Source organism: Campylobacter concisus, from assembly GCF_002914005.1.
Lineage (GTDB): Bacteria > Campylobacterota > Campylobacteria > Campylobacterales > Campylobacteraceae > Campylobacter_A > Campylobacter_A concisus_N.
In genome coordinates this window covers 1-46,372 of the sequence record NZ_POZU01000016.1, presented here as the reverse complement: position 1 = coordinate 46,372, position 46,372 = coordinate 1, and the positions used below count along the sequence as shown (strand labels likewise).

General features: G+C 38.5%; 45 protein-coding genes and 1 pseudogene. 39 read left to right on the top strand and 7 right to left on the bottom strand.

The window, feature by feature from the left end; genetic code table 11:
- From CYP54_RS02240 to rarD (CYP54_RS02225), 4 genes and pseudogenes are all read right to left on the bottom strand, one after another.
- Window positions 1–756: pseudogene (locus CYP54_RS02240) on the bottom strand (hypothetical protein); the annotation flags it as partial.
- Between the two features lie 39 nt (window positions 757–795).
- The gene (locus tag CYP54_RS02235) at window positions 796–1,248 is read right to left on the bottom strand and encodes an aryl-sulfate sulfotransferase (RefSeq protein WP_103604039.1); all 453 of its coding nucleotides are present in this window, start codon (window positions 1,246–1,248) and stop codon (window positions 796–798) included.
- Complete coding sequence (rarD, locus tag CYP54_RS02230; RefSeq protein ID WP_258033616.1) at window positions 1,241–2,095, bottom strand: EamA family transporter RarD; 855 nt, start codon at window positions 2,093–2,095, stop codon at window positions 1,241–1,243. The genes CYP54_RS02235 and rarD (CYP54_RS02230) overlap by 8 nt, the downstream gene beginning before the upstream one ends.
- 16 nt (window positions 2,096–2,111) lie before the next feature.
- On the bottom strand, window positions 2,112–2,972 hold the full coding sequence (gene rarD / locus CYP54_RS02225) for an EamA family transporter RarD (RefSeq protein ID WP_258033614.1): 861 nt from the start codon (window positions 2,970–2,972) through the stop codon (window positions 2,112–2,114).
- Between the two features lie 172 nt (window positions 2,973–3,144).
- Between rarD (CYP54_RS02225) and CYP54_RS02220 the strand changes: the two genes are divergently transcribed.
- From CYP54_RS02220 to lpxD, 12 genes are all read left to right on the top strand, one after another.
- Window positions 3,145–4,485: a class II 3-deoxy-7-phosphoheptulonate synthase gene (locus CYP54_RS02220; RefSeq protein WP_103604036.1), complete on the top strand. Its 1,341-nt coding sequence runs from the start codon at window positions 3,145–3,147 to the stop codon at window positions 4,483–4,485.
- A gap of 23 nt (window positions 4,486–4,508) precedes the next feature.
- Window positions 4,509–5,465 carry an NAD(P)/FAD-dependent oxidoreductase gene (locus CYP54_RS02215; protein ID WP_072594292.1) on the top strand — a complete coding sequence of 319 codons (957 nt, stop codon included), beginning with the start codon at window positions 4,509–4,511 and terminating at the stop codon, window positions 5,463–5,465.
- 2 nt (window positions 5,466–5,467) lie between these two features.
- Entirely contained in the window at window positions 5,468–7,720 is a 2,253-nt protein-coding gene (locus CYP54_RS02210; RefSeq protein WP_103604035.1) for a coiled-coil domain-containing protein, read from the top strand.
- On the top strand, window positions 7,717–8,424 hold the full coding sequence (locus CYP54_RS02205) for a tRNA1(Val) (adenine(37)-N6)-methyltransferase (protein WP_103604034.1): 708 nt from the start codon (window positions 7,717–7,719) through the stop codon (window positions 8,422–8,424). The genes CYP54_RS02210 and CYP54_RS02205 overlap by 4 nt, the downstream gene beginning before the upstream one ends.
- Entirely contained in the window at window positions 8,421–8,786 is a 366-nt protein-coding gene (locus CYP54_RS02200) for a YkgJ family cysteine cluster protein (RefSeq protein WP_103604033.1), read from the top strand. The genes CYP54_RS02205 and CYP54_RS02200 overlap by 4 nt, the downstream gene beginning before the upstream one ends.
- The gene (locus CYP54_RS02195) at window positions 8,765–10,030 is read left to right on the top strand and encodes a tetratricopeptide repeat protein (RefSeq protein WP_103604032.1); all 1,266 of its coding nucleotides are present in this window, start codon (window positions 8,765–8,767) and stop codon (window positions 10,028–10,030) included. The genes CYP54_RS02200 and CYP54_RS02195 overlap by 22 nt, the downstream gene beginning before the upstream one ends.
- Window positions 10,027–10,812 (top strand): indole-3-glycerol phosphate synthase TrpC, encoded by a 786-nt coding sequence (trpC, locus tag CYP54_RS02190; protein ID WP_103604031.1) that lies wholly within the window; start codon window positions 10,027–10,029, stop codon window positions 10,810–10,812. Before CYP54_RS02195 ends, trpC begins: the two co-directional genes overlap by 4 nt.
- Window positions 10,812–11,294, top strand: coding sequence for an HIT family protein (locus tag CYP54_RS02185; RefSeq protein WP_021091390.1), 483 nt, complete (start codon window positions 10,812–10,814; stop codon window positions 11,292–11,294). The genes trpC and CYP54_RS02185 overlap by 1 nt, the downstream gene beginning before the upstream one ends.
- Window positions 11,281–12,288, top strand: a complete 1,008-nt coding sequence (gene mnmH, locus CYP54_RS02180; protein WP_103604030.1) for a tRNA 2-selenouridine(34) synthase MnmH — start codon at window positions 11,281–11,283, stop codon at window positions 12,286–12,288. The genes CYP54_RS02185 and mnmH overlap by 14 nt, the downstream gene beginning before the upstream one ends.
- Window positions 12,289–12,558: 270 nt before the next feature.
- Window positions 12,559–14,253: an acetolactate synthase large subunit gene (locus tag CYP54_RS02175; RefSeq protein ID WP_258033615.1), complete on the top strand. Its 1,695-nt coding sequence runs from the start codon at window positions 12,559–12,561 to the stop codon at window positions 14,251–14,253.
- 2 nt (window positions 14,254–14,255) lie between these two features.
- The gene (gene ilvN, locus CYP54_RS02170) at window positions 14,256–14,717 is read left to right on the top strand and encodes an acetolactate synthase small subunit (RefSeq protein ID WP_223154204.1); all 462 of its coding nucleotides are present in this window, start codon (window positions 14,256–14,258) and stop codon (window positions 14,715–14,717) included.
- The gene (lpxD, locus tag CYP54_RS02165; protein WP_103604028.1) at window positions 14,717–15,670 is read left to right on the top strand and encodes a UDP-3-O-(3-hydroxymyristoyl)glucosamine N-acyltransferase; all 954 of its coding nucleotides are present in this window, start codon (window positions 14,717–14,719) and stop codon (window positions 15,668–15,670) included. Before ilvN ends, lpxD begins: the two co-directional genes overlap by 1 nt.
- 146 nt (window positions 15,671–15,816) lie before the next feature.
- On the opposite strand, the gene CYP54_RS02160 is transcribed toward lpxD, so the two are convergent.
- The gene (locus CYP54_RS02160) at window positions 15,817–17,013 is read right to left on the bottom strand and encodes an acetate kinase (protein ID WP_103604027.1); all 1,197 of its coding nucleotides are present in this window, start codon (window positions 17,011–17,013) and stop codon (window positions 15,817–15,819) included.
- Between the two features lies 1 nt (window position 17,014).
- Window positions 17,015–18,382: a phosphate acetyltransferase gene (gene pta / locus CYP54_RS02155; RefSeq protein ID WP_103604026.1), complete on the bottom strand. Its 1,368-nt coding sequence runs from the start codon at window positions 18,380–18,382 to the stop codon at window positions 17,015–17,017.
- 68 nt (window positions 18,383–18,450) lie between these two features.
- Between pta and flgH the strand changes: the two genes are divergently transcribed.
- The 16 genes from flgH (at window position 18,451) to hypA (ending at window position 33,731) form a co-directional block, all read left to right on the top strand.
- Complete coding sequence (gene flgH / locus CYP54_RS02150) at window positions 18,451–19,158, top strand: flagellar basal body L-ring protein FlgH (RefSeq protein ID WP_103604025.1); 708 nt, start codon at window positions 18,451–18,453, stop codon at window positions 19,156–19,158.
- Between the two features lie 336 nt (window positions 19,159–19,494).
- Entirely contained in the window at window positions 19,495–20,640 is a 1,146-nt protein-coding gene (locus CYP54_RS02145; RefSeq protein ID WP_021091342.1) for a hydrogenase small subunit, read from the top strand.
- An 8-nt stretch (window positions 20,641–20,648) separates the two neighbouring features.
- Complete coding sequence (locus tag CYP54_RS02140) at window positions 20,649–22,367, top strand: nickel-dependent hydrogenase large subunit (RefSeq protein ID WP_103604024.1); 1,719 nt, start codon at window positions 20,649–20,651, stop codon at window positions 22,365–22,367.
- 9 nt (window positions 22,368–22,376) lie between these two features.
- Window positions 22,377–23,057: a Ni/Fe-hydrogenase, b-type cytochrome subunit gene (gene cybH, locus CYP54_RS02135; RefSeq protein WP_103604023.1), complete on the top strand. Its 681-nt coding sequence runs from the start codon at window positions 22,377–22,379 to the stop codon at window positions 23,055–23,057.
- Complete coding sequence (locus CYP54_RS02130) at window positions 23,057–23,599, top strand: hydrogenase maturation protease (protein WP_103559625.1); 543 nt, start codon at window positions 23,057–23,059, stop codon at window positions 23,597–23,599. Before cybH ends, CYP54_RS02130 begins: the two co-directional genes overlap by 1 nt.
- Complete coding sequence (locus CYP54_RS02125) at window positions 23,596–25,068, top strand: hypothetical protein (protein WP_103604022.1); 1,473 nt, start codon at window positions 23,596–23,598, stop codon at window positions 25,066–25,068. The genes CYP54_RS02130 and CYP54_RS02125 overlap by 4 nt, the downstream gene beginning before the upstream one ends.
- The gene (hypF, locus tag CYP54_RS02120; protein WP_103604021.1) at window positions 25,052–27,277 is read left to right on the top strand and encodes a carbamoyltransferase HypF; all 2,226 of its coding nucleotides are present in this window, start codon (window positions 25,052–25,054) and stop codon (window positions 27,275–27,277) included. The genes CYP54_RS02125 and hypF overlap by 17 nt, the downstream gene beginning before the upstream one ends.
- A 45-nt stretch (window positions 27,278–27,322) precedes the next feature.
- Entirely contained in the window at window positions 27,323–27,736 is a 414-nt protein-coding gene (gene nikR, locus CYP54_RS02115; protein ID WP_021091291.1) for a nickel-responsive transcriptional regulator NikR, read from the top strand.
- A gap of 16 nt (window positions 27,737–27,752) precedes the next feature.
- Window positions 27,753–28,130, top strand: coding sequence for a Na+/H+ antiporter NhaA (locus CYP54_RS02110; RefSeq protein WP_103604020.1), 378 nt, complete (start codon window positions 27,753–27,755; stop codon window positions 28,128–28,130).
- Between the two features lie 87 nt (window positions 28,131–28,217).
- The gene (locus CYP54_RS02105) at window positions 28,218–29,477 is read left to right on the top strand and encodes a DUF2157 domain-containing protein (RefSeq protein WP_103604019.1); all 1,260 of its coding nucleotides are present in this window, start codon (window positions 28,218–28,220) and stop codon (window positions 29,475–29,477) included.
- The gene (locus CYP54_RS02100) at window positions 29,474–30,079 is read left to right on the top strand and encodes a GDYXXLXY domain-containing protein (RefSeq protein WP_103604018.1); all 606 of its coding nucleotides are present in this window, start codon (window positions 29,474–29,476) and stop codon (window positions 30,077–30,079) included. The genes CYP54_RS02105 and CYP54_RS02100 overlap by 4 nt, the downstream gene beginning before the upstream one ends.
- A gap of 170 nt (window positions 30,080–30,249) precedes the next feature.
- The gene (gene hypB / locus CYP54_RS02095; RefSeq protein WP_103604017.1) at window positions 30,250–31,062 is read left to right on the top strand and encodes a hydrogenase nickel incorporation protein HypB; all 813 of its coding nucleotides are present in this window, start codon (window positions 30,250–30,252) and stop codon (window positions 31,060–31,062) included.
- The gene (locus CYP54_RS02090) at window positions 31,062–31,301 is read left to right on the top strand and encodes a HypC/HybG/HupF family hydrogenase formation chaperone (protein WP_054196671.1); all 240 of its coding nucleotides are present in this window, start codon (window positions 31,062–31,064) and stop codon (window positions 31,299–31,301) included. Before hypB ends, CYP54_RS02090 begins: the two co-directional genes overlap by 1 nt.
- A complete protein-coding gene (hypD, locus tag CYP54_RS02085; protein WP_103604016.1) occupies window positions 31,301–32,389 on the top strand; it encodes a hydrogenase formation protein HypD in 1,089 nt (362 codons plus the stop codon). Before CYP54_RS02090 ends, hypD begins: the two co-directional genes overlap by 1 nt.
- A gap of 8 nt (window positions 32,390–32,397) precedes the next feature.
- Window positions 32,398–33,390 (top strand): hydrogenase expression/formation protein HypE, encoded by a 993-nt coding sequence (gene hypE / locus CYP54_RS02080; RefSeq protein ID WP_103604015.1) that lies wholly within the window; start codon window positions 32,398–32,400, stop codon window positions 33,388–33,390.
- Window positions 33,390–33,731, top strand: coding sequence for a hydrogenase maturation nickel metallochaperone HypA (gene hypA / locus CYP54_RS02075; protein WP_103604014.1), 342 nt, complete (start codon window positions 33,390–33,392; stop codon window positions 33,729–33,731). The genes hypE and hypA overlap by 1 nt, the downstream gene beginning before the upstream one ends.
- Before the next feature lie 242 nt (window positions 33,732–33,973).
- Here hypA and CYP54_RS02070 read toward each other — a convergent pair whose 3' ends face one another.
- A complete protein-coding gene (locus CYP54_RS02070) occupies window positions 33,974–36,439 on the bottom strand; it encodes a YhdP family protein (protein ID WP_103604040.1) in 2,466 nt (821 codons plus the stop codon).
- A gap of 73 nt (window positions 36,440–36,512) precedes the next feature.
- On the opposite strand from CYP54_RS02070, the gene mltG reads away from it, so the two are divergent.
- From mltG to CYP54_RS09815, 11 genes are all read left to right on the top strand, one after another.
- Complete coding sequence (gene mltG / locus CYP54_RS02065) at window positions 36,513–37,457, top strand: endolytic transglycosylase MltG (protein ID WP_103604013.1); 945 nt, start codon at window positions 36,513–36,515, stop codon at window positions 37,455–37,457.
- An 83-nt stretch (window positions 37,458–37,540) separates the two neighbouring features.
- On the top strand, window positions 37,541–39,715 hold the full coding sequence (locus CYP54_RS02060) for an NADP-dependent isocitrate dehydrogenase (RefSeq protein WP_103604012.1): 2,175 nt from the start codon (window positions 37,541–37,543) through the stop codon (window positions 39,713–39,715).
- A 4-nt stretch (window positions 39,716–39,719) separates the two neighbouring features.
- Entirely contained in the window at window positions 39,720–40,613 is an 894-nt protein-coding gene (locus CYP54_RS02055) for a lactate/malate family dehydrogenase (protein ID WP_103604011.1), read from the top strand.
- Between the two features lie 8 nt (window positions 40,614–40,621).
- Window positions 40,622–40,933, top strand: a complete 312-nt coding sequence (locus CYP54_RS02050) for a 4Fe-4S dicluster domain-containing protein (RefSeq protein ID WP_103604010.1) — start codon at window positions 40,622–40,624, stop codon at window positions 40,931–40,933.
- Window positions 40,930–42,060 carry a 2-oxoglutarate synthase subunit alpha gene (locus CYP54_RS02045; protein WP_103604009.1) on the top strand — a complete coding sequence of 377 codons (1,131 nt, stop codon included), beginning with the start codon at window positions 40,930–40,932 and terminating at the stop codon, window positions 42,058–42,060. The genes CYP54_RS02050 and CYP54_RS02045 overlap by 4 nt, the downstream gene beginning before the upstream one ends.
- Window positions 42,050–42,895, top strand: coding sequence for a 2-oxoglutarate ferredoxin oxidoreductase subunit beta (locus CYP54_RS02040; protein WP_103604008.1), 846 nt, complete (start codon window positions 42,050–42,052; stop codon window positions 42,893–42,895). The genes CYP54_RS02045 and CYP54_RS02040 overlap by 11 nt, the downstream gene beginning before the upstream one ends.
- Complete coding sequence (locus CYP54_RS02035; protein WP_103604007.1) at window positions 42,892–43,443, top strand: 2-oxoglutarate:acceptor oxidoreductase subunit OorC; 552 nt, start codon at window positions 42,892–42,894, stop codon at window positions 43,441–43,443. The genes CYP54_RS02040 and CYP54_RS02035 overlap by 4 nt, the downstream gene beginning before the upstream one ends.
- A 279-nt stretch (window positions 43,444–43,722) precedes the next feature.
- On the top strand, window positions 43,723–43,857 hold the full coding sequence (locus CYP54_RS10080; RefSeq protein WP_258033607.1) for a hypothetical protein: 135 nt from the start codon (window positions 43,723–43,725) through the stop codon (window positions 43,855–43,857).
- 48 nt (window positions 43,858–43,905) lie between these two features.
- The gene (locus tag CYP54_RS10075; RefSeq protein ID WP_258033606.1) at window positions 43,906–44,445 is read left to right on the top strand and encodes a Plug domain-containing protein; all 540 of its coding nucleotides are present in this window, start codon (window positions 43,906–43,908) and stop codon (window positions 44,443–44,445) included.
- 131 nt (window positions 44,446–44,576) lie between these two features.
- A complete protein-coding gene (locus CYP54_RS10070) occupies window positions 44,577–45,698 on the top strand; it encodes a TonB-dependent receptor domain-containing protein (RefSeq protein WP_258033605.1) in 1,122 nt (373 codons plus the stop codon).
- Window positions 45,637–46,368: an ABC transporter substrate-binding protein gene (locus CYP54_RS09815; protein ID WP_258033604.1), complete on the top strand. Its 732-nt coding sequence runs from the start codon at window positions 45,637–45,639 to the stop codon at window positions 46,366–46,368. Before CYP54_RS10070 ends, CYP54_RS09815 begins: the two co-directional genes overlap by 62 nt.
- Window positions 46,369–46,372: the final 4 nt, after the last annotated feature.

Genomic DNA, 46,372 nt, shown 5'->3' with positions numbered 1-46,372 from the left:
CTCATCATTAAGTATTTTTGTATCTACATGCCATTCGCTTTTCTCATTTTTCTCAAAGATAAAAGGCGTATCCTTTCTTTTTACATTTACATATTTACAATCATCTTTTGTATGAAATAGTAAATATGATGATATTGTCTGGTTTGGTTTTTTTGAATTTGATTTTATTGATTTTAATTTAAATAAAATGTGATTTGTTATGCCGTTGTTTAACTTAAGCCAACCGCCATTAACATTTGACATAGCTGCATCATACAAGATGGCTGCTGCTACTTGAGACCAAGTATAGGTTTCTATTTTTAGCATTTCATATAACGCATCAGTGTCACCAATTGATTTTACATTGAGATCTTGAGTAAATTTGTCCATGATCTTTGAAAGCTTATAGGTTTTTCCTGTTCCTGGAGGACCATATAAAATTTGATTTAGTGATAGATCTGTTTTGCTTTTTATTTGTTTGTTGTCTGTTATCGGCATTGTTATTCCTTTACTATTTATAAATTCTATATACTTACTTACTGCTGAATTATAGTCAGCAAAAGATTTTTTTGTTTTTCCAGATTTTAAAAACTCTTCTTCTAGATATTTTGGGTTTTTGCTTTTTAAGTCATAATAATCAAAAATTGAGTAAATTTTATTGTCTTCTAAAAAACTAATAAAATTTCTTAAATAGGTTTGATATTGTGGAACCGTGTTTTTACTTAAAATTTTTTTACAATAATCTTTAAAACCGTCATAGTCTATATCTTCAAACACGCTTACTCCTTTAATTTTTAAAATTTACCAAAGCCACTCTCACAACCCATCAAATTCTTTTTTTAGTTCGTCTCTTAGCTCTTCGGCTCTATCTTCGCCGTTTTTGAAATTTGCCTTTACAAAGCCATCGATCTCGTCTAAAATTTCAACAAGTTCGCTCTCCCAGTTTGCATTTTCTTGTTTTAAAAGCGCCTCTAGCTTGTCTCTTGTCTGCTCGAGCTGATCAAGTGCTTTGTCCTTGTCGCTAGCCTCATTTAGCGCATCTTCAAATAAAATATCTTGCCTTAAGGCGTTTATCTTTTTAAATATTACATTGCAAAATTTTGGATATTTTTCAGCATTGCTTAAATTTTCTAAAACCTCCTGTGCGGCCTTTTGATAAGCTGGCACCGCTCCCTCTTCGTCGAGCTTTTTGGTGAGTTTTTGTATCTGAAAATATAAAATAAGTGCTGCAAAAAACGCAAGCAGCAAATAAATCGTCACATTATTCATTTTTACTCCTTTTTCTAAATTTATCTATGCTAATTATCGCAAGTGCCAGCCAGATCATACAAAACGAGATGACCTTGTAGCCGTCTAAATTTTCGCCGTAAATGAAGACCGCACAAAGGATCGCGATGGTTGGCGAGATGTATTGCAAGTAGCCGATCGTGGTTAAATTTATCCTTGTTGCCGCTGCGTTAAAAGCGACAAGTGGCACGATGGTTACGATGCTTGAGGCGATCATTAAAAGTGAGTCCTCATTTAGTCCAAAGTGGCTTTTACCTAAAAATGCTATGTAAAAAACGTAAGCAAGTGCAAATGGGAACATAAAAAATGTCTCTATAAAAAGCCCGTTAAATGCGCTAATCTTTGCCATCTTTCTAACTACTGCGTAAAATCCAAATGAAAGTGGCAAGATAATGGAAACTAATGGCAATCCACCTTGGGCATAAATTTGTACACTAATGGCTAAAACGACTATACAAATGGCTAAAATTCCGCTTTTATTTAGCCTTTCTTTGAAGATGATAACGCCAAGGAGCATGCTTATTAGTGGATTTATAAAATAGCCCAAGCTTGTGTCCAAAATTTTGCCATTGCTAACCGCATATACATAAACGCCCCAGTTTGTGGTGATAAATATGCCACTCAAAAATAAGGTTTTTAGCGAACGAATATCTTTAAGTAAAGCAAAAATTTCACCCATTCTGCCACTAAAATAAAGCACTCCAGCCATTAAGAAAAATGACCAAATGACTCTGTGGGCTAAAATTTCGTAGGCATCGACATCTTTGCTAAAGAGGTTAAAATAAACTGCTAAAAACCCCCACATAAAAAAGGCGCTAAGCGCGAGAATAACGCCTTTTTGGCTCTCATTTAGTCTTGGTATTTTTGTCGCCTTTTATAGAATTTATACTATCTATCATCAAAAGTGTGACCGAGATGGCTAGGCAGATCATTAAAAAGTATGAGCTTTTCTCCAGTCTCTCGCCGATAGCAAAAGAGACAAAAAGCATCATTATAGGCTCAAAATATGTAAGCAAACCTAGTACATTTATCGGCACGAGCGTGCTTGAGAGGATCTGGGCGATGAGGGCTATGCCGCTGATAGCACCAAGCAAGATGAGCAGATAGTAGATGTTTGGATTTTGGCTCATCACGTAGTTCATATCGGCTGTGAGCGCAAAATAAAATGAGAATAAAAACATAAAAATTATCTCTATAACAAAGCTTGAGAAATTTGCAAGGTTGTAGTACTTTCTAATGGCAAAATAGACTGGATAAAGGCAAAAAACTACAGCGCTCTCCCACGAGATGCCGCCACTTAGTATAGCTGTGCTAAAGACGCCAAGGGCTGCAAAAAATATCGAGGCTAGCTTTGTTTTAGAGAGGTGCTCTTTAAAAAATATCCGTCCAAAAAGGACCATGATTATTGGCATGATGAGGTAGCCGATAGAGACTTTTAGCGCTGATCCGTTGCTTGGAGCCCAGAGATAGAGCCACATCTGAAATGAGACAATGAGCGAGGTAGCTAGTAAAACTAGTAAAATTTTAGGTTTTAGCTTTATTTTTAGAAGTAAAAATTTGAAATTTCGCTGCTGTTTTAACAAAAAAATGGTGGCGATGACAAAAGGCATGGCAAAGATCATGCGGTATCCAATAAGAGCTTGTGTGCTGATGGGGTTCATGAGCACTGACATGTAGTAAATGCAGTTAAATAAAACTGATGCCAAAAGCGAATAAAAAATGCCTTTTATCATGAAAAAAATCTTCTCTTTTTCTGGGTAAATTTAAAGTAGCGATTGTATGCAAAATATCTTTAATAACCCATTAATGGCTTTTATTTTTTAAGTTTGCCGTGATATAATCAGCGTCTAATTTAAGGCAAAAAAGATAGGAAAATAAATGACTTGGAACCGCGATAGCTGGAGAGAATTTAATATCTTGCAACAGCCAAATTATCCAGATTTAAAAGAGCTTAAAGAGGTCGAAGAAAAATTAAAATCACTTCCTCCTTTGGTCTTTGCTGGCGAGGCTAGAAGTTTAAAAGAAGAACTTGCAAAAGTTTGCAATGGCGAGGCATTTTTGCTTCAAGGTGGCGACTGCGCTGAGAGCTTTACAAATTTTAATGCAAACAACATCAGAGATATGTTTAAGGTTTTACTTCAAATGGCGATAGTTTTAACCTTTGCTGGTGGCTATCCAGTGGTCAAAGTGGGCCGCGTGGCAGGGCAGTTTGCAAAGCCTAGAAGTAGCGATTTTGAAGAGGTAAATGGCGTTAAGCTTCCAAGCTATAGAGGCGACATCATAAATGGCTTTGAATTTGACGAAAAGGCAAGAGTGCCTGATCCAAAACGTATGATAGAGGCGTATTATCAAAGCGCATCTACGATGAACTTACTTAGGGCCTTTTCAAGAGGCGGTTTGGCCGACCTTCATCAAGTGCATAAGTGGAATTTAGGCTTTGTCAAAAAGCCAGAGATCGGTGAGAAATACGCAAAACTAGCTGATGAGCTAACAAAGACGCTTTCATTTATGGCAGCTTGTGGCATCACTTCAGCAAATACGCCAGTCATAAATCAAACCGCGGTTTATACATCTCACGAGGCACTTTTACTACCTTATGAAGAGGCACTAACTAGGGTTGATAGTCTTAGCGGTGAGTGGTACGACTGCTCGGCTCATATGCTTTGGATAGGCGAGAGAACGCGTGGTATAAATGACGCTCACGTACATTTTTTAAGTGGTGTGAAAAATCCTATCGGCGTAAAGATCGGACCAAGTGCAAAGGCTGAAGATGTCGTCGCGCTTGCAAATAAGCTAAATCCAGAAAATGAAGCTGGTAGACTAAATGTGATAATCAGAATGGGCGCTGATAAGATAGGCGAAAATTTACCAAAAATTTTAAGAGAGCTAAAGCGAGAAGGGCTAAATATCGTTTATAGTATCGATCCGATGCATGGCAACACTGTAAAAACCTCAAATAACTACAAAACTAGAGAATTTGACAAGATAATAAGCGAAGTTAGAAGCTTTTTTGAAATTCACAAAGCTGAGGGCACAAGAGCTGGTGGTGTGCATCTTGAGATGACAGGCCAAGATGTGACTGAGTGCACAGGTGGGGCATTAAACATTACTGAAAGTTCGCTTGAGCAAAGATATGAAACACAATGTGACCCAAGGCTAAATGCTGATCAGGCACTTGAGCTTGCATTTTTGATGGCTGATCTAGTCAAAAAAGCTTAAAATTATAAAATTTGGAGAAAAAGATGGTAAATGTTTATGATCTAATCGTTGTTGGTGGCGGACCCTGTGGAATTGCTAGCGTAGTTGAGGCAAAAAGAAATGGCTTAAACAACGTTTTGCTTCTTGAAAAAGGCGATAATCACAGCCAAACGATAAGAAAATTTTATAAAGATAATAAACGTGTGGATAAAGAGTATAAAGGGCAAGATAGCACGATACATGGCGTAGTTTCATTTGAGGATGGCACGAAAGAGAGCACGCTTGATTATTTTGACAAGCTGCTTGATACTGAAAAGATTGAAGCTTTTTTTAACTCTGAAGTAGAGAGCGTGAAAAAAGATGGAGAAATTTTTAAAGTAACTACCTCAAAAGCCGTATATGAAGCTAAAAATGTGATGATATCAATTGGCAAAATGGGACGACCAAATAAGCCTGATTATAAAATTCCGCCTTCACTAAACTCGGTTGTAAATTTTAACCTTGATAGCTGTACGAACGGCGAAAAGGTGCTTGTTGTAGGTGGCGGAAACTCAGCAGTTGAGTATGCGATCGAGCTTTGCCAATACAATAAAACCACAATCGCTTATAGAAAAGATAATTTTAGCCGCGTAAATGAGACAAATTTAAGCGCACTTTGGGAGTTAGAAAAGCACGGCAAGATAAAAGTTAGGCTAAATCACGATATAAAAGAGATAGATAACGAATCAGGCAAAGTTAGAGTGCATTACGAAAATGGCAAAATTCGCGTTTATGACAGAGTTGTCTATGCAATAGGTGGCTCAAGTCCGGTTGATTTTTTACAAAAATGTCAGATAAAAATTGATGAAAAAGGCACTCCAATAGTTGATAGTAACTACCAAAGTAGCGTGCCAGGACTTTATGTGGGTGGTGACATCGTGCTAAAAAATGGCGGCTCAATAGTCGTTGCTCTAAATCACGCTCATCACGTAATAAAAGACATTTTAAAAGGCAAGGCATAAGCTTGATAAATAAAATTTTACTAGCTATTTTTTGTTTGATAGCTGGCTTTTGCCTATCGTTTTTTAAATCTCCAAAAGAAGATGAGACACCAAAAGATACTAATCAAACGATTTATTCTATAAATTTTGACAATTTACCAGAAGAAGAGAGAGAAAAATACATCAGTAAAGACGATCTTTACGAATATGGCGGATATATAACTCCAAAAAGCTATATCCAAAATTTTACTGAAACGAACGATCAAAATTTATCAAATGATGTAAACGAACTTCAAGAACAAGTTCGTGAGCTAAGTAAAAAAAATAAAATTTTAGCTACTGATAATGTCGATATTAGCGAGAAAAATTTAGACTTTATAAGCAAAATTTCAGAGATGAAAAAAAATATCGAAAATGAAAAAAATGAGATAGTTGAGAAAAATCAAAAGACGCTAGGCGAGCTTGAAGCGCAACACTTTGAAAATATACAAACTCTCACAAAACGACTAAATGAAGCTCAAGCTGATATGATAGAGAGCTCAAAAGCCTATGAAAAAAAGATAATAGACCTTGAAAATGCGATAAATGAGGCAAAAAATGGCGATGAAAGTAAGGTAAAAGATATCGAAGCAAATTTTGCTAAATTTAAAGAGGCAGCTGAGGCAAATTACACAGCTTTAAAAGAGCAAAATATAGAGCTAAATACGACACTGACTCAAAAAGACGCACTAATAAAAGAGTATGAAAATACTCAAAATGAAAAAGATAAAAACGAAAAAAAAGAAATTTTGCTTTTAAAAGAGGAGATCGAGCGAGCAAAAAGTGACGCTAAGACACAAAAATTTAGTTATGAAAAAGAGATAAATGCACTAACTGATGGCTTTGAAACGCAAAAAAGCGTTATGGAGGATGAGCTTTCAAAAAAGGCAAATAAGATAATTGATCTTGAGGAGGCTCTTGAGTCAAGCAAGACCGCCTTAAAAGACAGAATTTATGAGCTTGATGAGATAAAGAAAAATTTAAACTCAAAAGATTTGGCAGTTGAAAACTATAATGGTAAAAATTTAGAACTAAATGCCTCTCTTGCGGCACTTCATAAAAGTTTTAATGATCTAAAAGAAAAAAATCTTAAAAGTGAGCAGGAAAATAAACTCGCAAATGAAAATATAAGCTTGCTTAAAAAAGAGCTTGAGCGAGTAAATTTGATAAACAAAAAGCTAGAGAAACAAAATTTAGATGCAAATGCAAGTTTAAATGAGCTAAATAAGAAGCTAAATTTAAGTGAAGAGAGCCTTAAAAATACAAGAGATGGGCTAAAGACGCTTGATACAAAGACGAATAAATTTTTAAAAACTTTGTTTGAGCAAAATCAAACTATCTCTTTGCAGACCCAAAAGCTTGGTTTAAATGACAGTGAGTTAAAAAATTTAAGTGCAAAGATAAATTTAAAAGATGAAAAGATAAAAGAGCTAGAAAATAATCTTACACAAACAAGTCAAATGCTAGCAGCAAAGCAAAGTGAGCTAGAAGCTCAAAAAAGAACACTAAAGATTGATATGCAAAACTATGAAATTTTGCGTCAGCAAATAAATATTTTGCAAAAGAAGATAGCTGATACTTCGGCTCTTTTTGCTGATAGCAATAAAAGTAGTGGTAAAAATTTACTAAGCTTACAAAATGAGCTTGAAAGTGCAAAACATAAGTTAAACGAGAACAACAAGACGATTGAGAGGTTAAATTCTAAAATAAATGAACTTAGCTCATCTAGCGTAAAAGGAAGTCCAGTAAATGCCAAGATCATCGAACTTCAAAAAGATATCGAGCAAAATTTAAATAGGCAAGATGAGCTTGAAAACGAAAATGTGAATTTAAAAAATATCTTGCAGGCGACAACTAAGCCAGAGACGCCAACAAAGCTAGTTTTGATCTCTAGTCTTGAGTGTGATGACATGGATGCAAAAGATAAGATTAGCGTGATGTGTAAGAATAGAGTGAGCGAATTTTTGCAAAGATTTAACTCAAACTACCTTTATGAGATAATTCCGATCGTAGATAAGAAAAATTTTGTCATCCCATCAAATGTGGCGCAAAGCATCAAAAAAGATGATCTTGGCAGGCTAAATAACTATGTAAATTATGGCGTTGGTAAAGAGCGCGCAAAGGCAGCAGCCGAGCTTATAAAAGAAGAATTTGGCGATTTTGCAAGGATCAGCTTTAGCTCCGAAGTGATCGTAAAAGATGTCACGCGTGGCTTTATCATCAAGGTTTATAGATGATCTTGGCTCAGCTAAAAAGTGGCTATCGCTACAACAGCGATACGCTGGTACTTTATGATTTTATAAGCTCAAGTTTGAAAAATTTTTCAGGCAGGATTTTAGACGTTGGTGCAGGGTGTGGGATACTTGGGCTTTTACTTAAACGCGACTTTAAAAATTCCAGCCTAAACTTGCTTGATATCTTGCAGATAAATGGTGAAATTTCTAAATTTAATGCCAGTAATAACGGCTTGGAGGCAGAAATCATAAATGCTGATTTTGCAGATTTTAAAGATAGTGAGAAATTTGACCTCATCGTATCAAATCCGCCATTTTATCACGATGGTACGAAACAAAGCGAAGATGAGCATATAAAGGCTAGTAGATACACAAGCTCTTTGGGTATAAAAGACTTTATAAGAGGTATAAGCATAAATTTAAAGCCTCACAAAAGGGCGTTTTTTTGCTATGCACCTGATGATCTTAACCAGATCATAGCATCCCTAAAAGAGTTTAAGCTAAATTTAGTAAGCCTAAAATTTATTCATACAAAGGCTGATAAGCCAGCAAATTTAGCCTTATTTGAGGTAAGAAATAATTCAAACTCAAAGCTAAAAATTTTGCCACCTTTGGTAATGAGTGAAAATGGCTCGCATACAAAAGAGGCGATTGAAATTTTTAAAAAAGCTGATACAAAGAGCGTTGATTATCAGGAGCTAGCGTGAGAGTGCAAGGCTTTAGCTATGAGTTTGATGCGAGCTTTTGCGAGAGCTGTGGCGGCAAGTGTTGCACGGGAGAGAGTGGCTACATCTGGATAAATGAAGAAGAAATTTCAAAATTTTGCACAGCATTTAATATGAGTAAAGATGAGTTTGAAAAGCAGTTTTTAATAAGAGTTGGGCTAAGGTGTAGCATAAAAGAGAAGCCTTATGAAGATGGCTTTGCTTGTGTATTTTTTGATGAAAAAAATAAAAACTGCTCAGTTTATGAGCTAAGGCCACAGCAGTGTAGGACTTTTCCGTTTTGGAATTATTTTAAAAAAAATTTAAAGGAGCTAAAAACAGAATGCATTGGCGTAAAATTTTAGTATTTTTTATGAGCGTATTTTTTAACTCGCAACTACTTTTGGCTGACGATAATAAAAGTATAAATTTACGTCTAATGCAGGCTTTATTGTTTCAAGATAGCGGAGATGTGAATGCTAGCATTCAAGCTTACTCAAATATTTTTAAAGATACAAATCAAAAAGCTTATTTAAAAGAGGCGATCAAACTTGCCTTTGCTACAAAAAATGAAAATTTAGACACTTTGATAAGTGAAGGCGAAAAAAGCTTAAAAGACGATAGCGATTTTATCCGTATAAAAGTGGCAAATTTAGTAAATCTTTCAAAGCTAAATGAGGCTAAAAGTTTAATGCAAGAGCTTGCTACAAAAGAGCCAAATGCCCAAAATTTACTCATGCTTGGCACTATTTGTATGATGCAAAATGAAACAACGACTGCACTAAAATACTTTGAAGAGGCATACTCACTAAAGCAAGAAGAAGAAAATTTGCTCCGTATCGTTGATATTTTGATAAATCGCATGGATAAGATAAAAGACGCTACAAAATATCTTGAGAAATTTAAAGATGAACAAGGTTGCACGCTAAAGACTTGCGAGCTTTTGGCTGAAATTTACTCCCAGCAAAGAAATTTCCCAAAAGTGATCGAACTCTTTGAAGAGCTTTATGAACTAAATCACGATACTTCTTATCTTGATAAGATCGTGCAGTTTTTTATCTATGATAAAAATTACAAAGCAGCAATTGAAATTTTAAAAAAATATAGCTACAACGATATAGCGCTTATGGATCTTTATGCGGCGACTAGTAATTTTGGTGACGCATACATACTTGCTGTTAAAATTTATAATGATAGCAGGGATTTAAATTTTTTAGCAAAAGCCGCGATTTACGAATACGAGATGAATAAAGACAACTTAGATGAACAAAAAATGGCTGAAATTTTAGATAAATTTGAAGCTAGTGTGCCAAAACTAGAAAATGATATGTTTTTTAACTATTATGGCTACTTGCTGATAGACCATGACATCGATCCTAGAAAGGGCGTGGAGCTTGTGCAAAGGGCACTTGCTATCTCGCCTGAGTCGCCTTATTATGAGGATTCGCTAGCGTGGGGATATTTTAAGCTTGGTGAGTGCAAAAAGGCAAAAAGCATTATGCAGCATGCGATGAAAGATGTTGATTTTAGGACTTCAAAAGAGGCAAAAGAGCATTTGCACCTAATAGAGCGCTGTATAATAAATCTAAACAAAAGGCTTAAAAAATGATACTTGATGAGATAATAAAAAAGACTAAAGATGATCTTGAAAAAAGAAAAGCAGACTTCCCTGAGGAGTGGCTTGGTCGCTCACTAGCATATAACCCATATGTGCCAAGAGATGTTTTAAGTGCGCTTAGAGCAAGCCAAAACGAGCCGATAAAAATCATAGCCGAGATCAAAAAAGCTAGCCCAAGCAAGGGCGTGATAAGAGAGGACTTTGAGCCGATAAAAATAGCCCAGGAGTATGAAGAATACGCAAATGCTTTTAGTATTTTAACTGAGCCGCATTGGTTTAAAGGCAATATTGAATACGTCACCCAAGTTCGCCGCTACGCCTCAAAGCCAATCCTTAGAAAAGATTTTATTATTGATAAATATCAAATTTTAGAAGCTCTTGTTTATGGGGCAGACTTTATCCTACTTATAGCCAAGGCACTAACACAAGGCGAGCTAAAAGAGCTTTTAGACTACGCTCATCATTTAGGGCTTGAAGTTTTGGTTGAAACTCACGACGCGAGTGATGTGAAAAAGGCTATCTTTGCAGGAGCAAATATAATAGGCATAAATCACCGAAATTTAGATGATTTTACGATGGATATGAGCCTTTGTGAGAAGCTCATACCGCTTTTGCCAAATGGCAAGATAATAGTCGCTGAAAGCGGTCTTTACCAGCATGAACAGCTTAGAGAGCTAAGTAAAATAGGCGTAGATGCTTTCTTGATAGGAGAGCATTTTATGAGACAAGATGATATAAAAAATGCCGTCAAAAAGATAAAGGAGGGTGAGTAATGCAGCACCTTTGTGCCCCTTGGAGAAGCGAATACTTTAGCGCTAAAAAAGATAGTTGTGTTTTTTGTGACGTTATAAACTCAGATGATGATGATAAAAATGGCGTACTTTTTCGAGCCAAACATTGTTTTGGGATTATGAATTTATATCCGTACTCTCCAGGTCATTTTATGATAATACCAAATCAGCATACCGACAAGATCGAAGAGCTTGATGAGCAGACTTGGTTTGAGATGAGTAAATTTGTAAGGCTTGGTGTTGAAATTTTAAAAAAAGAGCTTTATGCTAATGGCGTAAATATAGGTATGAATTTAGGCAAGGCAGCGGGAGCCGGGATAGCTGAGCATGTGCATTATCACCTTGTACCAAGGTGGAGCGGAGATACAAATTTTATAACCACCATCTCTGATGTGAGAGTAAATGGCACGCCATTTCATCCACTTTTTGAGAAACTAAAAAAGGCATTTAGTGCCGTTATTTGAGCTTGATGTAGAGCAGTGGCTAGAGAAAAGAAGCTCTTTTGAAATTTTAATAGACGCAAGATCACCACATGAATTTTCATATTCACACATAAAAGATGCCATAAATTTATACGCTTTAAATGACGCGGAACATAAAGAGGTAGGCACGATCTATAAAAGCGATAGATCCCTAGCAAAGAGCCTTGGCGCAAAATATATCTGCAAAAATTTACAAAATATCATTGATGAGGTTTATAAAAGAGCCAAGGTTGGTTCAGCTATTGGCATCTACTGCGCTAAAGGTGGGCTTAGATCAAATTCTGTTGGCTATGTGCTTAGCATGATAGGATATAGAGTTTTTAGACTTAGTGGTGGCTATAAAGCTTATAGAAATCACGTTTTAGAATTTCTAAATCGACCTTTGAGTACAAAATTTATCACTCTTTTTGGAAATACTGGCTGCTACAAAAGTAGGCTCATAAGGGCTCTAAGCCCGTCAATAGACCTTGAAGCTATGGCAAATCATTTAGGCTCTGTCTTTGGGGCGATAAATGGTGCGCAGCCAAGCCAAAAAAGCTTTGAAGATGCGTTGTTTGAAAAGCTCATCACGTTAAAAGATAAAATTTGCTTTATTGAGGGTGAGAGCAGAAGGATAGGCTCGTTAAGTTTGCCAAAAAGTCTTTATGAGGCGATGCGTAGTGGCATAAATGTCGAAGTGAGCGCAAGTTTAGAAAAAAGAATTTCTTGCATAGTAGATGATTATAAAAGTGTGGATAAAGCCTTTTTTGACGAGTGTATGAAGAAAATTTCGCCATTTATCGATAAAAAAGCTAGAGATGAAGCTGTGGCTAAATTTAATGAAAATGACATTGCTAAAGTAGCTGAAATTTTACTCACAAAATACTACGATAAAGTCTATAAGAAAAATGAAAATATTAATATTTTTATAAATTCTGATGACTTTGACGAAGCCGTTAAAAAGCTAAATGATATAAAAAATGAAGCAAAATTTTAGGCTTATTTTAATTAAAAAATTAAGCCAAAAATTTATACAAATGAATTTTGTCTCTTAAAATTTTATAGTCTTTGCTCACTTAAATTTATCAATTTTACTAAAAATAATATGTTTAATTTTATGTAAAATATTTTGTACTATTTTTCTAAGATGGTAAAAAATTTTTCAAGAAAATCAAAGTAGCACCTAAAATTCGCTAGAAAGTTAAAATGGATTTAAAATGCTTTGGGATATAATTTGCGATAAATTTATCAAAAGGCTAAAGTGATGATAAAACAGATTTCTGGTTCACAGATGATAAGCGAGGCCTTGCACGAAGAGGGCGTTGAGATAGTTTTTGGCTATCCTGGCGGTGCAGCTTTAAATATCTATGACGAAACATACAAGCAGACTTATTTTAAACACGTTTTGGTTCGCCACGAGCAAGCAGCCGTTCACGCGGCCGATGGATACGCTAGGGTTAGTGGTAAAGTTGGCGTTGCTTTTGTGACAAGTGGCCCTGGCTTTACAAATGCAGTCACTGGCCTTGCAACAGCTTATAGCGATAGTATTCCGATCGTGCTTATAAGCGGCCAGGTGCCAACATTTATGATCGGTACAGATGCTTTTCAAGAGATCGATGCGGTTGGCATTTCACGCCCCTGTGTTAAGCATAACTTTTTAGTTAATAGCGTCGAAGAGCTACCTCGTATCATAAAAGAGGCCTTTTATATCGCAAGATCAGGCCGCCCAGGACCAGTTCATATCGATATCCCAAAAAATATCACATCAAGACTTGGAGATTTTGTATATCCAAAAGAAATTTCTATTCCAAGTTACAAACCGACCTATAAGGGCAACTCAAAACAGATAAAAAAAGCAGCAGTTGCGATAAATGAAGCTAAAAGGCCGCTTCTATACATCGGTGGTGGTGCAGTCGCATCAAATGCAAGCGAGATCATACGTAAATTTATGAAAAAAACTGGCATTCCAGCAGTTGAGACACTGATGGCTCTTGGTGTACTTGACGCAAAAGATGAGCTAAATTTAGGCATGGCAGGCATGCATGGCAGCTATGCTTCAAATATGGCTTTAAGCGAGTGCGACCTTCTCATCTCGCTTGGAGCTAGATTTTGTGACAGGATCACTGGCAGGACGGATGAGTTTGCCAAACATGCAAAGATAATTCACATAGATATCGATCCAAGCTCCATCTCAAAGATCATAAACGCTCACTATCCGATCGTTGGCGATCTTACAAACGTGCTAACTGAGCTTTACGAAGAAGTCAATACAAAGCATGAAAACTACGCACCTTGGAGAGAAATTTTAGATAGATATTCTAAACTAAATCCACTTGGCTACACAGATAGCGACAAGGTCTTAAAGCCACAATGGGTCATCGAAGAGACCGCAAAGATAGCAGGAGCTGATGCGATAATCTCAACAGATGTCGGCCAGCACCAAATGTGGGTGGCGCAGTTTTATCCGTTTAACCGAGCAAGACAGCTTGTCACAAGTGGCGGACTTGGCACAATGGGATTTGGCCTCCCCGCAGCGATTGGCGCAAAATGTGCAAAACCAGACAATCTTGTTATAAATTTTACAGGTGATGGCTCAATACTTATGAATATCCAAGAGTTAATGACTGCTCATGAGATAAATATGCCTGTTATAAACATCATTTTAAACAACAACTTCTTAGGCATGGTTCGTCAGTGGCAGACATTTTTCTATGAAAAACGCTACTCATCGACTGATCTTAGCTTGCAGCCTGATTTTGTAAAGATCGCTGAGGGATTTGGCGGAGTTGGCTTTGTTTGCAAGAGTAAGGATGAGTTTAGAAAGGCTTTAAAAGAAGCGATCGATAGCAAGAAATCAGCGATGATCGACGTTAGGATCGACCGCTTTGAGGATGTGCTTCCTATGGTTCCAGCTGGAGCTGCGATTTATAATATGATATTAAAGAGCAAGGAAGAAAAATGAGTATCAGAAGAACGATTTCGGTTATAGTTTTAAATGAACACGGCGTTTTGGCTAGAATTTCTGGGCTTTTTGCGGGCAGGGGCTACAACATCGATACACTCACCGTTGCTCCGATACCTGAGAGCAACTTCTCAAGGTTAAGTATCGTAACAAGTGGCGATGAGAGAGTTTTAGAGCAGATCGTAAAACAGCTTCATAAGCTCATACCAACGTATAAAGTCATAGAAAGCGGCGAATTTGTCGAAAAAGAGATGGCTCTTGTGAAAATTCCGCTTGGTGAAAATTTTGCTGGTCTTGAGGCGATACTAAAGTCGTACAATGGTATCGTTACAAATACAAACGAAAACTACATCGTTGTCATGGTGGCTGACGATGCGAGTAGGATCGAGAGCTTTTTAAAATCGATAAAGAAATTTAACCCAGTTGACGTCGTACGTGGCGGATCTGTGATAATGGATATATGATGAAACTAAGTGAAATAGCCTCAAAAGTAAATGCTACTTTTAGTGGAGAAGATATAGAAATTTTTGCTCTAAATTCTTTAAAAAATGCAAATAAAGCTGAGCTAACATACTGCGATGGCGAGAAGAATGCAAAATTTATAAGTACATCAAACGCTGGAGCCATCTTGGTGACAAAATCGCTTTTAGACTTGGTGCCAGCTGGTATGGTCGCACTTGTGTGTGACAACCCACACCTTGCATTTGCCTTGCTTAGTAAAGATTATGCTAAGCCGCTTTTTTGTGAGCCAAAGCCATCAAATATCGCCAAGAGTGCAAAGATAATGCCAAATGTCTACATAGGCTCAAATGTGAGCATTGGTGAAAATACGATAGTCATGGCTGGAGCATTTTTGGGCGATAATGTGACTATCGGCAAAAACTGCATCATCCACCCAAACGTAGTCATTTATAACGACTGCGTCATCGGTAACGAGTGTCATCTGCTGGCAAACTGTGTGATCGGAAGCGATGGCTTTGGTTATGCACATACAAAAACTGGCGAGCATGTAAAAATTTATCATAATGGCAATGTTGTTTTAGGCGATTATGTCGAGATCGGTGCTTGCACGACGATAGATCGTGGTGTTTTTGAAAGCACAGTGATCGCAAACTACACAAAGATAGATAATCTCGTTCAAATAGGCCATAACTGCGAGCTTGGAAATGGCTGCCTAATCGTCTCACAAACTGGCCTTGCTGGCTCAACAGTGCTAGGCAGAAACGTTGTAATGGGCGGACAAAGCGGCTCAGCTGGTCATGTAAAAGTGGGTGACTTCGCGCAGATCGCTGCACGTGGAGGCGTTAGCAAAGACCTACCTGGCGGCAAAAAATATGCTGGAGCTTATCCGATAATGGAGCTTTCAGATCAGTTTAAACTCCAAGCAAAAATTTTGAGATTTTTTAAGAAAAATTGATTGCAAGCTTTTGCGAGCTTAAAATCGCAAAAGCTTTTTATCTCGTAGCCTAAAAATGCTAATTCTATTTTAAAACGAGCTAGACTTAAAATTTATATGTTGAGTTTGGCAAAATACAAATTGGCTATTTTATTTTAAATTTCTATTTATTTGGCTTTGTTCTCTTTTATTACTCTAGCCGTTTCTATTGCTATTTCTAGCTCTTCGTTAGTTGGGATGATGAGCGTTTTTATTTTGGCATCTTTATCGTCTATGCACCTTTCACCTCTCTCGTTTGAGAAATTTAGATCGTGATTTATATGGATGCCAAGATGCTTTAGATCGTCACAAATTTTTTGTCTTGTATTTGGCGCATTTTCGCCGATACCGCCGGTAAATATAAGCGCATCTACGCGTCCCAAAATAGCATAATACGAACCTATATATTTTTTAACTCGGTAGCAAAACATATCAAACGCAAGCCTTGCACGCTCGTCATTTTCCATTTTAGCTACGACATCTCTCATATCGCTTGAGCCACAAATTCCAAAAAGTCCGCTTTTTTTGTTTAAAAAGTTATCGATCTCATTCCATTTTAAAACACCGATATTTAGCAAGTAGATGACCACCGCTGGGTCCATATCGCCACTTCTTGTGCCCATTATGAGCCCTTCAAGTGGACTAAGTCCCATCGAGGTGTCGATACTTTTGCCATTTTGCACAGCACAAGCTGAGGCGCCATTTCCTAGATGAAGTGAGATGGCATTAAATTTATTAAATTCTATGCCAAGCATTTTGGCCGCTTGCTTGCAAACGTATCTATGTGAAGTGCCGTGAAAGCCGTATTTTCTTATATGATGAGTCTTGCAAACGTCGTATGGTAGGGCATAGCGGTAGGCGTACTCTGGCATGCTTTGATGAAATACCGTGTCAAAAACGACCACGTGAGGCACATTTTTGCTCTCTTTCATTGCGTTTTTAATGCCAGCAAGGTGCCCTGGGTTATGAAGAGGGGCAAGTGGGCTTATCTCCTCGATCTTTTTGATGACGCTTTCATCAACGATCATTGAGCTAAAAAAGCTCTCGCCCCCGTGAACTATCCTATGTCCGATACCATCAAGCTCGCTTAGATCGTGCAATGTGTGTGATGTAACAAAGAGCTCGTTCATCGCCTCAAGTCCGTCATGGTGGTCTTTTATGAAGCGTTTTATCTCGTAGGTTTCGCCATTTGCTTTTAGTACCGCTCTTGAGCTGGAGCTACCGATTTGCTCGACTAGACCGCTTGCTAGACTGGTTTTTGTATCCATTGCAAAAAGTTGAAATTTTATTGAGCTACTACCCGAGTTTAAAACCAAAATTCTCATATTATTCTCCTGCTTGTATGGCGCTGATTAAGATAGTATTTACCACGTCTTCAACGAGGCTACCGCGGCTTAGGTCATTAACTGGCTTTTTTAGCCCTTGAAGTATCGGACCCATGGCTAGAGCGTTTGCGCTTCGCTGAACCGCTTTATAGCAGATGTTTCCGCAGTTTAAATTTGGAAAGATAAAGACATTTGCATGCCCAGCCACATCAGAGTTTGGCATTTTTTTACTAGCCACGCTTAGATCAACTGCCGCATCAAACTGAATGGGCGCTGCGATCTTTAAATTTGCATCAAGCTCGCTCGCCTTTTTGGCAGCTTCTTTTATAAATTCCACATCGGGCCCACTTCCACTCTCAGCCGTAGAGTAGCTTAGCATGGCGATCTTTGGGTTAAGACCAAAGGCGCTTGCCGTTTGAGCGCTGCTTAGCGTTATGCTAGCTAGCTCATCTGCGCTTGGATTTGGAGTGACAGCACAGTCTGCAAAAAGCAAAATTTCTTCTTCAAGCGCCATAAAAAATGCCCCACTTACCACACTTACATTTGGCTTTGTTTTTATGATCTGCAAAGCTGGGCGGATCGTATCAGCCGTGCTCATCGTAGCGCCACTTACCAAGGCATCGGCTAAGCCTTCGTGAATTAGCATAGTAGCAAAGTAAATTTTATCTTTTGCAAGCGCGTTTGCCTTGGCTTCATCAACGCCTTTATGTTTTCTTAGCTCATAAATTTTCTTTGCAAATTCATCTGTCAGCTCATTTTGTTCTGGATTGATCACTTTGGCTTTGCTTAAATTTAGCCCCAAAGCGGCCGCTTTTTTTAAAATTTCATCTTCAAATCCTAGTAAGATGATATTTGCCGCATCTTTTTCTAATACGATGTGGGCCGCTTTTAAAATTCTCTCATCGTCGCTCTCTGGTAAAACGACGGTCTTGTTTGCCGCTTTGGACCTTTTTAGAAGCAAGCTTTGAAATTTAAATGGTGTGATGATATCTGCTTGATATTTTAAAATTTCATCTATCTTATCAGTGATTAGAAGTTTTGAGTTTAAATTTAACGCCCTTAGCTCGCTTGCATTTTCGTCAAAGACTGGAGCGTTTAAATTTCTAGCTAGCTTTAAATTTAGCTCGCTTTTACCAAAGATACTAAAGCTCTCACAGCCAAGAACTATGACAAAGTCGCTTTTGGCTTTTAACTTTTCAAATTTATCTATAAATTTTAGAAAAAACTCTTTTTCATTTGAATTTATTAAGTTATTTTTATCGTTTTCATCTGGGATTATCTTAAAAATCTCAACTTTTTTGAATTTTGTAGTTATAATTTCTTGCAGATGTGCTAAATTTTTGTCTGTAAAAACGTAACAACTTTTCATTTGCGACCTTTTTAGGAACTTAAATTGCTTAATTTTAGCACAAAGATACTTATTTTAAGGCATTTTTTATGAACTATAAAACGATTTGGCTCGTCTTATCTGCGGGCATTATTTGCACTGGCTGCACACCAAGCGCTGATCCTCATATCAATATGAAACCCCCAGTTTATGTCGAGCAACTCCCTTCAAAAGATAGTGGAACCGGACAAAGCAACGCTGGCAGCCTCTTTGGTAAGGGCGAGAATCCGCTATTTTCAGACAGAAAAGCGATGAATGTAAATGATATCGTGACTATCGTTATCTCAGAAAACGCAAGCCAAATTTCAAGTGGAAGCAAAAGTACCAACAAAGATAGCACCGTATCACTCGGCGGAGGTGTATTTACGGCTGGAGCGTCACCGCTTTCAACTGTGGCTGAAAATTTAAACAAATATGGTGACATCGGCTTTAAAGCAGGTGGCGGCAATAAATTTACAGGTAGTGGCACGAGCAACAGAAGCGAGAAATTTACCGCAACCATTTCAGCCAGGATCATAAAAATACTGAATAATGGCAACTATTTCATAGAAGGTAGCCGGGAGCTACTTATAAACGGCGAAAAGCAGATCATGCAAGTAAGCGGCGTTATCAGACCTTACGACATCTCACAAAACAACGAAATCAACTCAAAATATATAGCTGATGCTAAAATTTTGTATAAAACCGAGGGCGAGCTAGACAAATCTACCAAAAAACCTTGGGGCACAAGGCTTATGGAAGCTATCTGGCCATTTTAATGCAACTTTAAAAGCCTAAAATTTAATCAATTTGGGCTTTTAAAAAATTATATCTCAAAAATTTCTCTCGCCTTAAATATGCTAAATTATTAAAAATTATAATTGATATTTACTTTCAGAATAATATGCTTAAAATATTGAAAATTCATCAAAACAAAATAAAATTTTTTCAAAATATTATTTTTTATACTTTGAAAATATATCTCAAAAAAGGGATTTTAAATTTTTTAGTTAAAATTTATTTAATTATAAATATTAATTTTTTAAAATAATTTTTTACTTCTTTAAACAAAGATATTATTAACAAAAGTAAAATTTTCAAGCAAAGGAGCTTATATGAATAATGACTTGCGTCAAAAGATAGATAGACGCTTAAGTGAGCTTAGTGCATTGCCTAAGATGAAAAGCGACTCGAGTATTGCGCAGCTTTTAAAAGATAAAGGCTTTACGAGGCGTGATTTTATGAAGTGGGCTGGTGCGATGACAGCTTTTATGGCTCTACCAAGTGCGATGACACCGATGGTTGCTCGTGCTGCTGAGCTTAGCGATAGGCTTCCTGTGATATGGCTTCATATGGCAGAATGCACAGGCTGTAGCGAGAGCTTACTAAGAACCGATGCTCCAAGTATAGATAGTCTTATATTTGACTACATAAGCCTTGAATACCACGAAACTATCATGGCAGCTTCTGGTTGGCAGGCTGAAGAAAATTTAGAGAGCGCGATCGAAAAATACAAAGGCAGATACATCCTGCTAGTTGAGGGCGGTATCCCAACTGGTGCGACTGAAAATTTTCTAACTGTTGGACCTCATGGCACAACAGGTAAAACTCATGCTGTAAATGCTTCAAAAGACGCAGCTGCTATCTTTGCGATCGGCACCTGTTCTAGCTTTGGTGGCATTCAAGCTGCAAGGCCAAATCCATCAAATTCAGTGGGACTTTCAAAGGTAACTGATAAACCAGTTATTAATGTTGCGGGCTGTCCACCAAGTGAGAAAAATATCGTTGGCAACGTGCTTCACTTCTTGCTTTTTGGCACACTTCCAGCACTTGATGTTTACAATAGACCAAAATGGGCTTATGGTTTAAGAATTCACGATCTTTGCGAAAGACGTGGTCACTTTGACGCTGGCGAGTTTGTCCAAAACTTCGGCGATGAAGGCGCAAAAAATGGCTACTGCTTATACAAAGTAGGTTGCAAAGGTCCATATACATTTAATAACTGCTCACGCGAGAGATTTAACCAGCACACATCATGGCCAGTTCAAGCAGGTCACGGCTGTATAGGCTGCTCAGAGCCAGACTTCTGGGATACTATGGGACCATTTGAAGAGCCTATGGCAGATAGACTCTTTGATACTGTTTTGGGTCTTGGAGCTGATAATGTCAGCGATAAAGTTGGCATTGGAATTTTAGCTCTTACAGGCATTGGCATAGCAGCTCACGCTGTTATAGCTTCTATGAGTAAAGATAAAGAATAAGGCGAAAAATGAGTGAAAAAAGAATAGTAATAGACCCTATAACACGTATCGAGGGACACTTAAGAATAGAAGTTGTCGTAGATGAAAATAATATCGTAAAAGAGGCTTACTCTGGCTCAACTCTTTGGCGTGGCTTAGAGCAGATCGTAAAAGGTAGAGACCCAAGAGATGCTGGCTTTTTTATGCAAAGAATTTGTGGCGTTTGCACATATTCACACTACCGAGCAGGCATCATCGCAGTTGAAAATGCTCTTGGCATCAAACCTCCACTAAATGCAGAGCTAACTAGAACGCTTATGAACGCAGCTTTATATCTTCACGATCACATCGTACATTTTTATCAGCTTCACGGCATGGACTGGGCGGACGTGGTCTCTGCACTAAGCGCAGATGTGCATAAAGCTAGCGAAGAGGCGTTTAAATACACTGATCTTCCATTTGCCACGGGAGCTGACAAACTAAAAGAGGTAAAAGAGAGAGTTGAAGCCTTTGTTAAAAAGGGCAACCTTGGACCATTTGCCAACGCATACTGGGGACATAGCACATATAAATTTACGCCAGAGCAAAATTTAATCGTCCTTTCTCACTACTTAGAGTGCTTAAGGATTCAAAGAACAGCGGCTCAGATGATGGCTATCTTTGGCGCGAAAAACCCACATCCACAAAGCTTAACAGTTGGCGGTGTGACCTGCGTAATGGACCTTATGGATCCAGCTAGAATGGGCGAATATATGAGCAAATTTGCCGAGATCAAAGAATTTGTAGATAGAGCTTACTATCCAGATATCTTGATGGCAGCTAAAGCTTATGGTAATGAGCCAAGCGTTCTAAACGACGTTGGTGTGGCAAATTTACTCTGCTACGATGAGTTTTTGATTGGTAAAAATGATCATCTATTTAAAGGTGGCTATATCTTAAATGGCGATCTTAACAAGGTTTATGATATCGATGAAAATAAAATCACCGAAGAAGCTACTAGGTCTTGGTATAAAAACGACAAAGCTCTTCACCCATATGACGGCGAGACTGAGGCAAACTACACAGGTCTTATTGACGGCGAGAGCATAGACGCCGAGGGTAAACTAGCTCATAGTAAGCTTTTTGATACAAAAGGCAAATATAGCTGGATCAAAGCACCAAGATATGATGGCTTGCCTATGCAAGTGGGTCCAATAGCAAGTATCGTTATAAACTACGCTAGAGGCAACGAGAGAGTTAAAAAGGTAGTTGATGAGTTTTTAACAAAGAGTGGCTTGCCACTAAGTGCAGTTTTCTCAACTCTAGGCAGAACCGCTACTCGTATGCTTGAGGCAAAAGTAGTCGCAGAGCACACAATGGACGCATTTAATGCCTTGGTAGAAAATTTAAAATCAGATCAAGAGACTTGCGCAAAATATGTAATCGATAACAAAAAAGAGTACAAAGGAAATTTCCAAGGCAATGCTCCAAGAGGTGCGCTTAGCCACTGGTGCCGTATAAAAGATGGCGTCATCTCAAACTGGCAAGCAGTCGTGCCAAGTACTTGGAACGCTTCTCCAAAAGACGCACAAAATCAAATGGGAAGCTACGAAGCGTGCTTAGTTGGTTTAAAGATCGCTGATCTTTCAAAACCACTTGAGATAATACGAAAAATTCACTCTTACGATCCTTGCATCGCGTGTGCTGTGCATGTTATGGATACGAAGGGAAATGATTTGAGTACTTATAAGATAAATCCAAATTTGTAAGGAGAGAATATGTCACATAAAAATGCTGACAGGATCAGCGAATACGAATTCTCCATCGGCGTTAGGCTGACACACTGGATTAGATTTGCAGCGATCACACTTTTAGTTGTGAGCGGCTACTATATCTCATACGTTTTTGTGAGTCCAGAGATCACGAGCGAGCCTACAAATTTTATGCAAGCAAAGTGGCGTATGGCTCACCAGATCGCTGGTTTTGTGCTAATAGCGGCGTTTATCTTTAAATTTTATCTATTTGTCTTTGATAAACACAGCAAAAAAGAGTGGATGAGCGTGGTTGATTTTTTAAATCCAAAAATTTGGATCGCACAGATTAAGTATTATCTTTTTATGGGGCCACACCCGCATTTAAGGGGCGTTTATAACCCGTTGCAGTTTGCCTCATACTTTTTCTTTTACGTCATCTTGGCGCTCATCTGCCTAACTGGCCTAGTGCTCTACGCTCACGTTTATCACAATGGACTTGGCGGAGCGCTTTATGAGCCAGCTAGGTTTTTTGAAGAGCTTATGGGCGGATTAGCAAATGTCAGAACGATACATAGAATTTGTATGTGGATCATCATGATATTTGTGCCGATTCATGTTTATATGGCGGTATTTAACGCTGTTAAAGGCAAAAATGGAGCGATGGACGCCATCGTTAGTGGTTATAAATTTGTAAAAGAACACTGATGAGAGTGCTGGTTCTTGGTATCGGCAACGTGATGTTTGCCGATGAGGGCATAGGTGTTCATTTTGTAAATTTGATGGCCAAAAACTATAAATTTACAAGTTCTAAAAATGAGCTTACTCTAATGGACGGGGGCACTTTAGCCCTCGCTCTAACTCACATAATAAGCGAATTTGACTATCTTATCGTCGTTGATTGCATTAGCGCAAATGGCGCAAGCGTGGGCGATGTTTATTTTTTTGACTTTCTAAATGTACCAAATTTTATCAGCTGGGACGGCTCGGCTCACGAGATAGAGATGCTCCAGACCCTTCATCTAATGGAGCTTGCAGGCGATAGGCCTACGACTAAAATTTTAGGTATCGTGCCTAGCCGTATAGAATCATCAAATTTTAGCCTCTCAGATGAGGTTATAAACGCTTCTAATATTTTAGAAAAAACGTTGCTTGATCACTTAAAAGAGCTTGATTTTAAGTGTGAAAAAGTAGCAAATTTTACCCTAAACGATATCGTTGATGAATACGCCAAAAAAGGTTTAAAATGATACTTGCTTTTAAATTTACTTGCCACAAAGACGCTTCGTTTCTAGCGCCATTTTTACGCTTGCTTGCTGGTGATCTATCTCATAGTCTAAAGTGCAAAGATGATGAAATTTGTCTAAAGGTAAGTGGTAATGCCAGTGAGCTTGAGAGCGTGGCAAATAAAGCAAGTACGCTCTTGCCATTTAGTCTTTTTATAAAGCACAGTGAGGTCTTGGCTGCAAGTGAGCTTGATGAAGATAGCAAGATAAATGAGATAAAATTTGGTGGCCTAACTCCGACTCAAGCGAGCACATTTTTGGCTAGTGGAGAAGCTATCTTAAATGAAAGTGGCGTGCTATGTGAGAGTAAATTTGAGGGCGAGATAACGCTTGGTAATTTTAATGAAAAGCTAAAAGCTTGCCTAAATTTGCTAAAAAATGGCAAGAGAGTTTGCGTAGAGCAAGATGAAAATTTATATGAAATTTCTCTTGGCGTAAATTTTGATACAAATTTTTTGATGCCTGTAAATTTAAAGCAACTACCAAAAATTTTTATCGCCGATGATAGAGTTTTGACATTTCTAGCTAGCTTTGAAAAGCCACTTTTAGCACTAAAGACGACAGCCATTTATAGACAAAATCACGAGAATGCGTCGCTATTTTTTGACGTGATGGCACCAAATGACCTTTTTCTTTACGCCGTTTGCGAACAGCTAAATAAAGAGGGCTTTAGCTTTTTAAGCGTTAAAGTAAAGGATCAAAAAAATGCTCTTTCAAGGCTTACTTTGCTTGAAAGTAGCGCAGTTTTAAGCCCATTTTTCTATGCAAAAAACGAGGAATTTGAGCTTAGCTATTTGGGCGAAGTGGCTTTGGGATTAAAATTTAGCAAATTTAGTGATGACGAAATTTGCCTGCTTTCAAAATCAAGCAAAACGCAGCTTCTATTTTTGCCAAAATTTAGTAGCTTTGAAGAAATTTATGAGCTCATAAGAGCCGAGAAGGGCGGCGAAAGGCTACTTGAAAACTTCAGTAAAGAGCATACTTTACCAAGTGGAAATTTTAGCTCAAATGCTAGCTTTTTCTCGCTATTTTGTATAGCTGGGCGTATACTTGGCACAAGCAATGACTTTAAAAAAGCAGGGGAGAATTTGCTTCTTATGGCAAGCGATTTTAGCGGTCAAAAGGGCGTTAGGATCGATTATAAGATGAAAGATGACTTTGGTTTAGACGGGGTTAAGTTTGTAAAAAGTATCATTTCGTTTGTCCTTGCTGGCGCTGGAGAGAAGAATATCAGCTTTGGTTGCACCGAGTCTTTGGCGCACTTTTTGAGCGATTTTAGCTATGAAAAACGAGATAAATTTAATATCAAAAATATTATTTTAAGCGGAGATTTATTTTATAATAAGGTAGTTAGCAACTTGATAAAAAAGCACCTAAACCCAAATATAAAAACAAATTTTGACCCCGGATTTGGCGTTGAGATCAAGCTTTAGATATGAGATCAAAGGCTTAGTTCAAGGTGTGGGCTTTAGACCTTTTGTCTATACTTTAGCGCATAATTTTAAGCTAGTTGGTGAAATTTACAACGACGATGAGGGTGTGAAGCTAAATTTTAGTGGCGAAGAGGCTAGTTTTTTGGCTTTTGAAAAAGAGCTTTATGAGAAGCTGCCAGCACTTGCTAGGATCGATGAGCTAAAGAAATTTAAGATAGATAAAATTTATGAAAAGCTTGAGATCATCGCTTCAAAGTCGGCTACCAAACAAGCGCCTATTTTGCCTGATTATGCACTTTGCGATGACTGCTTGCGCGAGTTTTATGACCCCACAAATCCACGCTACAAATACCCATTTATAAACTGCACCAACTGCGGACCGAGATTTTCCATCATCAAAGCATTGCCCTACGACAGGATAAATACGACGATGAATGAGTTTAAGATGTGCAAATTTTGCGAGAGCGAATACAAAGACCCGCTTAATCGCCGCTATCACGCAGAGCCGATCTCTTGCCCAAACTGCGGACCAAAACTCTATCTAAAAGATAAATTTGGCAAAGTCTTGGCTAGTAAAAACGAAGCAGCCAAAGAGGCAGCTAAGCTCATAAATGAAGGCAAAATTTTAGCCATTAAAGGGCTTGGTGGCTTTCATCTAGTCTGCGACGCAACAAATGAAGCCGCAGTTTGCGAGCTAAGAGCTAGAAAGCATCGCCCAAGCAAGCCTTTTGCTCTGATGAGTAAAAATTTACAAAACGCTAGAAAAATAGCGCAAATTTCAGAGGCAGAGGCAAAGCTACTTAACTCAAATTTAAAGCCAATCGTCTTACTTGAGGCAAAAAACGGCTCAAATATCGCAAAAAGTGTCGCTCCAAATTTAAACAAGCTTGGTGTCATGCTTGCATTTAGTGGCATACATCTTTTGCTTTTTGACTATCTTTTGCACGACATCATCGCAACTAGCGCGAATATCTCAGGCGAAGTTGTGATAAAAGATGAGAGCGAGCTAAGAGAAAAGCTAGGTGATGTCATAGATTTTTACCTTGATCACGACCGAGAAATTTACTCACCAAGTGACGATAGTATCGCATTTTGTGTTGGTGATGAAGTGATTTTCACAAGAACGAGCCGTGGCTTAAATCCAAATTTCATCCATACAAATTTCAAGCAAAAAGGGACATTTTTAGCCCTTGGTGCGGAGCTAAAAAGCTCATTTTGTATCTATAAAGACGGGCTTTTGATGATTAGCCCGTATATCGGCGACCTAAAAAACGTGGCGACTTTTGATAGATTTAAAGATATTTTTACCCTTTTTGAAACGACTTATAACCTAAAAATCGAGAAGGTCATAGCCGATCTGCATCCAAATTTTTTAAATACAAAATGGGCAAAGGATCAGGGCTTTGAGCTAGTTCATCTTCAGCATCACTACGCGCATTTGCTAAGCGTGATATTTGAAAACGATCTAGCAGATAAAAAGTATATTGGCTTTTGTTTTGACGGCACTGGATACGGGGAAGATGGCAAAATTTGGGGTGGCGAGGTTTTTAGGCTAGATAAAAAGAATTACGAGCGAGTTTATCATTTTGATGAATTTAGCCTATTTGGGGGCGAAAACAGCATCAAAAATATTTATCTAACCGCATATTCTATTATTTTAAAATACTCTCTTGAGGACGAAGCTGGTAAATTTTTAGTAAATTTTGATGAAAAAATGCTTGCAAATTTTAAAAAAATGGAGCAAAAAGGATTAAACTTAATAAAGACTAGCTCAGTTGGTAGGATATTTGACGCATTTGGAGCGATTATTTGTAGACTTTTTCACTCTAGTTTTGAGGGCGAAAGCGGCATGAGGCTTGAAGCACTTTATGATAAAAATTTAGATGCGTGTTACAAATTTAGCCTAAATGACGGAGTTATCGGCTTTAAAGATGCTTTTAAAAGTGCCCTAAAAGATGAACCAAGAGTGGCGGCAACGGCATTTATAAATGGCATGGCTGATATTATTTTTGAAATTTCTAAAAATGAGAAAAAAGAGATTTTGCTAAGTGGCGGAGTTTTCCAAAATAAGACTTTGCTTGAGCTTATTTACAAAAAATTTACTGAAATAAATTTGAAATTTTATATCAATAAAAAATTCTGTAGCAACGATTCTAACGTAAATTTAGGGCAAATTTATTATTATTTATCCACATTTTCTAATAAGTGATGTATAATAATTATAAACGGTAATCAAACGAGAAAGGAGCAGAAAATGGATAGTGTTATACGTTTTAGTGTTTCTTTACCTAGTCAGTTACTAGACGAACTAGATAAAAAGGTTAGCGAACAAGGCTATGCTTCTAGGAGCGAATTTACGAGGGATTTGATACGTGAAAAGATCGTAAGTGATAGCTGGAAGGACGCTAGTGAGGAGTTGATCGGGGTTTTGACGCTCATTTATATGCATCATCACAACGATTTGGTGAATAAAAAGATGGATATAGAGCATAGCTCTGATGTGAAAATCATCTGCACAAACCATGTTCATGTCGATCACCATAACTGCTTAGAAACGATTTCAATAAGAGGCGAGGCTGGCAAAATTGAACGCTTTGCTGAAAGGATCGCCGGCTTAAAGGGCGTAAAATTTTCTAAACTCACAAGGGCAGCTATTCCTAGGTTTTAGTTTTTTAAGGGTCTTTATGGGTTTTAGGAATTTTTGGGATTTTTTTATAGGTGAAGCTAGCGGTGGTATCTTTCTTATCGCCGTTGCTTTAGTGGCATTTATCTTTGAAAATATTTTTTTAAGCAGTTTTTATAACTCATTTTTACAAATCGATACAAGGCTAAATTTTGGTAAATCGCCGATACAAAAGCCCCTTATCCTTTTGGTAAATGATAGTTTGATGGCCGTTTTTTTCTTTTTACTTGGGTTTAGGCTTAAGCGAGAAATTTTAGAAGCAAAGCTTAGGAGTCTAGCCCAAGCTACCTTGCTAAAAATTTTTATTATCGGTAGCATTTTAGCTTCTGTATTTTTTTTATATTTTAAATCACAATTATATTTTTTGTTGAAAGACTAAGGCAGTGTCAATGGACATAAATACGGTATTTAAGGTACTGGCTAGAAATTTGGTGTTTTGTATATCTTATAAAAGAAAGTGTGAATAATGAACTTTTTAAATAGAATTTTTCTAACAAAAGAGCTGGATCGGTGGCAAAGTGACGGCATAGTTGATAAAGAGACCGCTATAAAAATAGCAAATTTATACGATATCAACCCTGATGCCCATAGTGACAAGATAAGCTTTGTCTTAAAACTCGTAGCATATCTCTTTTTTGCGCTAGCCTTTTTTACGCTCGTTGGTGCAAATTGGGAAGAGATACCAAGACTAGGACGTTTGGCGCTTGTGTTGTTTGTACTTGGGCTTGTAAATTTTGGTGGAATTTACTATCTCGCAAAGGAAAAGGAAAATCTATCAACTGCGATGTTTTTTCTTGGAAATTTTTGCTTTGGTGCGGCGATTGCTCTTATTGCTCAAATTTATAACATTAGTGATGAGCCAAGCGGTGGTATTTTACTTTGGAGTATCGGGGCGTTTGCGGTTTCTTTTGCCAGTAAAAAAGGTGTATTGGTAGCCCAAAGTCTTATCTTTGCGACAGTTTGGTTTTTTATGATAGCTTATCAGGGCGACTTTGGCTTTGGCTTTATCATTTTTATAGCACTTGGCGCATATACGCTTTACAAAGACGACTCAAAATGGCTTGCTTTTGTACTTTTTATAGATATTTTTATATACATCATTTCATTTTGCAGCTACATTAGTGGTTTTAGGGCGATATTTGATTATGGCTTTTTGTTTGGACTTCCGATGGTTGCGATCGTATCGCTATCTTATGCACTTTTACTTATTAGCATTTCGCCGCTACTAGATAAATTTAGAGTAGGACTTGGCGCATTTACGAAAGAATTTGGTAAAAATTTTGGCGTTTTTGTGTTGTTATTTTGTCTATTTTTATTTGAAGAAAGAAATTTATTTGAGTTTTACGATGAAAAGCTTTGGTTTGTGAAGTCATTTTTTAAAAGTAACTTTGGCTTTGTCTTTATCCTATTTAGTGTTGCTTATTTTACACTATTTTTTAAAGAAAAAAATAAGAGTGGCTTGCTACTTGGGGCGCTGCTCGTGTCGTTGCCATTTGTCTTTAGCTACGGGCCTGGCTACGCAAATATATTTTTTTCGCTCGCAAATATCATAACAGCTACGGTCCTCATCAAAAAGGGTGAGTTAAAACTTGGTCTTTGTATGATATTTTTGGTTGCAGCCGTGAGGTATTTCCAACTAATAGGTGATTATATTGGTGCTACGGCGCTATTTATGGTGTTTGCTTTCATAGTGCTAGTTGTCGCTAGAAAAGGACGTAAAAAATGAAGATAAAAGTCTTAATAGTAGCTGTAATTTTTCAAATTTTGCTTATTGGCATTATGCTTGGCTACGCGCTTATGCCGCTTTATTTTGGACAAGAGGTAAGAGTAAGGGTCAATCTTTATGATCCAAGAGATCTTTTTCGTGGAAATTATGTTGATTTAAACTATGAATTTTCAAATTTTCACTCAAGAAATTTTGACGAAAATGATAAAGATGACCGCTATATCGACCAATACAATGAGAGAGTAAGAGATGGGGCTAGAGTTTATGCTGTTTTAAAACCAGATGTTAATGGCACTTACAGCTTTGCAAAATTTAGTGCAAGCAAGCCAGAAAATGGAGTGTTTTTAGCTGGTAGATATGATGGCTACTCGCTCGTAAAATACGGCATAGAGCACTTTTATATGTCACCTGATAGTGCGGCTAATACTGAAGATGAAATGAGAGAAGAAGACGTTGATGCGTATGCGGTTTTGATGGTGATGGATAATGGCAAGGCTAGATTAAAGGATCTAATAATTCAAAAGAGTGCCGGAAAGAATAGTAAAAAATTATTTGGTGATGAAAATTTTGATAAGCTGGATGATATTAGACAAAAAGAGTAAAGTAAATTTAGTCAAAATTCTTGTGCAAATTTAATTTATAATTTTAAATTTAAATAAAAATTTAAATAAATCAATTAAGTTTGAGCTAGTTGCAAAAACTCCTAAATTTTAATTTTATGTTTAAATTTAAGAGTTAAAATCGCCATAAATTAATAAAAAAGGATGAAAAAATGTGTAAAGATTGCGGTTGTTCAATGGGTAATCACGCCCACATTCACACTCACGCTGATGGTACCACTCACTCGCACCCACACACTCATGATGGGCATATAGATCACGCTCATGACGCGCACGAACATAGCCACGAGGCTCACGCACACCCTGTGCTAAACGAGAGCAAAACCATAGACGTGATAGAGAAAATTCTCTCTGAAAATGATAAAGAAGCTGCCCACAACAGAGCGCATCTTGATGAGAAAAAGATACTTTGTGTAAATTTGATGAGTAGCCCAGGCGCTGGCAAGACTACGCTTTTAGAGGCTACGATAAAGGCTGGTAAATTTAAAATAGGCGTTGTCGAGGGCGATTTAGAAACAAATCAAGATGCTGACCGCATAGTAAAAGCTGGCGCAAAAGCTCATCAGATAAGCACAGGTCAGACCTGCCACTTGGACGCTTTTATGGTGCATGATGGGCTTCATCATCTGCCACTAAATGAGCTTGATCTAGTCTTTATAGAAAATGTTGGAAATTTAGTCTGCCCTGCAAGCTACGACGTTGGCTCGCATTTTAACGCTGTGCTTCTTTCAGTGCCAGAGGGCGATGATAAGGTGAGTAAATATCCAGTGATGTTTAGAGCTGCTGACGTGCTTCTCATCACAAAAGCTTCGCTTGCGCAGCACTTTGACTTTGACATCGAGCGAGTGAAAAACGACGCTAGAAAGCTAAATCCAAAGGTTGATATTTTTGTGGTAGATAGCAAAACTGGTGAGGGCATCGATAAGTGGATAAGCTATTTGGAATTTAAAAAAGAGCTAAGATAATGTGCCTCTCAATCCCTTCAAAAGTAATAGAAATAGATGAAAATAACGTTGCCACCGTTGAGACCTTGGGTGTTACTAGAAAGGTGAGCCTTGATCTCATCTCTGAAGAGGTAAAAGTTGGCGAATATGTGCTAATCCACGTAGGATACGCTATGCAAAAGATCGATACGCAGTTTGCGCTTGAGAGTTTAGAGGTCTATCAAAAGATCGCTGATGATATGAACGCGGGGAAAATTTGATGGATCTTATCAATGACTTTCGCGATAAAAATTTAATCCTAGCCCTTTCAAAACTCATCCAAAAAGAGAGCACAAAGCCCCTAAATATCATGGAAATTTGCGGCGGTCATACGCATAGCATTATGAAATTTGCACTGCCAAGTTTGGTGGGAGAGCATATAAATTTCGTCCACGGCCCAGGCTGTCCGGTCTGCGTGATGCCAAAGAGTCGCATAGATGAGGCCTGTAAGCTAGCTAGCATGGATAATGTGATCTTTTGCACGCTAGCTGACATGCTAAGAGTGCCTGGCTCAAAGACAAGCTTGCAAAAGCTTCGCGGCGAAGGACACGATATAAGGGCACTTTACACGCCACTTGATGCGCTAAATATCGCTAAACAAAATCCAGACAAAAAGGTCATATTTTTTGCGATCGGCTTTGAGACGACGACTCCGATGAGTGCAAATTTAGTTGAAAAAGTGGTGCAAGAGGGCATTAAAAATTTATATTTTCACATAAATCACGTAACCGTCCCAGCTCCAGTTAGAGCTATAATGAGCGATGAAAACGTGAGGATAGACGCATTTTTGGGTCCAAGCCACGTGAGCGTGATCACTGGAAGTAAAATTTATAAAGAGCTAGCAGATGAGTTTAAAAGACCAATCGCCATTAGCGGTTTTGAGCCGCTTGACATCATGGCGAGTGTGCTAAATTTAGTTCGTCAGCAAAACGCAGGCACTTATGAAGTCTATAATGAGTACGCAAGGGCGGTCAAAGAAGAGGGCAACGTCAAGGCAAAAGAGCTCATCGCTAAGTACTTTGAGCCGTGTGACTTTGTCTGGAGAGGCCTTGGCGAGATAGCGCAAAGCGGCATGAAGCTAAAAGATGAATTTGCCTACCTTGACGCTAGAGTGCAGTTTGACTGTAGCGTAGAGAGTGCTAGCGAGAGCAAGGCTTGCATTTGTGGGCAAATTTTAAGAGGGCTAGCAAAGCCAACAGAGTGCAAAGTCTTTGGCAAGGTTTGTAATCCGCAAAATCCGATAGGATCGTGCATGGTCTCAAGCGAGGGCGCTTGTGCGGCATATTTTAAATACGCAAGAGTTGGTTAAGGAATTTAATGAAAAAGATAATGCTAAGCCACGGCGGCGGTGGCGAGGAGATGAACTCGCTTATAAACGAGACGATATTTAAAATTTTTGATAACGAAATTTTAAGGCAAAGCAACGACTCAGCGATACTAAATTTAAACGGCAAGATCGCATTTAGCTCCGATAGCTTTGTGGTAACTCCCATTTTTTTTAATGGTGGCGACATCGGCAAGATCGCAGCTTGTGGTACAATAAACGACCTTGCGATGGTTGGAGCAAGCGCAAAATACCTAAGCTGCTCGCTCATCATTGAAGAGGGGCTTAGTATAGAGGAGCTCGAGCGTGTGCTTGGCTCGCTTGCAAAAACTTGCAAAGAGAGTGATGTGAGCGTAGTTTGTGGCGATACAAAGGTCGTGCCAAAAGGCAAATGCGATAAAATTTTCATAAACACAGCAGGCATCGGCGAGATAGTTTGCGAAGGCGTGGAGCTTAAAAATTTAAAGGCAGGGGCTAAAATTCTCATCTCTGGAGATGTTGGCAGACACGGCGGCGTGGTGCTTGCAGCAAGAGAAGAATTTGAGCTCGGGCTTGATCTAAAAAGTGACTGCAAGAGCTTAAAAGAGGTTACTTTGAGGCTATTTAGCGCTGGCATAAAGCCGCAGTGCATGCGTGATGCGACTAGAGGCGGACTAAGTGCAGTGCTAAATGAATGGACTAAATTTGCTAAATTTAACATTTTGGTTTTTGAAGAAAATATCAAGGTCGCAGACGAAGTGATGGGCGTTTGTGAGCTATTTGGATTTGAGCCTTATGAGCTTGCAAATGAGGGCACTTTTGTGATGGCTGTTGATGAGAGCCAGGCCGAGGACGCACTTAAAATTTTAAGAGAATTTGATAAAAATGCGATGATAATAGGCGAGGTAATGGAGGCAAAAAACGAGCGTGTCATCATCGAAAACGCCTATAAATCAAGAAGATTTCTCGAGCCGCCAAAGGGCGAACTACTACCAAGGATCTGCTAATGCACGAGCTTAGTATCGTTCAAAATTTAGTCAGCCTTTGTGAGAAAAATGCTGCCAAAGAAAACGCCAAAGAGATAAGCAAGATCGAGATAAAGGTCGGCCGCTTAAGCGGAGTGGAGCCTCATTATTTACAGAGCACCTTTGATGTTTATAAGGCTGGCACGATCTGCGAAAATGCCGAACTTGTGATAAATTTGCAAGCCGTGGTTATCGAGTGTTTGGATTGCGGATTTGGCGGAGAGCTTAGAGAAAATGACTTTACCTGTCCAAAGTGTAAAAGTCAAAATTTAAAGGTGACTGACGGCGAGGATATGTATCTGATGCGCCTTGAGATGAAGTAAATTTTACATATTTTTATATGTAAAATTTTATGTTTTTTATCAAAATATTTTAATAGTTGTAGTATCAAAAGATAGCTATCAAGGTCTTAATCTTTAGCTTTTGATATCTTTTGATTAGTAAAATTTAAGCATTACGCACTTTACGAACTTAGGTTAGTATAGATAATCAAAAATGAGTGCCACTCTTGGCTTTAGAAGCAGCCAATAATTTTTCTATAATTTCTGTGCTTTGCAGATTTAAACTACTCAAATATCAAAAACGGAGCCTGAATCACGTTTCTTATTATCTTTAGTGGTGAGAGTAGGGCGTCTTGCAGGATCTGCGTCGAGTACTCAGGCTTATCGGTAGTGCCTCGTATGGCGATAACGGTTGAGAGTGAGCGGTCCTTGCCAAGGATTATTTGATTTACCAGTGGAATTTTATCAATGATACTGCTAGCATCTTTTAGTAGCTTTAGCTCAAGGTCGATGTTTATTTTTTTACTCTTTAGGTCGATCGTACCACGTCCGCCGATATCAGCGCTTGTGCCTATCATTTCGATCGCTAAAAATTCGATCATATCGCCCTTTCTAGTTAGTAAAATTTTACCATTTTTAACAGTAAAGCCTTTGTCGTTAAAGTCAGGCGTTTTAAAGCTAAGAAGCGATGGTACCGAGTTTAGGAAGCTAAGCAACCTTTGATAAAAGATGTAGTCCTTGAGATATGTTCCAAAAAATCTTACCTCTGCTTTAAACTCTTTAGTGTTTTCTCCAAGAAGTTTTAAGCGAAATTTACCGCCCTCAAAGCTCTTGATACCAAAAAGATCGTTGATAAACTCGCCGCTTATGTCGGTTGCGTCTAAATTTATACTCTTTTCATCATTAAAATAGCCAAGTCTACCTTGCTGAGCTAGGCCATTTAGTGAGATGCTTTTGCCCTTTTTCTCGGCACTAAAGCTAGTAAATGGTAGTGTTTTGTTTAAATCTTTTAAAATAATATCGCCGTTTCTTGCCAAGAGCTCAAGCGGTGTGCTTTGCTCACTGGTTTTGTTATCGTCAAGCACTAGCAAATTTAGATCTTTAGTTTTTACGTTTATAGCTTTTTCTTTTATATCTAGGCTTAGCTTTTTACTTGCGCTATCTACTTTCACACCAGCTTTTGAGACTAAAATTTTAAGATCATCGTTTTCATATTTTGAGCCATTTTTATCTAAAAACGGCAAATCAAAGTTTGCCTCTTTGGCAAAAATTTCAAGATCAGTAAAATCCTTACTTTTTATACTAAGCTCATCAAAACCACGCACGCCGTTTTGTTTTAAAACAGGCGAGCTCTCTATGAAAAATTTACTATTTTTTGTTGCTATTTTACTTTCACTACCAAAGCTCATATCAAGCCCAAATGGCTCTATATTAAGCAAAGTTTCACCAGCCTTGCTAAAGTCCAAAAATGCGTTAAATGGCTCATTTTTAAAGGTTAAAATTTCATCATTTTTCTCTTTTAGATCAAAGCTTTCTATCACGCCTTTTATCTCGCCAGTGCTTTTTTGTAAATCTATATTCGCTTTGGCATTTGCCTTAAAAAAGTCAAGCCCAAAGCCGGTAGTATCGATGCTTAAATTCGTCGTATTTATAAGCTTTACGAGAGCATTTTTGGTATTAAACTTACTCCCAGCAATCTCTAAAATCGCGTCACTTAGCTTAAATTCTCCATTTGCGATGACGCTTTTTTCATCAAAATTTTCTAAGCTTTTCTCGTCTAGTTTTATCAAAATTTTTAAGCTAGCGTCCATTTTTCCGCTAAGCTGCCTTACTGGCACGATGATCTTATAGGCTTTTAATATCTCATTTATAGCTTCATCATAGATCGATTTTGTCTTTATAAGTAGCTCTAAATTTGCACTTTTTTCATCAAAGATATTGTTTATCACAACGCTTGAGCCATCAAGCTTTTTACCCTTGTAAATAGGCGAAATAAGATCAAATTTAAGCTTTGAGTTTTTAAGCGTGATATTTGCCTCGCCTACATTTATAGCTGGCAGACCTTTTTCAAATTTAACGAGCAAATTTTTAGTATTTGCGGTGGCATTTAGATCATTTAGATAAAAGTTATTTTTAGCTAGATCAGCCTTGCCATTTATCTCTTTAAGCTCGTAATCATCAGCAACGATGTATCCATATATCCAGTTTTTAACTTCACTATTTAGCTCTATGCGTCTGTCAAGCTCGTCAATGAAGTTTTTGATACTTCCAGCCTCGACATCATAAGCTTTGTAAGTTAAAAATGTATCTTTTAGAGCAAAATTTAGCTTACCGTGCAGCTCATGAGAGGTAAAATTTCCCTCAAATTTATAGTCATTTTTATCAAAATCTGCACTCCCTTCGCCGCTAATGCTGACGTTAAAATCCTTAAAGCTTAAATTTCTAACGCTAAAAAGATCTATTCCGTCTTGCTGTTCGTTTTGGAATTTTATATCCACATTTAAATAAGGGCTATCAACAAAAAATATATCATCTAAAAATAGAATTTTTAGTTTAAAATCATCTCCTATTTGCACATTTTCAAGTGAAATTTCTTGAAAAATCGTATCTATAAAATCTACACTTTTACTAAGATTTAAAAGGCGCTCATCGCTGCTTTTTTGCTTGCTCTCTTTCTTAAAATTTGGAAGCCTTATCTGCTTTGCTCTTGCAATTATTTTTTTATCTAATTTTATATATAATTGCTCCAATTTTACGCCGTAAAACTCGAAATCGTTAATTTTTATGCCGTATTTTAAAAGTAAGATAAATGAAAGAATCAAGATGATAAAAAATTTTATAAAAAAGCCATATTTAGACATTTTTTTTGATATCGTAGCCATCATTTTCCTAAGTATTTTTGTCTATTTGGCACGCCCTATAAACACAAGCAAGGTCGTTTTTATACCAAAGGGAAGTGTGGGCGAGATTATATCTTATTTAGCTAATCGCAACTTTAACTTAAGCGCGATAGACAAATACGCCATACTTTTTATCGGCTCTCCACAATCTGGCTGGATAGAGATCGGCCAAGACAAAATTTCAAGGGTTGATTTTTTAAAAAAACTTGCGAAATCAAAAGCGGCTTTAACCGAGATAACGCTAATACCAGGCGAAACGACTATCGTTTTTTTAAACCAGATCGCCGCCCAGCTAGGACTTGACCCAGTTAAGCTAAATAGCGAATATAACGCCCTTGCTCCAGTGAGTGATGGCTTTTTGATGCCAAATACATATAAAATCCCAATAGGCATCAGCGAAAGGCACCTTGCTTTTTATCTTGTAAATTCATCCAAAAAGGCTCAAAGCGAAATCAGCAATAAAATTTTTGGCGAATACAACGAGAAAAAATGGTTTAAAATTTTAACGATCGCTTCGATCATCCAAAAAGAAGCTGCAAACGACGCTGAGATGCCACTTGTCGCCTCAGTCATTTATAACCGCCTAAATAAAGGCATGAGGCTGCAGATGGACGGCACACTAAACTACGGAATTTATTCACACGATGTGATCACGGCCGAGCGCATAAGAAGCGATATGAGCGAGTTTAATACCTATCTAAACGACGGCATTCCGCCAAGTCCGGTCTGCTCGGTCTCAATAAGTGCGATCAAAGCGGCGATAAACCCTGCAAAGAGCGATTATCTATACTTCGTGCTTGATAAAAAGGCGAAAAAACACATTTTTTCAAAAACCTTAAGCGAGCACAACCAAAATATAGGAAAATAGAGCTAGAATTTGCAGCAAATGCCTAAAATACAACGAGATTTAATAAAGAAAGTGATAAATTTTTAAAAAATAAAAGGGCTAAAATGAGTGACATTATCTGGACCAAAACTGACGAAGCACCGCTATTTGCAAGCTACTCTCTCTTTCCTATCGTAAAGAGCTTTTTATCACGCGCTGATATTGGCATAACTAGGGCCGATATTAGCCTGGCTGGGAGAATTTTATCTCTTTTTAGCAAAGAGCTTGGGCTAAACAAGGCCGATGAGCTAGAACTTTTAGGCGAGCTAACAGTCCATAAAGAGGCAAATATCATAAAACTGCCAAACATCTCAGCCACGCTTGTTCAGCTAAAAGCAGCGATAGAGGAGCTTAGAAGCAAGGGCATAAACGTGCCATTTTATCCAGATGAGATCATCACAGACTACGACGACGAGGTCGCTAAAAAATACCAAAAAGTACTTGGCAGTGCGGTAAATCCAGTGCTTAGACAAGGAAACTCAGATAGAAGAGTCCTGCCGCCAGTTAAAGAATTTGCCAAAAAACACCCACATAGTAATGGCAACTGGGACAAGGCAAATAAAACTAAAATTTGCTACATGCAAAAGGGCGATTTTTATGAGAATGAGCGCTCAATCATTGCAGAAAAAGATGAGAAATTTTATATAAATTTTGTGAGCACGGATGGCAAAAAAGAGCTTTTAAAAGAGCTTGCCATCCAAAGCGGCGAAATAGTTGATGCCACATATTTAAGCGTAGATGAGCTAGATAAATTTTATGAAAGCTGTTTTGAAGAGGCAAAAAAAGAGAATTTAACCTTAAGCCTGCACCTAAAATGCACGATGATGAAGGTTAGTGACCCAGTCATCTTTGCTCACGCGATAAAAAGCTATTTTAAAGAGGTTTTTGAGCTATTTGGTGAGGAGTTTAAAGCTCACGGTGTGGAGGCTAAAAACGGCTTAAAAGACATGTTTTCTAAAATTTCAACTCTTAAAAATAAAGATGAAATTTTGGCTAAATTTGATGAAATTTTTAGCAAAAAGGCAAAAATTTGGGCACTAAATGAAAATGCTAGCAACTTTGACGTACCAAATGACGTCATCATCGACGCCTCCGTGCCAGCACTCATTAGAAACTCTGGCAAGGTAAAAGATAGAAGTGGCGAGCTAAATTTCTCGCTTTGCATGATCCCAGATAGGACCTACGCTAGAGTTTATGAGGCCTGCGTAGCGGACTTTAAGGAGCATGGTGCGCTTGATGTAAGTAGCATTGGTAGCGTAGCAAATGTGGGGCTAATGGCTAAAAAGGCCGAGGAGTACGGCAGTCACGATAAGACTTTTATCGCAAAAGAAGACGGAGAATTTGTAGTTTTTGATGAGGCTGGCGAGAACGTTTTTAAATTTAGCGTCAAAAAGGGCGACATTTTTAGGATGACTCAGACTAAAGAAGATGCGATAAATGCGTGGTTTGAGCTTGCTTTAAAAAGAGGTGAAATCTCAAAAGATGAGCTTATTTTTTGGCTAGATAGTAGCCGTGCTCATGATAGAAATTTGATAGCTAAATTTGAAAAATTCAAAGAGAAATTTACTAGCGCTGGCGTAAAATTTGAAATTTTAAACTACGAGCAAGCGACTGCAAAAACGCTTAGCTTGATAAGAGCTGGCAAAGATGTCATAGGCGTCACTGGTAACGTTTTAAGAGATTATCTAACCGATCTTTTTCCGATCTTTGAGCTAGGTGGCAGCTCAAAAATGCTTTCAGTTGTGCCGCTACTTGCTGGTGGAGCGATGTTTGAAACGGGTGCTGGCGGAACGGCTCCAACGCTTGTAAAAGAGCTAAAAGAGAAAAATCATTTACTTTGGGATAGTCTCGGCGAGTTTTTAGCGCTTAGTGCTTCGCTTGAACATCTAGCGTTTGCTAAGCAAAAAAAAGAGGCAAAAGAGCTAAGTGATGCGCTAAATAGAGCGGTTGCTAGCTATTTGGACGAAAACAAAACGCCAAATGCTACTCTTGATACTAGGGAGTCACACTTCTATCTAGCGCTATTTTGGGCAAGAGAGATGGCAAAAAGTGGCGGAATTTTAAGTAAAATTTTTGAAAATTTAGCAGACGAGCTAGAGAAAAATGAGAATGAGATTCTAAAAGAGTTAAGACAAAATGATGGTGCAAGCGTGGAATTTGGCGGATATTATTTGCCAGATGAAGTGAGGGCAAATGAGGTCATGAGACCAAGTAAAATTTTAAATCAAATAATAGGATGAGAAAATGAAAATAAGTATAGTTGGATCAGGAAACGTCGGTGCAAGCATAGCTTATGCGCTTTGTATGAGGGAAGTTTGCGATGAGATCGCGCTTGTGGATATATTTGGTGACGTGGCACGTGCAAAGGCTATCGATCTAGCACAGTCAAGTTGCGTTTTTAATGCTAAAACTATCGTTTGTGGTGGCGATGATTTTATGCTAATAGAGGGCAGTGATATCGTAGTGGTAACTGCTGGAAGCCCAAGAAAAGAGGGTCAAACAAGAGAGGACTTGCTTCTTAAAAATGCCGTCGTTGTAAAACAAACAGCTCAAAATATCGCAAAATTTGCACCAAATGCGGTGATAATCGTCGTGACAAATCCGCTTGATGTGATGGTCTGGACGGCTCATAAATTTAGTGGTTTTAGCAAAAATAAAGTGATCGGCATGGCTGGTGAGCTTGATGGGGCAAGATGCAGATATGAGCTAGCACTTCTAAAAGATAAAGATGCAAAAGAGCTAAGGACAAAGATAATTGGAGCTCATAACGACGAGATGATCGTATCTGCTAGTAATATCAGCGAAAATTTAAACGAAAATGAGCTTACAACTCTTAAAAAAGAGACAAGCACAGGTGGCGCAAAGATCGTTAAACTCCTTGGCACTTCAGCTTACTATGCACCAGCAGCTGCAGTTGTGAAGATGTGTGAAGCGATAATAGGCAAGAGTGATGAAATTTTAAGCGCTAGCGTGCTTCTTGATGATGAGCTAAGTTGCGGCAGGCTAGTAAGGCTTGGACGCGAGGGCTTAAAAGAAATTTTAGAGCTAAATATAAATGAAAGTGAGCAAGAGCAGCTAAGTAAAAGCGAAGCTGATATTAGAAAAAACATTAAATTTTTAAAAGAAAATTTAGATTAGGAATATAGATGATAGTAAAAGAAAATGTACCTGTTTGGGTCGATGAGAGCAGGTGTAAGGCCTGTGATGTCTGCGTGAGCTACTGCCCAGCTGGTGTGCTAGCGATGAGGCTTGAGCCAAAAGCGGTGCTTGGTAAGATGATAGAGGTCGTCTATGCTGACTCATGTATAGGCTGTCGCGACTGCGAGCTTCACTGCCCTGATTTTGCCATTTATGTGGCTGAAAAAGGCTTTAAATTTGCAAAGCTAACCGCTGAGAGCAAAGAGCGAGCTGCGGCCGTAAAGGCAAATAAATTTGCAAAGCTTGGAGAGAGCGCATGAGAGAGCTAGTATCAACTGGAAATGCCCTAGTAGCAAGGGCTGCGGTCGAGTGCGGCTGTAACTTCTTTGGCGGATATCCGATCACTCCAAGTAGTGAGATTGCCCACGAGCTAAGCGTGCTTTTGCCAAAACATGGCGGTACATTTATACAAATGGAAGATGAGATAGCTGGGATTTCAGTAGCTCTTGGCGCAAGTGCGAGCGGTGCTAAGGCAATGACTGCTAGCTCAGGTCCAGGAATTTCACTAAAGGCTGAGCAAATAGGCCTTGGCTTTATCGCTGAGATACCACTTGTCATCGTAAATGTCATGCGTGGTGGCCCTTCAACTGGCTTGCCAACCCGCGTCGCACAAGGCGATATCTTGCAGGCTAAAAACCCAACTCATGGCGATGTAAATATGATAGTTTTGGCCCCTAGCAGCCTAGAGGAGTGCTATACGCAGACGGTTCGCGCATTTAATCTCGCAGCTAGGTTTATGACGCCAGTTATGCTGCTACTTGATGAGACGATAGGTCACATGCAAGCAAGGGTTAGTTTGCCAGAGATCAGCGAGCTAGAAATTTATAAAAGAAGAGAATTTAGTGGCGAGCCAAAAGAGTATAAGCCTTACGAGGCAGCAGCTGATGAGCCAGCCACGCTAAATCCTTTCTTTAAAGGCTATCACTACCACATAACTGGGCTTCATCACGGCGCTACTGGCTTTCCAACAGAAGATGGCAAAATAGTTGAATACTCTATGAATAGGCTGTTTAACAAGATAAATTTACACACTGACGAGTGCGAGAAATTTGAAGAGTTTATGCTCGAAGACGCTGAAATTTGTATCATCGCCTTTGGTAGTGTGGCGCTTTCGGCTAAGCAAGCGATACTAAATTTACGTGAAAAAGGGCTAAAAGTAGGGCTATTTAAGCCACTCACACTTTTTCCAGCTCCAGCCAAAAAACTAAAGGAGATATCAAATAAATTTAATAAAATTTTAGTCTGCGAGCTAAATTTAGGCCAGTATAGTGGCGAAATTTCAAAGATCATCTTAAGAGGTGACTTTGCAAAACTACTAAAAGCAAACGGCAGACCGATAAGTCCAAGCGAGATCGAGGCGAAGATAGGAGAAATTTATGGCTTTTGATTACGATAAATATTTACGAACAGATAAAATGCCTACTCTTTGGTGCTGGGGCTGTGGCGATGGTGTCATACTAAAGGCGCTCATCCGTGCTATCGACACCATCGGCTGGGACATGAACGACGTTTGCGTGGTCTCAGGCATAGGCTGCTCTGGCCGCTTTAGCGGATATCTTGACTGCAACACCATCCACACAACTCACGGCAGAGCCGTAGCTTACGCGACTGGCGTAAAGATGGCAAACCCAGACAAACACGTCATCGTAGTAACTGGCGACGGCGACGGACTAGCGATCGGAGGCAACCACACGATACACGGATGCCGCCGAAATATCGGACTAAATCACATCTTAATCAACAACTTCATCTACGCGCTAACCAACTCGCAAACCAGCCCAACCACGCCAAAAGGCATGTGGACGGTCACAGCGCAATACGGCAACATCGATCCTAGCTTTGATGCCTGTATGCTCGCAACTGCCGCAGGAGCTAGCTTTGTCGCACGTGGTAGCGTCATCGAGCCAGAGAAGCTTACAAAGCTCTTTGCAGAGGGCTTTAGCCACGATGGATACAGCTTTTTTGATGTATTTTCAAACTGCCATATAAATTTAGGCCGCAAGAACAAAATGGGCGAGGCGGTGAAAAATTTAGAGTGGATAAAGGGCCGCACAACGAGCAAGGTCAAATTTGACATGCTAAGTGACGAGGAGAAAGAGGGCATTTTCCCACTTGGCGTGCTTCATAAAGATGAAGAAAAGATCGAATACACCAAGGCTTACGACATGGTAAGAAAGGCTGCTATGAGCGGTGAGGCGATAGATTTTAAGGAGCTAGCATGAAGTCACAGCTAAGATTTGTCGGCGTTGGCGGACAGGGCGTCATACTAGCAGGCGAGATCCTCTCAGCTGCCAAAATAAAGGCAGGCGGATACGGCGTCAAGGCCTCTACCTACACATCTCAGGTGCGTGGCGGCCCAACAAAGGTCGATATCATACTTGATGAGAAGGAAATTTTATACCCTTATGCAAACGAGGGCGAGATAGAATTTATGCTAGCAACTGCGCAGATAAGCTACAACGCCTTTAAAAGCGGCGTGAAAGAGGGCGGTGCAATCGTGGTTGAGCCAAATTTAGTAAAGGTGAGCGATGAAGACAAAAAGCGCTGGAAAATTTATGAAATTCCTATCATCTCTATCGCAAAAGACGAGGTCGGAAACGTCATCACTCAAAGCGTCGTGGCTCTTGGTGTGGCTGTGGCGATGAGTAGGTGCATGGATGAAAATTTAGTGCGTGAAGAGATGCTAGCGAGCGTGCCAGCTAAAGTTAAAGAGGCAAACGCCAAAGCTTACGAGCTAGGCCTAAAATACGCAAAAGAGCTTTTAAAATAAATTTTGGCTAATTTTTAGCCAAAATTCTACTATAAACAGAAAAATCAATTATTACTTTTCTTAAAATTTTAAGCATCACTTGTCGATATAAAAGATTATATTTATAGTATTTATTTATCTTATCAAAGCTATGAAATTTTTAAAAATCGTTCTCACAATGCCTTATTTTAGCTTTCTTAAATAAAATGTATTTTCAAATATTTAATAAATTAATAAATTATATTTAAGATTTGTTTTAGTAACATTTCAGATGTAAAATTTTTGTAAAAGGAGTAAAAGTTGAGTTACAAAATCTCAGTTGCAACATGTGCTACGCTATTAATGTGCAGTGGTTTTTTAAGTCAAGTTTTTGCTGTGCAAACCACAAAGCTTGAGGGTATTGAAGTAAATTCAATTGGTGACAACATCAGCTAGAACGGTATTGATGAGGGAATTTTAAACAAAAGAGTAGCCGCTGGTCCTTTGGCTGATAAAAAAGTTATAGATATGCCTTATCAAGTAAATACGATCTCAAAAGAGGTTCTTGATAACCAAGGTGTTCAAGGTTTTGAAGAAGCAGTTAGATACTTCCCTTCAGCACAAATTCAATATCGTGGTGGAGCTGAGATCGGTCGTCCACAAACTCGTGGTTTTCAAGGTAGTGTAATCGGTAATGTCTTTTGGGATGGCTTTTATGCTGCATCAACAACGGCTATACCTATGGCGATGTTTGAGAGTTTGCAAATCCAAAACGGACTTGCTGGCTCACTTTATAGTGCTGGTGCGCCTACAGGGTATTTTAGTTACTCTCGTAAGCGCCCAGTTCCACTTCAAAATATCATCTGGACTGATTACAGCTCAAGGTCAAATTTAGGCGTAGGTCTTGATACTTCAAATCAATTTGAAAAAGCTGGATGTAGAGGCGTCTTTTACTACTCAGGCGGTGAAAAGAATGCCAAAGATGGTAAATTTTCTCGTCGTCTAGCCTCACTTGGACTTGATTTTACCTTACAGAGAATTTAACACTTGAGACAAACTTTAGCCATTACGAGTATGAAAATTCTGGAATGCCAGGTGGGGATTTAGTATGCCACTAAAAAACGGAGTTGCAAAATTTGATGTGCCAAGCCCTGTAAAAGATACTAAAAGAGGGCTTGAGCAATAATCACCTAAAAACAACAACGGCTAGCGTAAAACTAAAATATGCTCCAACAGACAACTGGTACTTTGAGGGTGGCTATCAGTGGCAAAAAGCTATCCGTGATATGTATGGCACAAGTGGTACATTTTCTAATCAAAATGGAGATTATAGAGTTGTTAAAAGCGGTGGCAGTGGTGCATCTGGTAGATTTGATGTAGATAGTTGGTTCTTAAAAGGTTTGACAAATTTTCAAACAGGTTCTTTATCACACAATTTTGCCGTAGCTACAAATGGATTTCGCTGGACTATTTATAGTGCTAGAAATAGTGGCGGTAGAGCAAATCTTGGCACGTCAAATTTGTATAACCTAAGAATCTTTAACGATCCACATGTGGCAAAAGGAAGTGGTAGATATAAAAGTAGTAGTAGTGATATGAAAAATATTTCTGTTGTTGATGACATTAAATTTAATGACTACTTTAGCACGATCTTATCAGTTTCAAGAAGCTGGTTTACAAGCTATAAGCTAGATCCATCTAAAGAGAAAAACTATGATAAAAGTGGCTTTAACTACGGTGTAAGCCTTGTCTATAAGCCAGTTGAAAATGTAAGTCTTTATACTACTTATGCAGATAGTATCTCAAATGAACAATCAACTTATACTTTTAGAAGAGGACCTAGAGCAGGCGAGACTTTAACGGTAGAACCTATTAGAAGCAAACAATATGAGATCGGTGCAAAAGCTAGACTAGGTGAGCTTGATCTATCAGCTGCGATATTTGAGATCAAACGCCCGGTAGCATATCTAGTCGGTAGCGGAGCAAATGCAGAGTATAAAATTCAAGGCACACAAAGAAACCGCGACTTTGAGCTAACTACTGGTGGAAAGCTTGTTGATACTTTAAGTATGTATGGTGGCTTTACACTTCTTGATGCTAAGATAAAAAATGCTAAAGATGGCGTGTCTGAAGGCAAAACGGTTATCGGTGAGCCAAAACTGCCTGCGCTCATGTCAAAAATTTTTCCAAAGATAAAGAGCAACAACAATAAAAGCGGCATGCTAAGTAGCAGCGTTGAAACAATCATCGTGTCAAAAAACACAAGTTGTTTTTGGGCCAGTTGGTATGATGTTTGATGAAAATAGCAAGGCTCAGCTAGAGAGCGCTGACATCGCGGTTGTGAAGATAGATAAATTTCAAAGCATCAAAGAGATACAGGATAGCTTTAGCAAGATCGCTGAAATTTGGGGCGAAAAGAGCGTAAAAAGGGCGCGTGAGTTTAATGACTATTTTAACGAGAACATAAAATTTGTAAGCCAAAAAACGGCAAATTTAACGCCAAAAAAGAGAGTTTTAGTGCTTAACTACAACTCAGGAAACTTTAACACCATCAGCTCAAAAGATATCGGCGCAGAGTATATTAGCGTGGCTGGTGGTATAAATTTAAGCTCAGAGCTAAGCGATGGAGATTTTAAAATTTCAAAAGCGATAAATGAAGAGCAAGTCATCATCTTTAACCCAGACATCATCATCACAAATTCACAAAAAAGTGCCGATGCTATCGCTAAAAACACATCATTTGCCAAGCTAAAAGCTGTGCAAAATGGAGAAATTTTTGTAGTGCCAAGTGGCGTTTATCTTTGGAGCGTAAGAAGTGCTGAAGGTGCGCTCTATCCGCTTTGGCTGGCTAAGACATTTTACCCAGAGCAATTTAGTGATCTAAATTTAGAGCAAAAAACAAAAGAGTTTTATGAGAGGTTTTATAACTACAAGCTAAGTGATAGCGAGCTAAAAGAAAAAGGGTGAATTT

What these genes read in the sequence shown, in the direction of transcription:
- CYP54_RS02235 (WP_103604039.1), bottom strand. Translation starts at nt 1,248, where the DNA reads ATGAATAATGTGACGATTTATTTGCTGCTTGCGTTTTTTGCAGCACTT.
- CYP54_RS02220 (WP_103604036.1), top strand. Translation starts at nt 3,145, where the DNA reads ATGACTTGGAACCGCGATAGCTGGAGAGAATTTAATATCTTGCAACAG.
- CYP54_RS02215 (WP_072594292.1), top strand. Translation starts at nt 4,509, where the DNA reads ATGGTAAATGTTTATGATCTAATCGTTGTTGGTGGCGGACCCTGTGGA.
- CYP54_RS02205 (WP_103604034.1), top strand. Translation starts at nt 7,717, where the DNA reads ATGATCTTGGCTCAGCTAAAAAGTGGCTATCGCTACAACAGCGATACG.
- CYP54_RS02195 (WP_103604032.1), top strand. Translation starts at nt 8,765, where the DNA reads ATGCATTGGCGTAAAATTTTAGTATTTTTTATGAGCGTATTTTTTAAC.
- trpC (WP_103604031.1), top strand. Translation starts at nt 10,027, where the DNA reads ATGATACTTGATGAGATAATAAAAAAGACTAAAGATGATCTTGAAAAA.
- CYP54_RS02185 (WP_021091390.1), top strand. Translation starts at nt 10,812, where the DNA reads ATGCAGCACCTTTGTGCCCCTTGGAGAAGCGAATACTTTAGCGCTAAA.
- lpxD (WP_103604028.1), top strand. Translation starts at nt 14,717, where the DNA reads ATGAAACTAAGTGAAATAGCCTCAAAAGTAAATGCTACTTTTAGTGGA.
- CYP54_RS02160 (WP_103604027.1), bottom strand. Translation starts at nt 17,013, where the DNA reads ATGAGAATTTTGGTTTTAAACTCGGGTAGTAGCTCAATAAAATTTCAA.
- pta (WP_103604026.1), bottom strand. Translation starts at nt 18,382, where the DNA reads ATGAAAAGTTGTTACGTTTTTACAGACAAAAATTTAGCACATCTGCAA.
- flgH (WP_103604025.1), top strand. Translation starts at nt 18,451, where the DNA reads ATGAACTATAAAACGATTTGGCTCGTCTTATCTGCGGGCATTATTTGC.
- CYP54_RS02145 (WP_021091342.1), top strand. Translation starts at nt 19,495, where the DNA reads ATGAATAATGACTTGCGTCAAAAGATAGATAGACGCTTAAGTGAGCTT.
- CYP54_RS02140 (WP_103604024.1), top strand. Translation starts at nt 20,649, where the DNA reads ATGAGTGAAAAAAGAATAGTAATAGACCCTATAACACGTATCGAGGGA.
- cybH (WP_103604023.1), top strand. Translation starts at nt 22,377, where the DNA reads ATGTCACATAAAAATGCTGACAGGATCAGCGAATACGAATTCTCCATC.
- CYP54_RS02130 (WP_103559625.1), top strand. Translation starts at nt 23,057, where the DNA reads ATGAGAGTGCTGGTTCTTGGTATCGGCAACGTGATGTTTGCCGATGAG.
- CYP54_RS02125 (WP_103604022.1), top strand. Translation starts at nt 23,596, where the DNA reads ATGATACTTGCTTTTAAATTTACTTGCCACAAAGACGCTTCGTTTCTA.
- nikR (WP_021091291.1), top strand. Translation starts at nt 27,323, where the DNA reads ATGGATAGTGTTATACGTTTTAGTGTTTCTTTACCTAGTCAGTTACTA.
- CYP54_RS02110 (WP_103604020.1), top strand. Translation starts at nt 27,753, where the DNA reads ATGGGTTTTAGGAATTTTTGGGATTTTTTTATAGGTGAAGCTAGCGGT.
- CYP54_RS02105 (WP_103604019.1), top strand. Translation starts at nt 28,218, where the DNA reads ATGAACTTTTTAAATAGAATTTTTCTAACAAAAGAGCTGGATCGGTGG.
- CYP54_RS02100 (WP_103604018.1), top strand. Translation starts at nt 29,474, where the DNA reads ATGAAGATAAAAGTCTTAATAGTAGCTGTAATTTTTCAAATTTTGCTT.
- hypB (WP_103604017.1), top strand. Translation starts at nt 30,250, where the DNA reads ATGTGTAAAGATTGCGGTTGTTCAATGGGTAATCACGCCCACATTCAC.
- CYP54_RS02090 (WP_054196671.1), top strand. Translation starts at nt 31,062, where the DNA reads ATGTGCCTCTCAATCCCTTCAAAAGTAATAGAAATAGATGAAAATAAC.
- hypD (WP_103604016.1), top strand. Translation starts at nt 31,301, where the DNA reads ATGGATCTTATCAATGACTTTCGCGATAAAAATTTAATCCTAGCCCTT.
- hypE (WP_103604015.1), top strand. Translation starts at nt 32,398, where the DNA reads ATGAAAAAGATAATGCTAAGCCACGGCGGCGGTGGCGAGGAGATGAAC.
- hypA (WP_103604014.1), top strand. Translation starts at nt 33,390, where the DNA reads ATGCACGAGCTTAGTATCGTTCAAAATTTAGTCAGCCTTTGTGAGAAA.
- mltG (WP_103604013.1), top strand. Translation starts at nt 36,513, where the DNA reads ATGATAAAAAATTTTATAAAAAAGCCATATTTAGACATTTTTTTTGAT.
- CYP54_RS02060 (WP_103604012.1), top strand. Translation starts at nt 37,541, where the DNA reads ATGAGTGACATTATCTGGACCAAAACTGACGAAGCACCGCTATTTGCA.
- CYP54_RS02055 (WP_103604011.1), top strand. Translation starts at nt 39,720, where the DNA reads ATGAAAATAAGTATAGTTGGATCAGGAAACGTCGGTGCAAGCATAGCT.
- CYP54_RS02050 (WP_103604010.1), top strand. Translation starts at nt 40,622, where the DNA reads ATGATAGTAAAAGAAAATGTACCTGTTTGGGTCGATGAGAGCAGGTGT.
- CYP54_RS02045 (WP_103604009.1), top strand. Translation starts at nt 40,930, where the DNA reads ATGAGAGAGCTAGTATCAACTGGAAATGCCCTAGTAGCAAGGGCTGCG.
- CYP54_RS02040 (WP_103604008.1), top strand. Translation starts at nt 42,050, where the DNA reads ATGGCTTTTGATTACGATAAATATTTACGAACAGATAAAATGCCTACT.
- CYP54_RS02035 (WP_103604007.1), top strand. Translation starts at nt 42,892, where the DNA reads ATGAAGTCACAGCTAAGATTTGTCGGCGTTGGCGGACAGGGCGTCATA.